The 57671-nt window shown below is 33.0% G+C and carries 57 protein-coding genes (2 of these 57 running past the window's edge); 48 read left to right on the top strand and 9 right to left on the bottom strand.

Annotated features, from left to right (window positions below; all coding sequences use genetic code 11):
- Nucleotides 1–2518 carry the 3' portion of a pyruvate carboxylase gene (pyc, locus tag COI44_RS05920; RefSeq protein WP_098427086.1) on the top strand. 932 nt of this gene lie to the left of the window's left edge, so the window shows 2518 of its 3450 coding nt (coding positions 933–3450); the start codon falls outside the window, past its left edge; its stop codon occupies nt 2516–2518.
- Between the two features lie 120 nt (nt 2519–2638).
- On the opposite strand, the gene COI44_RS05915 is transcribed toward pyc, so the two are convergent.
- On the bottom strand, nt 2639–3574 hold the full coding sequence (locus COI44_RS05915; RefSeq protein WP_098427085.1) for a COX15/CtaA family protein: 936 nt from the start codon (nt 3572–3574) through the stop codon (nt 2639–2641).
- A 400-nt stretch (nt 3575–3974) separates the two neighbouring features.
- On the opposite strand from COI44_RS05915, the gene cyoE reads away from it, so the two are divergent.
- The 6 genes from cyoE to COI44_RS05885 all read left to right on the top strand — a co-directional run bounded on the left by cyoE (nt 3975) and on the right by COI44_RS05885 (nt 9465).
- On the top strand, nt 3975–4895 hold the full coding sequence (gene cyoE / locus COI44_RS05910; RefSeq protein ID WP_286163782.1) for a heme o synthase: 921 nt from the start codon (nt 3975–3977) through the stop codon (nt 4893–4895).
- 95 nt (nt 4896–4990) lie between these two features.
- Complete coding sequence (gene coxB / locus COI44_RS05905) at nt 4991–6031, top strand: cytochrome c oxidase subunit II (RefSeq protein WP_098427083.1); 1041 nt, start codon at nt 4991–4993, stop codon at nt 6029–6031.
- 32 nt (nt 6032–6063) lie between these two features.
- A complete protein-coding gene (gene ctaD / locus COI44_RS05900) occupies nt 6064–7920 on the top strand; it encodes a cytochrome c oxidase subunit I (RefSeq protein ID WP_098427082.1) in 1857 nt (618 codons plus the stop codon).
- Complete coding sequence (locus COI44_RS05895) at nt 7920–8543, top strand: cytochrome (ubi)quinol oxidase subunit III (protein ID WP_088013072.1); 624 nt, start codon at nt 7920–7922, stop codon at nt 8541–8543. Before ctaD ends, COI44_RS05895 begins: the two co-directional genes overlap by 1 nt.
- 4 nt (nt 8544–8547) lie before the next feature.
- Entirely contained in the window at nt 8548–8886 is a 339-nt protein-coding gene (gene ctaF, locus COI44_RS05890; protein WP_098427081.1) for a cytochrome c oxidase subunit IVB, read from the top strand.
- Between the two features lie 219 nt (nt 8887–9105).
- Nucleotides 9106–9465: a hypothetical protein gene (locus tag COI44_RS05885; RefSeq protein WP_098427080.1), complete on the top strand. Its 360-nt coding sequence runs from the start codon at nt 9106–9108 to the stop codon at nt 9463–9465.
- Between the two features lie 100 nt (nt 9466–9565).
- Here the strand turns inward: COI44_RS05885 and COI44_RS05880 are convergent, their stop codons facing one another.
- The gene (locus tag COI44_RS05880; RefSeq protein ID WP_098427079.1) at nt 9566–10087 is read right to left on the bottom strand and encodes a hypothetical protein; all 522 of its coding nucleotides are present in this window, start codon (nt 10085–10087) and stop codon (nt 9566–9568) included.
- Between the two features lie 242 nt (nt 10088–10329).
- Between COI44_RS05880 and COI44_RS24035 the strand changes: the two genes are divergently transcribed.
- Nucleotides 10330–10503, top strand: a complete 174-nt coding sequence (locus COI44_RS24035; RefSeq protein ID WP_179887020.1) for a hypothetical protein — start codon at nt 10330–10332, stop codon at nt 10501–10503.
- Between the two features lie 160 nt (nt 10504–10663).
- Here COI44_RS24035 and COI44_RS05875 read toward each other — a convergent pair whose 3' ends face one another.
- A complete protein-coding gene (locus tag COI44_RS05875; RefSeq protein WP_098427078.1) occupies nt 10664–11608 on the bottom strand; it encodes an EamA family transporter in 945 nt (314 codons plus the stop codon).
- 126 nt (nt 11609–11734) lie between these two features.
- Here COI44_RS05875 and COI44_RS05870 point away from each other — a divergent pair, with 126 nt between their 5' ends.
- The 6 genes from COI44_RS05870 to COI44_RS05845 all read left to right on the top strand — a co-directional run bounded on the left by COI44_RS05870 (nt 11735) and on the right by COI44_RS05845 (nt 18871).
- Nucleotides 11735–12628 carry an AraC family transcriptional regulator gene (locus tag COI44_RS05870; RefSeq protein WP_098427077.1) on the top strand — a complete coding sequence of 298 codons (894 nt, stop codon included), beginning with the start codon at nt 11735–11737 and terminating at the stop codon, nt 12626–12628.
- Between the two features lie 168 nt (nt 12629–12796).
- The gene (locus tag COI44_RS05865) at nt 12797–14485 is read left to right on the top strand and encodes a sigma-54 interaction domain-containing protein (protein WP_098427076.1); all 1689 of its coding nucleotides are present in this window, start codon (nt 12797–12799) and stop codon (nt 14483–14485) included.
- A 324-nt stretch (nt 14486–14809) separates the two neighbouring features.
- A complete protein-coding gene (locus tag COI44_RS05860) occupies nt 14810–15907 on the top strand; it encodes a M24 family metallopeptidase (protein WP_098427075.1) in 1098 nt (365 codons plus the stop codon).
- A 132-nt stretch (nt 15908–16039) separates the two neighbouring features.
- The gene (gene eutH / locus COI44_RS05855; protein ID WP_098427074.1) at nt 16040–17113 is read left to right on the top strand and encodes an ethanolamine utilization protein EutH; all 1074 of its coding nucleotides are present in this window, start codon (nt 16040–16042) and stop codon (nt 17111–17113) included.
- Between the two features lie 382 nt (nt 17114–17495).
- Nucleotides 17496–18395 carry a cytochrome c oxidase assembly factor CtaG gene (gene ctaG / locus COI44_RS05850; RefSeq protein ID WP_142329231.1) on the top strand — a complete coding sequence of 300 codons (900 nt, stop codon included), beginning with the start codon at nt 17496–17498 and terminating at the stop codon, nt 18393–18395.
- 11 nt (nt 18396–18406) lie between these two features.
- A complete protein-coding gene (locus COI44_RS05845; RefSeq protein WP_098427073.1) occupies nt 18407–18871 on the top strand; it encodes a DUF420 domain-containing protein in 465 nt (154 codons plus the stop codon).
- 60 nt (nt 18872–18931) lie between these two features.
- On the opposite strand, the gene COI44_RS05840 is transcribed toward COI44_RS05845, so the two are convergent.
- Nucleotides 18932–19303, bottom strand: coding sequence for a YugN family protein (locus COI44_RS05840; RefSeq protein ID WP_069035575.1), 372 nt, complete (start codon nt 19301–19303; stop codon nt 18932–18934).
- Between the two features lie 176 nt (nt 19304–19479).
- Here COI44_RS05840 and COI44_RS05835 point away from each other — a divergent pair, with 176 nt between their 5' ends.
- The 6 genes from COI44_RS05835 to COI44_RS05805 all read left to right on the top strand — a co-directional run bounded on the left by COI44_RS05835 (nt 19480) and on the right by COI44_RS05805 (nt 23254).
- Nucleotides 19480–20523 carry a CAP domain-containing protein gene (locus tag COI44_RS05835; protein ID WP_098427072.1) on the top strand — a complete coding sequence of 348 codons (1044 nt, stop codon included), beginning with the start codon at nt 19480–19482 and terminating at the stop codon, nt 20521–20523.
- Between the two features lie 115 nt (nt 20524–20638).
- Nucleotides 20639–21052: a YlbD family protein gene (locus COI44_RS05830; RefSeq protein ID WP_098427071.1), complete on the top strand. Its 414-nt coding sequence runs from the start codon at nt 20639–20641 to the stop codon at nt 21050–21052.
- Between the two features lie 11 nt (nt 21053–21063).
- Entirely contained in the window at nt 21064–21345 is a 282-nt protein-coding gene (locus COI44_RS05825) for a YlbE-like family protein (protein ID WP_097975645.1), read from the top strand.
- 75 nt (nt 21346–21420) lie between these two features.
- On the top strand, nt 21421–21993 hold the full coding sequence (locus tag COI44_RS05820) for a histidine phosphatase family protein (RefSeq protein WP_098427070.1): 573 nt from the start codon (nt 21421–21423) through the stop codon (nt 21991–21993).
- Nucleotides 21994–22054: 61 nt separating this feature from the next.
- The gene (locus COI44_RS05815) at nt 22055–22510 is read left to right on the top strand and encodes a YlbF/YmcA family competence regulator (protein ID WP_098427069.1); all 456 of its coding nucleotides are present in this window, start codon (nt 22055–22057) and stop codon (nt 22508–22510) included.
- A gap of 471 nt (nt 22511–22981) precedes the next feature.
- Nucleotides 22982–23254 (top strand): YlbG family protein, encoded by a 273-nt coding sequence (locus COI44_RS05805; RefSeq protein WP_056468449.1) that lies wholly within the window; start codon nt 22982–22984, stop codon nt 23252–23254.
- Nucleotides 23255–23425: 171 nt separating this feature from the next.
- Here COI44_RS05805 and COI44_RS05800 read toward each other — a convergent pair whose 3' ends face one another.
- The gene (locus COI44_RS05800; RefSeq protein ID WP_098427067.1) at nt 23426–23815 is read right to left on the bottom strand and encodes a DUF7147 family protein; all 390 of its coding nucleotides are present in this window, start codon (nt 23813–23815) and stop codon (nt 23426–23428) included.
- Between the two features lie 369 nt (nt 23816–24184).
- On the opposite strand from COI44_RS05800, the gene rsmD reads away from it, so the two are divergent.
- Nucleotides 24185–24742, top strand: coding sequence for a 16S rRNA (guanine(966)-N(2))-methyltransferase RsmD (rsmD, locus tag COI44_RS05795; RefSeq protein ID WP_091022079.1), 558 nt, complete (start codon nt 24185–24187; stop codon nt 24740–24742).
- Between the two features lie 17 nt (nt 24743–24759).
- The gene (coaD, locus tag COI44_RS05790) at nt 24760–25251 is read left to right on the top strand and encodes a pantetheine-phosphate adenylyltransferase (protein ID WP_098427066.1); all 492 of its coding nucleotides are present in this window, start codon (nt 24760–24762) and stop codon (nt 25249–25251) included.
- Between the two features lie 102 nt (nt 25252–25353).
- Here coaD and ylbJ read toward each other — a convergent pair whose 3' ends face one another.
- The gene (gene ylbJ, locus COI44_RS05785; RefSeq protein ID WP_098427065.1) at nt 25354–26607 is read right to left on the bottom strand and encodes a sporulation integral membrane protein YlbJ; all 1254 of its coding nucleotides are present in this window, start codon (nt 26605–26607) and stop codon (nt 25354–25356) included.
- Between the two features lie 140 nt (nt 26608–26747).
- Between ylbJ and COI44_RS05780 the strand changes: the two genes are divergently transcribed.
- A complete protein-coding gene (locus tag COI44_RS05780) occupies nt 26748–27554 on the top strand; it encodes a patatin-like phospholipase family protein (RefSeq protein ID WP_098427064.1) in 807 nt (268 codons plus the stop codon).
- Nucleotides 27529–28554: a SepM family pheromone-processing serine protease gene (locus tag COI44_RS05775; RefSeq protein WP_098427063.1), complete on the top strand. Its 1026-nt coding sequence runs from the start codon at nt 27529–27531 to the stop codon at nt 28552–28554. Before COI44_RS05780 ends, COI44_RS05775 begins: the two co-directional genes overlap by 26 nt.
- Before the next feature lie 94 nt (nt 28555–28648).
- Here COI44_RS05775 and COI44_RS05770 read toward each other — a convergent pair whose 3' ends face one another.
- Nucleotides 28649–29884 (bottom strand): nucleotidyltransferase, encoded by a 1236-nt coding sequence (locus tag COI44_RS05770; protein ID WP_286163787.1) that lies wholly within the window; start codon nt 29882–29884, stop codon nt 28649–28651.
- 800 nt (nt 29885–30684) lie between these two features.
- Between COI44_RS05770 and COI44_RS05765 the strand changes: the two genes are divergently transcribed.
- The 4 genes from COI44_RS05765 (at nt 30685) to COI44_RS05750 (ending at nt 33029) form a co-directional block, all read left to right on the top strand.
- Complete coding sequence (locus COI44_RS05765; RefSeq protein ID WP_097975625.1) at nt 30685–31200, top strand: YceD family protein; 516 nt, start codon at nt 30685–30687, stop codon at nt 31198–31200.
- A 55-nt stretch (nt 31201–31255) separates the two neighbouring features.
- The gene (rpmF, locus tag COI44_RS05760) at nt 31256–31429 is read left to right on the top strand and encodes a 50S ribosomal protein L32 (RefSeq protein WP_025672195.1); all 174 of its coding nucleotides are present in this window, start codon (nt 31256–31258) and stop codon (nt 31427–31429) included.
- A 174-nt stretch (nt 31430–31603) separates the two neighbouring features.
- Entirely contained in the window at nt 31604–32371 is a 768-nt protein-coding gene (locus COI44_RS05755; RefSeq protein WP_098427061.1) for an enoyl-CoA hydratase/isomerase family protein, read from the top strand.
- A gap of 76 nt (nt 32372–32447) precedes the next feature.
- Entirely contained in the window at nt 32448–33029 is a 582-nt protein-coding gene (locus tag COI44_RS05750; protein WP_098427060.1) for an RsfA family transcriptional regulator, read from the top strand.
- A 47-nt stretch (nt 33030–33076) separates the two neighbouring features.
- Here the strand turns inward: COI44_RS05750 and COI44_RS05745 are convergent, their stop codons facing one another.
- Nucleotides 33077–33490: a GNAT family N-acetyltransferase gene (locus COI44_RS05745; RefSeq protein ID WP_286133936.1), complete on the bottom strand. Its 414-nt coding sequence runs from the start codon at nt 33488–33490 to the stop codon at nt 33077–33079.
- Between the two features lie 147 nt (nt 33491–33637).
- Here COI44_RS05745 and COI44_RS05740 point away from each other — a divergent pair, with 147 nt between their 5' ends.
- The 17 genes from COI44_RS05740 to ftsZ all read left to right on the top strand — a co-directional run bounded on the left by COI44_RS05740 (nt 33638) and on the right by ftsZ (nt 54237).
- Nucleotides 33638–34525, top strand: a complete 888-nt coding sequence (locus COI44_RS05740; RefSeq protein WP_098427059.1) for a 2-dehydropantoate 2-reductase — start codon at nt 33638–33640, stop codon at nt 34523–34525.
- Nucleotides 34526–34531: 6 nt separating this feature from the next.
- A complete protein-coding gene (locus COI44_RS05735) occupies nt 34532–34924 on the top strand; it encodes a DUF3397 family protein (protein ID WP_098427058.1) in 393 nt (130 codons plus the stop codon).
- Nucleotides 34925–34950: 26 nt separating this feature from the next.
- Nucleotides 34951–36579, top strand: coding sequence for a bacillithiol biosynthesis cysteine-adding enzyme BshC (bshC, locus tag COI44_RS05730; protein WP_098427057.1), 1629 nt, complete (start codon nt 34951–34953; stop codon nt 36577–36579).
- A gap of 204 nt (nt 36580–36783) precedes the next feature.
- Nucleotides 36784–37215 carry a division/cell wall cluster transcriptional repressor MraZ gene (mraZ, locus tag COI44_RS05725; protein ID WP_098427056.1) on the top strand — a complete coding sequence of 144 codons (432 nt, stop codon included), beginning with the start codon at nt 36784–36786 and terminating at the stop codon, nt 37213–37215.
- 31 nt (nt 37216–37246) lie between these two features.
- On the top strand, nt 37247–38179 hold the full coding sequence (rsmH, locus tag COI44_RS05720; protein ID WP_056471111.1) for a 16S rRNA (cytosine(1402)-N(4))-methyltransferase RsmH: 933 nt from the start codon (nt 37247–37249) through the stop codon (nt 38177–38179).
- 12 nt (nt 38180–38191) lie between these two features.
- Nucleotides 38192–38557, top strand: a complete 366-nt coding sequence (gene ftsL, locus COI44_RS05715; RefSeq protein ID WP_098427055.1) for a cell division protein FtsL — start codon at nt 38192–38194, stop codon at nt 38555–38557.
- A gap of 11 nt (nt 38558–38568) precedes the next feature.
- Entirely contained in the window at nt 38569–40761 is a 2193-nt protein-coding gene (locus tag COI44_RS05710; RefSeq protein ID WP_098427054.1) for a penicillin-binding protein, read from the top strand.
- A gap of 132 nt (nt 40762–40893) precedes the next feature.
- Nucleotides 40894–42846 carry a stage V sporulation protein D gene (locus COI44_RS05705; RefSeq protein WP_098427053.1) on the top strand — a complete coding sequence of 651 codons (1953 nt, stop codon included), beginning with the start codon at nt 40894–40896 and terminating at the stop codon, nt 42844–42846.
- A 25-nt stretch (nt 42847–42871) separates the two neighbouring features.
- Nucleotides 42872–44338, top strand: coding sequence for a UDP-N-acetylmuramoyl-L-alanyl-D-glutamate--2,6-diaminopimelate ligase (locus COI44_RS05700; RefSeq protein ID WP_098427052.1), 1467 nt, complete (start codon nt 42872–42874; stop codon nt 44336–44338).
- Between the two features lie 105 nt (nt 44339–44443).
- Nucleotides 44444–45418 carry a phospho-N-acetylmuramoyl-pentapeptide-transferase gene (gene mraY / locus COI44_RS05695; RefSeq protein WP_098427051.1) on the top strand — a complete coding sequence of 325 codons (975 nt, stop codon included), beginning with the start codon at nt 44444–44446 and terminating at the stop codon, nt 45416–45418.
- Entirely contained in the window at nt 45419–46771 is a 1353-nt protein-coding gene (gene murD / locus COI44_RS05690) for a UDP-N-acetylmuramoyl-L-alanine--D-glutamate ligase (RefSeq protein WP_098427050.1), read from the top strand. It begins immediately after the preceding gene.
- A 34-nt stretch (nt 46772–46805) separates the two neighbouring features.
- Entirely contained in the window at nt 46806–47906 is a 1101-nt protein-coding gene (spoVE, locus tag COI44_RS05685) for a stage V sporulation protein E (RefSeq protein ID WP_141437779.1), read from the top strand.
- A 227-nt stretch (nt 47907–48133) separates the two neighbouring features.
- Nucleotides 48134–49225 (top strand): undecaprenyldiphospho-muramoylpentapeptide beta-N-acetylglucosaminyltransferase, encoded by a 1092-nt coding sequence (gene murG, locus COI44_RS05680; RefSeq protein WP_098427049.1) that lies wholly within the window; start codon nt 48134–48136, stop codon nt 49223–49225.
- A 74-nt stretch (nt 49226–49299) separates the two neighbouring features.
- Nucleotides 49300–50208, top strand: coding sequence for a UDP-N-acetylmuramate dehydrogenase (murB, locus tag COI44_RS05675; protein WP_098427048.1), 909 nt, complete (start codon nt 49300–49302; stop codon nt 50206–50208).
- Nucleotides 50209–50798: 590 nt separating this feature from the next.
- Complete coding sequence (locus tag COI44_RS05670; protein WP_098427047.1) at nt 50799–51554, top strand: cell division protein FtsQ/DivIB; 756 nt, start codon at nt 50799–50801, stop codon at nt 51552–51554.
- Between the two features lie 224 nt (nt 51555–51778).
- Entirely contained in the window at nt 51779–53059 is a 1281-nt protein-coding gene (gene ftsA / locus COI44_RS05665; protein ID WP_098427046.1) for a cell division protein FtsA, read from the top strand.
- 35 nt (nt 53060–53094) lie between these two features.
- The gene (gene ftsZ, locus COI44_RS05660) at nt 53095–54237 is read left to right on the top strand and encodes a cell division protein FtsZ (protein WP_098427045.1); all 1143 of its coding nucleotides are present in this window, start codon (nt 53095–53097) and stop codon (nt 54235–54237) included.
- Nucleotides 54238–54285: 48 nt separating this feature from the next.
- Here ftsZ and COI44_RS05655 read toward each other — a convergent pair whose 3' ends face one another.
- Complete coding sequence (locus COI44_RS05655; protein WP_098427044.1) at nt 54286–54954, bottom strand: class I SAM-dependent methyltransferase; 669 nt, start codon at nt 54952–54954, stop codon at nt 54286–54288.
- Between the two features lie 201 nt (nt 54955–55155).
- On the opposite strand from COI44_RS05655, the gene spoIIGA reads away from it, so the two are divergent.
- The 3 genes from spoIIGA to sigG form a co-directional block, all read left to right on the top strand.
- A complete protein-coding gene (spoIIGA, locus tag COI44_RS05650; RefSeq protein WP_286163786.1) occupies nt 55156–56061 on the top strand; it encodes a sigma-E processing peptidase SpoIIGA in 906 nt (301 codons plus the stop codon).
- Nucleotides 56062–56071: 10 nt separating this feature from the next.
- On the top strand, nt 56072–56791 hold the full coding sequence (gene sigE, locus COI44_RS05645) for an RNA polymerase sporulation sigma factor SigE (RefSeq protein WP_069035602.1): 720 nt from the start codon (nt 56072–56074) through the stop codon (nt 56789–56791).
- Between the two features lie 272 nt (nt 56792–57063).
- Nucleotides 57064–57671: the 5' portion of an RNA polymerase sporulation sigma factor SigG gene (gene sigG, locus COI44_RS05640; protein WP_056471070.1), read on the top strand. Its footprint extends 172 nt past the window's final position; the window shows 608 of its 780 coding nt (coding positions 1–608); its start codon is at nt 57064–57066; its stop codon lies off the right edge, out of view.

Here is a 57671-nt window from a genome sequence, read left to right as displayed (position 1 = left end):
TGATATTGTTCAAACACAGATCTTAATTGCACAAGGTAATAGTTTACATAGTGATAAAGTAGGAATTCCATTGCAAGATGAGATTCCAAAAATTGGCTTTGCGGTTCAAGCACGTGTTACAACGGAGGACCCACTAAATAATTTTATGCCTGATACTGGAAAAATTATGGCATATCGTTCAGGTGGAGGTTTTGGTGTAAGGTTAGACACGGGTAACAGCTTCCAAGGTGCTGTTATTACACCTTACTATGATTCATTATTAGTAAAAGTAACGACTCATGCATTGACATTCGAAGGCGCAATTGCGAAGTTAAATCGAAATTTAAAAGAATTCCGTATCCGTGGGATTAAAACAAATATTCCTTTTTTAGAAAATGTTACGACACATCCAGATTTCTTATCTGGTGAGTATAATACTTCTTTTGTAGACTCATCTCCGGAATTATTTGTTTTTGCAAAAAGAAGAGACCGTGGAACAAAATTATTAAATTATATCGGCAATGTAACAGTGAATGGATTTCCAGGTATATCGGTTAAAGAAAAACCAGCTTATGATGATATTATCATTCCAAATGTAAATCATATTAAAAATGCTGAAAGTGGAACGAAACAATTACTAGATAAATTAGGTGCTGAAGAATTTTCGAAGTGGTTAAAAAATCAACCGAATGTTTTATTTACAGACACAACGTTTAGGGATGCTCATCAATCACTGCTTGCAACGAGAATTCGTTCAAAAGACCTAATTACAGTAGCAGAACAAACGTCAAAATTATTACCTAACTTATTCTCTATGGAAATGTGGGGCGGAGCGACTTTTGATGTAGCGTACCGTTTCTTAAATGAAGATCCATGGGAAAGATTATTAAATTTAAGAGAACAAGTTCCAAATGTATTATTCCAAATGCTTTTACGTGGATCAAATGCAGTTGGTTATAAAAATTACCCTGATAATCTTGTTAAAAAGTTTATTGAAGCATCGGCTCAAGCAGGAATCGATGTATTTAGAATATTTGATAGTCTAAATTGGATTAAAGGGATGGAAGTCGCAATAGATGCTGTAAGAGAGAGTGGAAAGCTTGCTGAGGCATCGATTTGTTACACCGGAGATATATTAGACCCAACTAGAACAAAATATAATCTAGCGTATTATAAAGAGCTTGCAAAGGATTTAGAATCGGCTGGTGCACATATTTTAGCTATTAAAGACATGGCTGGTTTATTAAAGCCTCAGGCTGCTTACACGTTAATTAGTGAATTGAAGGATACTGTAGATCTACCAATCCACTTACATACTCATGATACGAGTGGAAATGGGTTATACACATATGTAAAAGCAATCGAAGCTGGCGTTGATGTTGTAGACATCGCAATTGGAAGTATGTCTGGCTTAACTTCTCAGCCAAGTGCAAATAGTTTATATTATGCTCTAAAAGGTTCAAATAACGAGATAAACTTAAATATAAACGGCTTAGAGCAGTTATCAACCTACTGGGAAGGCGTTCGTAAGTATTATAGTAGCTTTGAAAGTGGTATGGTTTCACCACACACAGAGGTTTATCAACATGAAATGCCAGGTGGTCAGTATTCTAACTTAAAACAACAAGCTAAAGGTGTTGGTTTAGGAGACCGATTTGAAGAAGTTAAGGATATGTATGGTAGGGTAAATCAACTATTTGGAGATGTCGTTAAAGTAACACCATCTTCTAAAGTAGTTGGAGATATGGCATTGTTTATGGTTCAAAATAATTTAGATGAAGATTCTGTATATGAAAAAGGAGAAAATATCGATTTTCCTGATTCAGTAATAGAATTTTTTGAAGGAAAATTGGGACAACCTCATGGAGGATTTCCAAAGAGTTTACAACGCATCATCTTAAAAGGCAGACAGCCATTGACTGAAAGAGCTGGGGAGACATTAAAACCGATTGATTTTAAAGATGTTGAGGAGTATTTATTCAAGACGTTAAATCGTCAGGTTACTAATTTTGATATATTAGCTTATTGCTTATATCCTAAAGTATTTATGGACTATCAAAAAAATGTAGAAAGCTATGGGGACTTATCTGTACTTGATACACCTTCTTTCTTCCATGGAATGAAATTAGATGAAGAGATTAAAGTAGATATTGAACGTGGTAAAACACTGATTGTTAAACTTGTTTCGATTGGTCAAGCTCAGCCTGATGGAACAAGAGTTATCTACTTTGAATTAAATGGTCAGCCTCGAGAAATAGTGGTTAAAGATTACTCAGTCAAATCTACTGTCGTTCAAAAAAGAAAAGGGGACACTAGTAATCCAAACCATATTAACGCAACAATGCCAGGTACTGTTTTAAATGTACTTGTTAAAAAGGGCGATGTAGTTGAAAAAGGTCAAACTTTAGCAATTACAGAAGCGATGAAAATGGAAACAACTGTCCAATCTCCATTTACAGGTGTAGTAAGAGATATTCTGATTACATCAGGGGAAAGTATTTCTACAGGTGATCTACTAATAGAACTAGATCAAAGATAAAAAGTACAAAGTATAGCGAAGTTAGAGAAGCTGCAATATAAAGGCTACTCTTCTTCGCTATCATTTTTAATGTAAAAAAAAAGGTATTTCTTCTACATTTAAGTGGAAGAAATACCTTTTTTAAGAGATATTTTTATTTTGAAGTAACTCAGAATTTGAGCTTTTACTTCTTGTACAAACTAAACTTTGGAAACTAAAGATCGCAAACAAGCATGAGATTAATATAGCATGTGTTAATGCAACATAAATATTTAGGTTTGTAAAAACTATAACCGCTCCACAAATTACTTGAAGTGTAACAAGAATTAAAGATACAGACCATCCAAAATAAATGCCACGTTCATTACGATAGTATTTATAAGCATGTACAAATGCAATAATTACCCAGACGAATAAAAGAAAAGCAGCGAATCGATGTCCCATTTGAATCCATTCATGAACTTGTGTAGGAAATCCATTGTTTGCTTTACTGCATAGTGGCCAGCTAGGGCAAGCTAAGCTAGCATTCTCGTGGCGAACAAGAGCGCCAGTATAAACTACTAAGTATGAATAAATCCATAAACCATAAGTATGAAATTTCATTCTTTTTCCGACATAAAAAGAATTTTTTTGATAATTGCGATCACGCTCAAAAATTAATAATGTTAACATGACTACAGCTGCAAAACAAATTAGAGAAATACCAAAATGAATTGCTTTTACAGCTGGGACTTGACCCCAAACAACTGCGGCTGCCCCAATTAATGCTTGTGCAATTAGAAAAATACAAGAAATGATTGCTAAAAACTTTGTTTCTCTTTTATGAGGAATGACAATCCAAGCAAGCACTGCTAATAATAAAACAAATATCCCAGCAAGGCCTGATGCTGCACGATGAGATAATTCAATGACAGTTTGAATAGTTAGATGATCAGGAATGATTTGACCTTTACAAAGAGGCCATGATCTTCCACAACCGAGTCCAGAATTAGTCTTTGTTACGAGTGCACCACCCAATAAAACAATTAAAAGAATGAATGAGGTAATTAACGATACCCCTTTTAAAACACGTAGCAAGTATATCCACCCACTTTTATAAAATAATAATAATTTTAAAATTTAATTATTAAAAAAATTATTCTGTAAATAATACTTCTATATCATATAAGATTACGACACAAAATTCAAAGGTAACCTTCATATTTAGACATAATATTTGTTTTTTCTTAACTTTGAATGTATTCATTTTTAAAATATAGAAATAATTAATTTTATAATTAAATAGTATTTAGTATTGAAAAGATAGGCTGTTTACGATAAAATTTTTTTGAAACGTACACAATTTGTTCATATATTTATCACAAAAATTTCATTGAATTTAGTTTAATAGAAGTATGTCTAAATTAAAAACTCATTATGAACCATTAAAAAATGGGTATGAAAAATGAAGTTTTGCAAAAAAAAGAGGAGGATTGACTTGGAACAATTAGCTAATAATGTTTCTAAAAACGAAGAAACTAATCATCCTTCTAGGTCACTAAAGAAAGATTTACTTTCTTTAATGAAAATAGGGATCGTAAACTCTAATATACTGACAACTTTTACAGGTATCTGGTTAGCAATCCAAATAAATGGATTAGATATATTAGATTATTTACCAAAAGCAATTATTACTGTAATTGGTTCATCACTTATTATTGCGGGATCATGTGTAATCAATAACTATATTGATCGTGATATTGATCCATATATGGAGAGAACTAAAAACAGACCAACTGTAACTGGTAATATTAAACCAAGCGTTACAATTTCGATTGGTATTCTTTTATTAATTGTGGGCTTTACATTTATGGCTTTCACAACCTTAATGGCTGTTGTATATGCATTTATTGGTGCATTTACATATATCGTACTATACACTCTTTGGACGAAACGTAATTACACGTTAAACACAGTAGTAGGTAGTATATCTGGTGCAGCACCCCCATTAATTGGATGGGCAGCAATCGATGCGAATTTGCATCCAATTGCTTGGATGCTGTTTTTAATCATGTTTATATGGCAACCACCTCATTTCTTAGCACTTGCGATGAGACGTTCTGAAGAATACAAAAGAGCGGGAATTCCAATGCTACCGGTGGTTTACGGATTTGAAATGACGAAACGTCAAGTGATGATTTGGGTATTATGTTTATTACCACTGCCATTTTACATGCAAGCTCTAGGTTTACCATTTATTATTTTTGCAACAATATTGAATATTGGATGGGTTATTTTAGGATTATATTGTTATAAACAAAAGGATGATCAAAAGTTCTCTAAACTGATGTTTATATACTCCATTAACTATTTAACTCTTCTATTTATGTCAATGATTGTGTTTACAATTTCGTTTTAATTAGGGGTATTACGGGGGATTTTTTTATTGTTTGTTTAATCTTATTTTTAAATAAGAATGAAACACTTTAAATTGAAAGAGGGGGAAGTATACTTATGAAACATTGGCGATTAGTCTCGCTAATTTCCTTGATAGCAGTTATTTTGAGTGCATGTGGACATGCAAATCAATCTACACTGAATCCTCAAGGTGAAGTAGCAAAAATGCAATACGATCTTATGAAGCTAAGTACGTTGATCATGGTATTCGTTGTTGCTGTAGTAACAGTTCTTTTCCTTTACGTAATCGTGAAATATCGTCACCGTAAAGGTCAAGAAAATATTATTCCAAAGCAAGTAGAAGGTAATCATTTCTTAGAGCTTCTTTGGACAATTATTCCTGTTATTTTACTTATTATTTTAGCAGTACCAACAGTATCACAAACGTTTAAGCTTTCAGATGAGAAGCAAATATCAAAAGATGAGAAGAAAAAAGATGCAATTGTTATTAATGTAAATGCTCATCTTTTCTGGTGGGAATTTGAGTATCCAAAACAAAAATTCATTACTTCTCAAGACATGTATATCCCAGTTGGTAAAAAAGTTATCTTAAACCTAAAAGGTCAAGATATCAAACACTCATTCTGGGTACCATCATTAGCAGGTAAGCTTGATACAAACGTTGAAGGCGAAAACAAAATGTGGCTTTCAGCGGATAAAGAAGGTACATATAATGGATTCTGTGCAGAGTTTTGTGGTCCTTCACATTCATTAATGCAATTTAAAGTTAAAGTTGTAAGTCAAGCCGACTACGATAAGTGGTTAGCTGATATGAAGAATCAAAAGGGTCAAGCTGTAACAGCAGATGCACAAGAAGGTGAAAAAATCTTCAAACAAAGCTGTATTGGTTGTCATGCTGCAGACGCAAATGATACAAGACCACCTGCTGCACGACTTGCTCCAAACTTAGCTAACTTCGGTGATCGTGATATGGTTGCTGGTATTGCTAAAAATAATGAAGCAAACATCAAAAAATGGTTAACAAATCCGGAAGCTATGAAGCCAGGAAACCTTATGTCAGGTAAATATGGTGACTTATCAGCTGATCAGATTGATGCATTAACTGCATACTTAACTAGCTTAAAAATTGCAAAATAAATTAATGGATATGAAGCAAAGGGGGTAATACTGTGAGTTCTGTAGCGAAAAAGAAACCACTATTGTGGGACTACTTAACGACAGTCGACCATAAGAAAATTGCCATCCTGTATTTAATTGCAGGCGGATTCTTTTTCTTAGTTGGTGGGATGGAAGCGTTATTTATTCGTATACAATTAATTAAGCCAGACAACACATTTTTAGTTGGTGATGCTTATAACCAAGTATTAACAATGCATGGTACAACAATGATTTTCTTAGCGGCGATGCCGATGATCTTTGCATTTTTTAACGCGGTAGTACCATTACAAATTGGTGCTCGTGACGTAGCTTTCCCGTTTTTAAATTCTTTAGGTTTCTGGTTATTCTTCGTTGGTGGAGTTTTCTTAAATCTAAGTTGGTTCTTAGGTGGAGCGCCTGACGCAGGTTGGACATCATATGCGACACTAGCTCTACACAGTAAATCACATGGTGTAGACTTCTACTTATTAGGTCTACAAATTTCAGGTATTGGTACATTAGCAGGTGGTATTAACTTCCTAGCAACGATTATTAACATGCGTGCTCCAGGGTTAACATACATGCGTATGCCACTATTTACTTGGACAGTATTTGTAACATCAGCACTTATTTTATTTGCTTTCCCGGCATTAACAATCGGGTTAGCGTTATTAATGTTTGACCGCCTATTTGGAACTGCATTCTTTGATGCATCTTTAGGTGGAAACTCAATGATCTTTGAACATTTATTCTGGATTTTCGGACATCCAGAGGTTTATATTCTTATATTACCGGCATTTGGTATCTTCTCTGATATCATTCCAGCATTCTCTAAGAAACGTTTATTTGGATACTCTTCAATGGTATTCGCAACAGTTTTAATTGGTTTCTTAGGATTCATGGTATGGGCTCACCATATGTTTACAGACGGTCTTGGTGCAGTAGCAAATGCAATTTTCGCAGTTGCAACTATGGCAATTGCAGTACCTACAGGGGTTAAAATCTTTAACTGGTTATTAACAATGTGGGGCGGACAAATTCGTTTTACAACACCAATGCTTTGGTCAGTTGCGTTTATTCCATCATTCGTACTAGGTGGGGTAACTGGTATTATGAACGCTGCAGCTCCTGCTGACTATCAATTCCATGATAGTTATTTCGTAGTAGCTCACTTCCACTACGTAATCGTAGGTGGGGTAGTATTTGGTCTATTTGCCGGTGCACATTACTGGTGGCCAAAAATGTTTGGTAAAATCTTAAATGAAACATTAGGTAAAATTACATTCTTTTTATTCTTTATTGGTTTCCATTTAACATTCTTTATCCAACATTTCTTAGGTTTAATGGGTATGCCTCGTCGTTACTTTACATATCTACCAGGACAAGGCTTAGATACTGGTAACATGATCAGCTCAATCGGAGCAATGTTCATGGGTCTAGCTACAATCGTTATGTTAATCAATGTAGTTTATACAGCAATTAAAGGTAAGAAAGCTGCTGGAGATGCATGGGGTGTAGGTCGTACACTTGAGTGGGCAATTCCTTCTCCTGCACCAGAATATAACTTTGCTCAAATTCCATATGTACGTGGATTAGACGCTCTATGGGTAGAAAAAATGGAAGGAGACGGCAAAATGACACCTGCTGAACCACTAGGTGATATTCATATGCCAAACTCATCTATTTTACCATTTGTTATGTCAGTGGGCTTATTTATTGCAGCATTTGGGGCATTGTATAATGACCAACTTAAAAACCACACGGCAGTTGGTGTATTAATTCTTGGCTTATTTATTACATTCGGTTCAATGTTCTTACGTTCTTGGATTGATGATCATGGATTCCATATCCATAAAGAAGACATAGCTGATGAGGGGGTTGAGGCATAATGGAAATGAATCAAAAATTTACAGCTGAAACGTTTCCTCACAACCCTGAAAAAGCTACAGAAGAAGGTAAAAATAAGTTCTTAGCATTCTGGCTATTTCTTGGTGGAGAAACTGTATTATTCGCATCATTATTTGGTACTTTCTTAGCATTAAGAAACTCTACTGCTGGTGGAGCAAGTGCTGCAGAAATGTTCGAACCAAAATTAGTATTCATTGCTACAATGTTACTTTTAACTTCATCTCTTACAAGTGTTTATGCAATGTACCACATGAAAAACTTTGAACACAAAAAGATGATGCTATGGTTAGGAATTACAGTTTTATTAGGTCTAGGATTTTTATTGTTAGAAATTTACGAATTTAGACACTATATGCACGAATATCATTTTACAATTAAGAGTAGTGCATTTGGTTCTTCATTCTATACATTAGTAGGTACTCATGGTGCCCACGTATTTGTTGGTTTACTATGGATCACTACTTTAATGCTTCGAAATGGTGGAAGAGGTTTAAATTTATACAACGCTCCGAAGTTTTATGTTGCAAGTTTATACTGGCACTTCATCGACGTAGTATGGATTTTCATCTTTACAGTAGTATACTTAATGGGAATGGTGGGATAAGAAAATGGGTACAAATACAAACTCTCATCAAAGAAATCAAGTTGAAATAAAGTATCACAGACGTAAACATGCAGAAGAAATGAAACAACAATTAATTTCATTTGCATTAATGATCATTTTAACACTTGCATCATTCGCAGCAGTATTATACAGAGATAAAATGGATCCATACTTTACAGTACCATTTATTTTATTACTTGCTGTAGTACAACTAGTGTTCCAACTTTATTACTTCATGCACATGAAAAATAAAGGTCACAGTACACAAGCGTTCTTCCTATATTCAGGAATTACAGTTGCTGTAATTACACTATTAACATTCTTAACATTAATCTGGTTATGATGTAAGAAGGAAGTGAATTTTATTCACTTCCTTTTTTTATGTTCGTTTATGTAGATTGTTGATATGTTGTGGAACTTACTTTTAGTTTGTTTCGATAAGAAAGATTGTATTGTAGAACTTTAAAAAAATTGAAAAAGAATCTAATTTTGCAGGAGATTTTTCTTTTATATCAAGCTCCTAACATAAACGTAAAAATTAAAATAAAGTGGAATGATTTGATTGAAAACATTTGAAGCACTAGAGTGGCTTAAAAGTAATAATAATCCATCAGCATTTGCGACTAATAGATTCGGTGAAACAATTAATGCTATTAATTTTGTTGAGCAACTTTATGAACTAGGTGCAGGAAAAGTGTGTGTTATTGGTATTATAGATGAAAAAGAACGTATTGAGGAAGAAGGAGGACCTTTTGCTGAATCCTTGTTAGTTGAATTACCTGAGGATGACGTAAAACGTAATGATCTTATTAAGTTCTATGAAAAAGAGATGGAAGAACAAGGGATTGGCGAAGGTGAAGGAATTTTAGAGTGGAATGTAAGTAATTTAGATAATGGCATACTTGGTTTTTGGTGGTATTGAGACAATGCCACCTTTAGATATTAAATGCATTGAGTTAGATAGAATAGAAAAAAAGGCTAAAACCACAATTGAGGATTTTAATGTTGCCAGTTTGGAGAACTTATTTAGATTGAGAAAGTACATAATGAAAGTACTTTTGTGGTGTACCATAACTCTTGAGTTCTAGAATTAATTCTTCATCAGCTTGAGTAATAGTTTCTTTTTCTACTCCGTTACCATCTTGGATTGATACAGGTAACAAACTTCCATCTTGGTAATCAAAGTTAATGATTATTCCTATACCTTCTCCTTTAATGCTAAACGTAACTCCTTCATTTACCATAGCATAACCAACTATGTCATACATTTTCTTAAACAATTTCTCTATCTCAGCTAATGCAACAAATTCTTCTTCGCCATCATTAAATACGGTATCCTTTTCAAATTTTACCCAAATACCAACAGCTTCTTTTTCTGGGGCTCTATTTAAATCTTCATAACCAATTTTCGTTATCGTCCCAGAATGATAAATAGGTTCTTCCTCATTAATACAATAAATGTCACTTCTTTTAATAATTTCTACACGATCGCCTTCACTTACTGTTAATTCTCTTTTTGTACCAAACCTATTGTAGTAAATCAATAATATATCCTCTTACTAAATTTTTTTGACTTACAAATTATCCCCTAAATTACTAAAGAAATACTTAACGAGAATACTATATTTTCATTGTCTATGGGATCAAATCAAGGTCCAATTCAACTATGGAGATTTTTATTGGTATAAGAATGTTCAGTGGAAGAAAACTATAAAGCCGACATAATTTTAGAATGAGTACTTAATCGGTTATGGTTAATAAGTAAAATAGAAGGGATGATTCAACGATGTATATGGAAATTCCTAAAGATGAAGATATTGAAATGGAAGAAAAAGTTGAGCTTACTGGTAGTATTGATAAATTAACAGAGCATGTAATTTGGGGTGCACAAGGTTTCATGGATATTCCTGATCAAGGTAAAACGTACAGGAAAAGATATTTAGGAAACCGATATCAATAGGTAGAGAGATTGTTGACCAAGAAAAGACGTGCAAGTTTCAAAGACAGGCAAGGAAAAAAAATCTTGTATTTAATTTTTAAGCAATTTACGCAATACTTTCATTCAAAATTTAGGAGCTGATTAAATAATCAGCTCCTATTTCACATTTCAAAAAAGCAATTCAACTAACTCTAAGCGGTTCTTTATTATTAGGAGGTTGGCTAGTTTTTGAGGAAGACTCTTTATTCAAAGCCAATAATAATATCATTCCAATGATACAAGCTGTACCTAGCCATTGGAAAACACCAAAAGGTTCTTTTAACCAAAAGATTGTAGTTAAGACGGCAGCTAGTGGTTCAATGCTTCCTAGCAGACTTGATTCTTTAGGTGGAAGACTTTGCAAACTTTCTATATAGAACCAAAATGCAATCATTGTACCGAATATGATAATGAAGATTAAATATAAATTCGCTTCAAGTGTTAAGTTTCTATAGTCCACTTGCCAAGGAGGATGGATAAAACTTAATACAAAACCACCGATCATCATAGCCCATCCGACAATGACAAGTGAGTCGAATTGCTTCAGTAATGGTACGGCAAATAAAGTATAAAATGCTAAAGCTACTCCAGATAATACACCCCAAGCAATTGCAAGTGTTGGCACAGATAATTGCGAGATTGAGCCGTTTGTTAATAAGAAAAAACTTCCAATTAATGCTAGAGATACCGTTAACAAATCTCTTCGTGTTAGAGCGGTTTGTTTACGGATAATTAAATATAGGATAATCATTACAGGGGCTAAATACTGTAATAGGGTTGCAACAGCAGCATTTCCATGTTCAATAGAAGCCATATATGTGTATTGAACCGCTAGCATCCCCAATACCCCGAAGATAATTAGTTGAATTGCGATCCTTCCAGTTCTCCAAACCGCAAGGATCTGAGAACGGTCTTTTTTAAAATATTGAATGGCTAAGAGTAAAAATCCAGCTATAAGCAATCGAATCGTAACCAGCCAATCTACATCGATTTGATACTGTTGAAAAAGTTTTTTTGCAACTGTACCACCAATCCCCCAAAATACCGCTCCTGTGATAACAAGAAATATTCCCTTTCGTCTATTCATGATTTTAGTCTCCACCTTCAAATATAAAAATAGTGTTATACTATGTAAAATAATAAGCGGGAAAACGCTAAAATAATACTCAAATCGAATGGGAAAATATAAGGATATTGAGGTGGTTATGGGGATATGCAAATTAAAAATTTTATGGTTGACCAAAATTTAAAAGAATTAACTAAACATCATACTGTAGTTTTGCCAATAGCATGTTACGAAACAACGATTAAGCAAAACATAAATAGTTATATACCACTTCATTGGCATGATGAATTTCAGTTTGTTCACGTTGTTAAAGGAGAAGCAATTTTTCAAATAAATGAAGAAAATATTTTTGTTCAAGAGGGGGAAGGGCTTTTTATAAATAGTGGCTGCCTGCATATGGCAAAAGATCGGAACGATTCAGAATGTACCTATATTTGTTTAAATGTTTCTCCAAGTTTCGTATTATCACAAGAACTTTATACAACCTTTGTAAAGCCTTATTATCAGGCGACTAATATACCCTTTTTATTCTTAAATCCAAAGGAGCTATGGGCCAATAGAATTTTACGCTATATTTTGAAAATTAAAGGGATGATCAAACAAAATTCACCATTCTATGAAATTGAAGTCAGCTTACAACTCTCATTAATGTGGAAGAATTTAATTATGAATGGGATTGAATTAGAGTATGAACAGTCGGTAGTGATAAAGAGTAACCGAATGAAGCAAATGTTAAATTGGATCCACCTACATTATTCTGAGAAAATACGATTAGACGACATTGCAAGAGCGGGTCAATTAAGCCGATCTGAGTGTTGTCGATATTTTAGTCGTATTTTAAAATCAACTCCTTTAAACTATGTAACCGATTATCGAATACAAAAAAGTTTAATATTACTACAACAACATGAGTCGAATGTCACTGATGTTGCCTATCAAGTTGGATTTAACAGCACTAGCTACTTTATTGATAAATTCCGAAAATCGATGAACTTGACACCATTAGCTTACAAAAAACTAAAAATTCCAGAACTCCTGTGAAGTAAGTATCTTTTAGTTGAATAATATAAGTTGCTTAATTGTAGCTTTTTTTCTTAAGTAATAGATTGTGTATTATGGAGTGGTAGAACTCACAGATAATAATCATGACATAAACTCGACGTAATGATAGAGTAATATGAAAAAGATACAAATAGGTGGTGGTATTTTATGAAACATCTTCTTCCTAGAATAGAAGATTTGTTGCAAACAAATTTTTCTTTGCATTCTGATCTGATTATTAATAATGAAGCAGCGTATATATTTAAACAGCAGCATAGTGAAGTCTGGATGTTAACGATCGATGATTATCTTCATTTTAAGAGCAGAAATATAAAAGAATTTGATTGGAAAAAAGCGGGCGTTTTCAATGAAAAAGCAGTTATTCAAGAAGTGATTCAAGAAGTGCAAACATCAGATGTTGTAGTCATCACGGATGGAGAAGGAAAAATTAAGGGCTATATCACTTCTGCTGTTTTAGTTTCTAAAGTGTTTGAATCTTATCAATATTTAGAGGCCTATTTTCGAACGATGATTGATACAATGGATGGTTCGGTCTCGATTGTAGATGAAGCTGGTAAAACAGTTGTTTGGACCCATGGTGCTGAAAGGATCTTTTCAATTCCTAAAGAAGAAATTATTGGGAATAAAATGGAAGAGTTTTTTCCAAAAGATATGTTATTAAATAAAGTTACAATGGATACAGGTCAATCTTTTCGTCATAAACAGCATAAACCACGTGAGGATCTCTTTGTCATGATTAATAGCAGTCCAATCTTCATCAATGATCGAATTGTGGGTGCGGTTGCGGCTGAAACCGACATTACGAGTCAAGTGATAATGAATCAAGAACTTATGAATGCTTCCTCCAAAATTCTTCAATTGCAGAAGGAGGTTTCAAGACTGCAATTATCACACGATTCTTTTCAACAAATTAAAGGTTCGAGCCAATTGATGAAAGAAACAGTTTCGTTATCGAAAAAAATGTCTGAAACGAGTGCAAATATTTTATTACTTGGTGAAACAGGGGTTGGGAAGGAAGTCTTTGCTAAAGCTATCCATTTTTATCGTGGATCATCTTCTCCATTTATTGCTGTAAACTGTGGTGCGATTACACCATCTTTGTTTGAGAGTGAATTTTTTGGCTATGAAAAAGGAGCATTTTCTGGTGCAGATGTAAACGGTAGAAAAGGAAAACTAGAGTTGGCGCACGGAGGAACACTTTTTCTGGATGAAATTGGTGATTTACCGTTGGACATGCAAGTGAAGTTACTTAGATTTTTGCAAGATAAAACGTATTACCGCGTTGGTGGTACAAAACAGCTAACAGCGGAGTGCCGAATTATTACTGCTACAAATAAGGATTTAGAAGCTATGGTTGAAGCTAATACTTTTCGCGAAGACCTTTATTATCGTCTTAACATTTTATCTATTACGATTCCCCCATTGCGAGAACGAAAAGAAGACGTAATGGAGCTACTTCATCAATTTATCTATGAGTTTTCATTACTATATCATCGAACAATTAAAATCGTTGATCCCCAGGTAACTTCGGCCTTATTACAATACGATTGGCCCGGAAATGTGAGAGAGATGAGAAATGTTATTGAACGATTAGTATTACTGTCAGTAGAAGGAACCATCGCTATAGGAGCTTTACCGCCAAAGTTGATACAATCTACATTGTTATCGACTGGGTGTGATGATTCCTTGCAAGATGATTTAAATGATTTTGAAAAAAATAAAATCATTGAAGCCATTCAAACAGAGAAAGGGAACAAGCAAGCAGCAGCAAAAAAATTAGGAATATCTCGAGCTACTTTATATAATAAAATGAAAAAATTAAAGATTGAGCTTTAAAAACAAAAGCCTTTTCGACTAAATTAGTCCAGACGAGCGTAAAAAACTCCTGGGCTGATTTAGAACCTAGAAATCAACTATCTCCCATTATTTCTCCTCAGCCATTAGTAGCAACTTTTAAATAAAAACACTACTTTCGGCATATTCTACGGTTCTGTCAAACTGCTACCGTCTAATCATTTAGACACTATATGCTAAACGGTGTCTAAAAACATTTACACTTTTTCCTAAACAATCCCCTACTTAAAAGATTTTAAAAATGGCACAGAACTTGCATCAATACTTCATGTCTAATTTAAACCATTTATTAAAGGGGAAATGATCATGAATAATCGAATGCAAGAATTACAAACATTTTTACAAACACAAAGTATTCCAGGTGGCTTGGTCACATCACGCCAAAATATTTTTTATTTATCGAATTTTGATTACAATCCGCACGAACGATTTGTAGGTATTTTTGTCTTCCCAAATGATGAACCCATTTTTATTACACCAGCGATGGAAGTTCAAATGATAAAGGAAGCAGGCTGGAAACATCCAATCCTAAGTTACACAGATTCTGATCACCCGTTGGCACTTGTTGGTCACTTGATTGAAAGCAGAAAAAAAATGAAACAATTTGCGGTTGAGAAGCATGATATCTCCTATTTTTACATTGAAAGACTGCAACAGATCTTTGGTGAAGTAGAGTTTGCATCATTAGATTCAATACTTACTGATATGCGACTAGTAAAAGATGCTGATGAAATTGAAATATTACGTGAAGCTGCTGCTTTTGCTGATTACGGAGTACAAGTGGGTATTGAAGCGTTAAAAGAAGGAATCACAGAACTTGAAGTATTAGGGAAAATTGAATTTGAATTAAAGAAAAAAGGGATTAAAGAAATGTCATTCTCTCCCATTGTTTTGTTTGGCCAAAATGCAAGTAACCCACATGGAGCTTCAGGTGACAATAAGTTAAAAAAAGGAGATACTGCGCTATTTGATTTAGGGGTGAAGTATAAGGGATATTGCTCTGATATCACACGTACAGTCATGTATGGGAATCCTAGTAGCGAACTCGTTAAAATCTATAATACAGTTTTACAGGCCAATCTTGCTGGGGTGGAAGCTTCTCAATCTGGTAAAAGAATTGGTGATGTTGATCTCTCAGGAAGACGCGTCATTCAAGAAGCTGGCTACGGTGATTTTTTTCCACATCGAATCGGTCATGGTCTAGGTATTGAAATTCACGAGGCACCTTCTATAAATGAAGTTAATGAAGGCTTATTAAAATCAGGAATGGTCATCACTATTGAACCTGGCATTTATCTTAATAGCCTCGGTGGTGTACGTATTGAAGACGATGTTGTCATTACTGATAATGGGTATGAAGTATTAACGAAATTTCCGAAAGAATTGATGATTGTAGGAGACTAAATAAAAATGCGTAATGGATATGAACATTTTCCATTCTCATAAACTATTAATTATTATATAAAAAATATTGAACAGGTCATCTAATTCATTTTTAAAAAGATGACCTTTCTTTTGCATGGGGGAGTATTCGATATGAATGAAATCATCTTATATATCATGACAGTTTTTATGGTCCTAGGGGCAATCGATTATCTGATGGGTAATCGCTATGGACTGGGACAAAAATTTAAGGAAGCCTTCCAATCGATGGGACCACTTGCCCTTTCAATGGTTGGCATGATTTCACTATCTCCTGTATTAGCAAAAGGGTTAACACCGATTGTATCCCCTGTCTACCAATTTCTTGGAGCAGATCCATCGATGTTTTCATCCACGTTTTTAGCTCTTGATATGGGTGGATACTCATTAGCAAATGAAATGGCTCAATCAAGTGATGCTGCTTTTTTTTCATGGGTGTTTTTAGGAACAATGATGGGGCCAACTATTGTTTTTACCATTCCGGTTGCTTTAAGCATTGTTCATAAAAATGATCATCCCTTTTTTGCGAAAGGAATTTTAATTGGGCTAATGACGATTCCAGTTGGATGTTTAGCGGGAGGATTCGTTGCAGGATTTGGTTTTATATGGATGCTGAAAAATTTGATTCCTTCTATTCTAATTTCTGTCTTGATTGGCATTGGAATGCTATCGGCTCAATCGGTGATGATTCGTGGTTTTAAATGGTTTGGAAAAGGAATTGAAATCGTTATTATCATTGGTCTTGTCTCGATTATCATTAAAACTTTAACAGGTATCGTTATTATTCCAGGTATGATGCCACTTTCGGAAGGTTTTGTAACAGTTGGAAAAATAACGATCATACTTGCCGGTGCGTTTCCATTTGTTTTTGTGCTAGTAAAAGTATTACAGAAGCCTTTTGCATTACTCGGAAATAAGCTAGGTATGAATCAACAGGCATTAGGTGGATTCATTGCTTCCTTCGCCCATCACATCCCTATGTTTGCGACACTGCATGAGATGGATGACCGTGGGAAAGTCATAAATACCGCATTTGCCGTTAGCGGCGCATTTGTTTTTGGCAGTCACTTAGGATTTGTAGCGGGTGTGGAGCAGAATTTTGTCATTCCACTGATTGTCGGTAAACTGACTGCTGGGTTTTTGGCAGCTGCATTGGCTTTGCTAGTGTCAAAACGAGGAGCAAAATGAATGATTAATAATAGAGAAGTAGATTGGAATTTTAAAGGCTTGCCTCATTTTGGAAAAGCAAGATGCCGTAAGACCTCACAGAAAATGTGCACCCTAGATTTTTATTCACTATAAATACCAATCATTTAAAAATGAATAACGTTTTCAAATCGTATTTTAATTTGAATAAACCGTTATTACTGTTATATAATTTAGTAGTATAATAGTTTGGATAATTTCATTAAATATTATATGATAGAAGTAATGTTTAAATTTTTTTTGTCTTTGTGAAGTTTTTGTTTATAAGGTCGTATATCTACACTAAATTTACATAGTCCAATATTAATTTAAACATTAGGTAAAAATAATAAGTGTGAATAGAATAATTAAAGGGTGTGCATTCATGATTAGCTTAGGGATGTTCGGGTTTAAAGCACTTTGGAGTCCGTATTTATTTGTGTTTTTAGTTTTAGTCATTTTAGGTTATTTTTACATAATTAATAAATTCAAGGATGAAAACCATGTTACTGAGACTAAACAAAAGGTGTATTTCGTAATTGGAATTTTGTTAGTTTACACCGCACAAGGCAGTCCAATCGATTTAATTGGTCATATAATTTTTAGTGCACATATGACTGAAATGGCAGTATTATACTTAGTTGCACCGATCTTTCTTATTAATGGTATTCCAGATTGGTTATGGAGAAACATACTAAAACCTAAATTCGTTAATTCGTTTTTTACTTTTGCTACAAAACCATTAATTGCTTTACTTATTTTTAATGTAGTATTTTCGATTTACCATTATCCATTAGTATTTGATACTGTAAAAACGAATAATGTCTATCATTTCTTATTTACAAATATATTATTTTTCATGGCAGTTTTTATGTGGTTTCCTGTTATTAATAACTTACCTGAGCGACAAACACTTTCTGATATCCAAAAGATTGGCTATATGTTTGGAAATGGTATTTTATTAACACCAGCATGTGCACTTATTATTTTTGCAGGACATCCATTTTACGCAACTTATAATGATCCAGTATTATGGAGTAAAGCGATGGAACTTTGCGTATCACCGGATTTATTAAAATCACTAAATATTTCAGGTCCAGAAGTATTTAACTTTATGTCAGCAAGGGAAGATCAGCAGGTTGGCGGAGTTATCATGAAAATTATCCAGGAAATAGTTTATGGATCTGTTATTGGTTATAATTTTTTCAAATGGGCTAAAAGAGAACAAAATGGAAATAAAATTGATCCAATCAGTAGTAATCCGTTATTGCTTAAAAAATCGTAGGGGTGGAAATTTTGAATTCGTTACCAATTTTACCAACAATAAGTACAAGCTTTATTGTAATTAGTGCCATATTAGTTGCGATCGGCTGGTCTCTTATTGCAAAAAGAAATATAGAGGGACATAAGAAAGTTATGTTCTTTGCTGGAGTCTTTGCACTCTCGTTTTTCATTGTATACGCAACAAGAACAATTTTTATCGGAAATACTTCTTTTGGGGGACCTAAAAGTTTAAAGTTGTATTATCATATATTTTTGTTTTTCCATATATTCTTAGCTACAACAGGCGGAGTATTTGGTCTAGTATCAATTATTTCAGGATTTAAAAACAAATTAAAACTACACAAAAAAATTGGACCAATTACTAGTATTATTTGGTTTTTTACTGCAATTACAGGTGTATTCGTTTATTGTTTATTATACGTTTTCTACAAAGGTGGAGACACTACTTCAGTTATTAAAGCTGTTTTAGGATTTTAATTAAAAATAAAAGAGTGAGTAAAAGAAGTTGTACTTCTTTTTACTCACTCTTTTTAATAATTATAGAATAATGAACTTGCTTACTAGAGAAATTTGCTCTTCAGCTTTTTTAAGTAATTCTTTACTTTTATCAACGATACTTTCAGGGAAGTTTTCGCCTTCTCCGTACTCTACACCGTGAGGATAATAGTATTTACCTAAAAGTGGAGTAAGTAATTGGATTTTACCTTTACTTGACTCTACATGTCCTTCTACTGCGAAACCTTGAACGCGTAAGTAGTAGATTTCATTACGTTGTTCAAATTTATAATCGTAAGTTACTCTTTCGTAATCCCATTGACCAGCAAGGACAAAGCCTAATTCTTCCATGATTTCAGTTAATAAATTTACATTTAATACATGGTTTTCTAAATTTGTATTCTCAAATTTCATGTTATTACCCCCTAAATTACTTAGAAAAAATCCCTATTAATATAATATTATCTATGACAATATTTAGCAATGAAAAGCTGATAAATGTATTTTAACTAATTTATATATTTTTTTGAATAATTTGGCTACAATGGATATATAAACATAGAGTTAACAATTGGGAAGGGAAGATCTAAATGGAAAAGCTTATAAAACTTTTCTTTTTTACAATAAGTTTTATAACAGTTTTTATGTTCAGTCCTCTTATAAAAGATTGGATCACCAATATTTCATCATTTAAACAATATCAAAAAGTAGAAGAAGTGAATATGCCAATGATCGAAAATGCAAGTACTGAAAAAGTTACATACTCCGTTTCTCAGTATATTGGTAAAAGTGAACAAGAAATTTTAAAAACTTTTGGTAAGCCGTCAAGAAAGGTTCCTTCTCAATATGACTACGATTGGCTTGTTTATGATAAGGATGCTACAAAGTATACTCAATTTGGTGTACTTAATGGCAAAGTTGTAACAATTTTTGTTGCTGGTAATAAAGTTGATATAACCCCATTTGTGATGGGGAGCCACTATGAAGAAACAATGGATAATGTAGCATTACATGATAAAGTCTCTTTTTCGATGTTAAGTAATCAATACACATTTAAATTATCGACAACTGATTTACACGAACGTCCACTTGTTTCATTAAATAATTGCTTTGCACAACTTTATTTTGACCGTTTTACGGGAAGTTTATTAGGTGTTCGGTATTTATCTCCAGAAACTTTAGTTAAGCAAAAACCGTACGAGCTAATTTATAGTGGAAATTTAATAAATGCAAAAAAATTAAATACATTGCAAGAAGCAATTGTTGATCGTGAAGAAGAGAGACAGATATTTAACTTAACGAATGTTTATCGTAAAAGAATGAATTTAAGTACTTTAAATTGGAATGCTGATGCTGCCAAAGTAGCTTTAGGACATAGTAAAGATATGGTTCAAAATAAATATTTTGATCACTATTCTAATTTATATGGTAGTCTAGCTGATCGTTTAAATGATGCAAATGTTCCCTACAGAATTGCTGGCGAAAATATTTCGGCTAATTATGTAGATGGTATAGCATCTGTATACGGATGGATTAATAGTAAAGGTCACCGAGTAAATATGTATAAAAAAGAATATACTACACTTGGTGTTGGAGCCTTTAATAAATATTACACCCAAAATTTTATAAAATAATGGCGAAATCAAGCAAAAGCGAAAGTTTGTGCTTGATTTTTTTATTTCCATACAAGCACAAAATTATTCGAAAGACATACTTTTGTAGTAAATGCTTTTAATTGGAGTGATATGAATGGGAAGTGAAAATAATCGTCCATCTATCGAACAATTTAGGCAATTCGTTATGGAACACCCAAAACTTCGTGAGGAAGTAAAAACGGGTAAAAAAACATGGCAACAATATTTTGAAGATTGGTATTACAAAGGTGAAGACCATGAAATGTGGGATGAATACAGAAATGACAATAATACAAAGTCTCAAAAGAAAACTGCCAAAACGGAACAATCAGAAGAAGGCTATGTTGGAAAAGTCATTTCTTTTGTGAAAAATTTAGATCCTGATCAAATTCAAGGGCATCTAACAAATGTAAACTCTACTTTAACGAATATTCAACAGCTCATATCACAATTTAAATCTCCAGCTACTTCAACTAATCAAAGAGAAGAAAAGCCAGCGGCACAACAATTTAATTTTAGACAGGATTGAGGAGATCTAAAGTGAGAAAAGATGTTTTGGAATTTCTTCAGAGTGAAGAAGATTATTTGAAGTTTTTAAGACAACAACCAAAATGGTATCGTAAACTTTCTAGAAATCCTGAGCTTACTGATGAGTTTAGACTGGCTTCCCTTGAGTTTTTTGGTAAAACCATTCCACAACGAGTTGATAAATTGTCAAATCAAGTTCAAATGGCATCGTTTATGATTGACATGTTTCATGTATTAAAGGATCAACAAAGTACTAGTAGTGAATCCTCTGATACTGAATCAAAGGAAGATTAAAAAAGGATAATAATTCATTCTGTCATAGCTTTTTGCTACAATGAAGAAAGCAAGTTTTAAAAAGGAGTAGTAGTTATGACAGAAATTTGTTTAGTAAGACATGGACAAACTGATTGGAATTTTAACAATATAATTCAAGGAAGAGAAGATATTCCTTTAAATACGGTAGGTAAACAACAGGCGAATGATAGTGCATTGTTTTTAAGTGATCAAAAGTGGGATCGGGTTATTTCAAGTCCTTTAGTTAGGGCGAAACAAACTGCACAGGCAATTGCAGATTTTTCTAAAATTGATGAAATTATAGAGGATGAACGATTTCTAGAAAGAGAATTTGGTGAGGCAAGTGGAAAACCTATTTCCGATGTTCATGAAAACATTTATAATAATAATGTAGAAGGAATGGAAACAAATGAAGAATTAATTGATCGAGCTTTTAGTGCATTAAAAGACATTGCTCAAAATTATGAAGGTAAACGAATTGTAATTGTTGCCCATTCTCATACGATTAAGGCAATTCTACATGCGATTGATCCTGAGAAAGTTAATTTTAGGACAAAATTAAATAATGCTTGTGCAAATTTTATTGAATTAAAAGATGGTAAATGGAAGATAAATGAATTTAATATTTCTGATCACATAAAAGCTTAGGACAAGTTCTTTTATTTACGGAATTAAATGTGATATAGTTTATTCTTGGAGGTGTAAGGAAATGTATGCAACAATGGAAACCTTGCAACTTATAACAGTCTCAGAAGAACTTGCTTCAATGATCGTGCAATCGGATGTTGCAGATCAGTATCGAACTTCATATATTGCATTAAATAATGATAAAACTGCGCAAGAAATTATTAGCCGTTTTATGAAGACGAAGGATTTATATGAGGATGTTCAGCGATTTGGAAAATATCATCCAGATTATAAAGAAATTCGTAAAAAAATGAGTGAAGTTAAAAAAGAACTTCAACTAAACGATACAATCGCTGCTTTTAAGCAAGCGGAAGATCAGGTCCAATTACTTTTAGATGAGACTAGCTATTTAATTGCTCAAGCTGTTTCGCCTTCTGTAAAAGTTCCAGCGGGTAATCCATTCTTCGTAAATACAGGTGGAGGATGTAGTACTGGTGGATGTGGCACAGGTGGAAAGTGTGGATGTAAAACGAGGTAATAAATCATATTGAAAGGCTCATTATTTAATAATGAGTCTTTTTTTAATAAAATTTATTTTCTGAACCTAGTACAGTCAGCGCAATTATTTCCACAACAAAACATTTTTTTATTCGGAACGTAAAATCGATGTTTAAATACGAAATTATTATTTTCTTTACGAATAAATTCAACTCGGTAAATTAGTTTAAACTGTTCAGTAATGGTTCTGGCGCAATCAACCAGTAGTTTTTTGATCGCCTCTTCGGTCTGTTGACGGTCTGTCTGAATATATAGAAAATTGGCACCGCAAATTTGTTTGTTTGAAAATAGATTAATTTGTTTATAATTTGAAATACAGTTAAAAAATTGCTCCCAAACATCATCTAACATAATTTTCAATCCTTTCTAAAAACTATTTATGAAAGTTTCGTTGCAAAAGAAATTTGGGATATGCTATTCTATTTCTAACGGATTTTTAAAGGAGAAAGCTATGTTCGTGCAAAGACAAGGTATTATTATTTATTTACAATCATTAAAACAAGCAAAAATGTTACGTAAATTTGGAAATATTCACTTTGTCTCTAAACGTTTGAAATACGTAGTCCTATATTGCAATATGGATGATATAGATCGAACAATAGAGAGATTGAAAAAATTTCATTTTGTGAAACGAATTGAATTGTCATATAAACCTTTTATTAAGACTGAGTACGAAAATGCAAAACCGGACGAAGCAAAGGAATATGATTATCAAGTAGATTAAAAACGATTGAATGGATCATTAATTTAGAAGGGTAACCGATCTGAATTAAAAACCGTTCAATCGTTTTTCTTGTGGTATGGTTGAGAGGTAGGGGATAGAAAAAACTATCCCTGATCTTCTTTTATTTTATGAGAAAGATTAGAAAATAGTAAATTCTAATACCATCTCTTGTTATTTCATTGGAGGTATTAAGTGATTTAAGCGTAAAATTCCGATAATATATTGGTGGAATAAATCATTTTCATGAAATGAGCTTGAGTGTCTAACTTGTAATGTGATGATTTCTTTGTTTAAAGTTGTAGCTAATTCTTCAAACAACACTTCACGTTTGGTAACTGAATCTTCTTTTAATGTAATTCCTTCTCTACAATAATATATTGGCTGGAATTCGCCAATAGAAGTAGGGCTTAAGATAACAGCAAAAGAACAGCAGTTTGAGCCTTTATTTTCAGATGTTAATTTAAGTAAAAATTTAACTCTATCTTTTTGCGATTTAGCAATTTCAAATAGTTCATATAAATCTGAGTATCCTTCTCCAATTTCAATCATGCGTTGGATCATGAGTATTCCCCCTTAAAACGTAAATACTTTACGAGTATTTAAAAACAAAGTATGGTAATAAATGCAACATTTATTCTACAGGATAAAAGCATAAAAAAAAACCCCGCATTTGCAGGGCCCCTCTTATTAAAGTGTAATCACTTAAAAGAAGGCAAAGGGAGAGGAGAAACCGGAGGAAGAACTTATGGGGAAACGTAAGTCTTCTCCGCGGTTGGCAACAACATCAACTGAGATGTTGTTAAAATTAATTATTTCCAAAGTGGATGATTTTATACATTAGTAGATGAATATGGAAAGAAATGTTTTTGTTTTAGTGAAATTATGATAGGATATTTTCGTAAATTGAAATATATAGTAGGTGTAAATTAAATGAGAGTAGTGTCAGGAAAAAATAAAGGATTAAGTTTAAAGGCAGTACCTGGTATGAGTACTAGACCGACAACCGATAAAGTAAAAGAAGCCATGTTTAATATAATTGGACCTTACTTTGAAGGTGGTATTGTATTAGATTTATTCGGTGGTAGTGGTGGACTATCAATTGAGGCTTTAAGTAGAGGGATTGAAAAAGCGATTATTGTAGATCGTGAAATGAAGGCGATTAAGACGATTAAAGAAAACTTAGCAACTTGTAATCTAACTGATTGTGCTGAAGTATATCGAAATGACGCTGAGAGAGCTGTTAAAGCGATTATTAAAAGAGAGATCCAATTTGATTTAATTATTTTAGATCCTCCTTATAAAAAGCAACAAATCGTATCATTAATTGAAACTTTTGATGAAAAAAATCTACTTGCATCAGATGGAACAATTTTAGTAGAACATGCTACAGATGTCGAATTACCTGAAAAAATAGGGAAATTTGTACGAACAAAAGCAGAAAAATATGGAATTTGTGGCGTATCAGTGTATCATATTTGTATGGAGTAATTTTTAGGGGGTACAAGATGAAACGTATTGCTGTTTGTCCTGGAAGTTTTGATCCAATAACATTAGGACATTTAGATATTATTAAACGTGGAGCAAGAGTGTTTGATGAGGTAATTGTTGTCGTATTAAATAACTCGGCCAAAAATTCTTTATTTACTTTAGAAGAAAGAAAAGAATTAATTACGGAAGCTACGAGTACAATTCCAAATGTACGAGTTGATTCATTTAGTGGTCTATTAATGGATTATGCGAAAAAAATTAACGCCTCTGCAATATTAAGAGGCCTAAGAGCAGTATCAGACTTTGAATATGAAATGCAAATTACAGCAATGAACAAAAAATTAGTAGATGAAATTGACACGTTTTTTGTTATGACAAATAATCAATATTCATTCCTAAGTTCTTCAATTGTAAAAGAAGTCGCAAAATATGGTGGGAATGTAAAAGACTTAGTACCAGATTGTGTAAACAGCGCATTAACAGAAAAATTTTTGAAACCTCAAGTTTAATGTAAGCTTAAGTATTTATATATAATTTATTAATGAGTAGACAACACATAAAAGAAACCTCAAGTTTGTTTAAAACTGAGGTTTCTTTTTTTATGAAAAGGTTTAAGAAGATAATTTTTTTATATACAGTTTATAAATCAAGATGATTACATAAATGTAAAGAGAAATTAAGGTTATAAAAGAACCTGTTGAAAACAATGATTCGAGGCTTAACTGTTTCTCTGTAAAAATCTTTATAACAGATAAAGTATTAGTAGCATTAGAAGTTAACTGATTAAGATAGAGTGGCTTCCAAAAGATAATTGCTAAAATAGGTGCAATTCCAGATTGTAATAAACGACCGATTAAATAAGGTTTAATACTTAATTTCACTTCAGAAATAATACTTGCTACCTGGGCTTGTATTGAAAAACCACCAAATCCTAAAATAAAGCTAGTTAAAGCCACTTGCTGCAATAAAGTACTATTGCCTAGTTCACTGACTAATTTAGATCCTAAAGTAATTTCAAATAAGCCAGATAAAAAAGGCGTAGATAAATTGTGATTAACATTTAAATTTGAAAAACAATATGCAATTATTTTTCCAACATTAGATATAAATCCAATTTCAATTAAAAGCATATTAAGTACAGAAAAAACGATGATAAATCCACCAATCATTAATAATGTCTGGACGGAAGAAGCTATTGCGTCCCCTAATATTTTTCCAATCGGTCTTCTTTCACTTAATCTTTTTTCATGCATAACTTTAAAAGCGTATTTAAAGCGGTTAGAATGAATTCTTTCTTTACGAGAGTAGTTAGGTTGGTTTCTTCCATAAAACCTCATAATGAGGCCTACAATAGCGTTAGATAAATAATGACTGAGTGCAAGTACGAGCCCAACTTTTGGGTTGTGAAAAAAACCAACAGATATTGCAACAAAAATAAACAATGGATTAGATGAATTTGTAAATGAATTAAGTCGTTCAGCTTCTAATTTTGTTAATTCCCCATCTTTATATAATTTTGCAGAAAGTTTTGCACCTGAAGGAAATCCTGATGCCATCCCCATAGCCCAAACAAACGCCCCAACTCCCGGAACTCTAAATAAAGGTCTCATAACTGGCTCCAAAAATACACCAATAAATTGAACAATCCCAAAGCAAATTAGAAGTTCACTTAAAATGAAAAAAGGAAGGAGCGAAGGAAATACGATTCCCCACCACATATTTAACCCTCTTATTGACCCTTTAAATGCTACCTCTGGATGCAAAATAATTGTTGATGTAAGAAATATGAGTAATAAAAAAATTAGTAAGGTAATGAAGTGATTTCTTTTCACATATAAACCTCCAAAGATAAACTTAAAAAACATATAGATTTTTGTCTAATTGTAGTAAGACCAATAAGTAGGAAATAAGATAGTAATATATGTATAAAAAAAACTTGTACAATTAAATATACGTTGCCAGAGTTCAATTTTAGACCAAAGAGTTTAATTGGAGGGGAAACAACTTGGAACCGAAAATTGGTTTAGCATTAGGTTCAGGAGGTGCACGGGGATTTGCACATGTTGGTGTAATTTCCGTTTTAAAAAAGCATAATATTCCTATAGATCTGATTGCAGGCAGTAGTATAGGTGCTTTAGTTGCTGTTTTATACGGTGCTGGTGCGGATGTAGATCGTCTATATAAAATTGCAAAAGTATTTCAATCTAAATACTATATTGACTATGTTGTTCCAAAAATGGGTTTGATTTCTGGGAACAGGGTTAAAGAGTTAATAAAAGTACTTTCATTTGGTAGAAAGCTCGAAGAATTAGACTTGCCAGTGTCGGTAATCGCTACAGATTTATTAACAGGAGAAAAAATTGTATTTCAAAAGGGAGATATTGCTACTGCAGTCCGAGGGAGTATTTCAATTCCGGGAATTTTTGTACCAGAAACATGGAATGGAAGGCTTTTAGTTGATGGTGGAGTCATCGATCGTATCCCAGTTTCAGTTGTAAAGGAGATGGGGGCGGATTTTATTATTGGAGTAGATGCTTCACCGATTCAAGTTAGTGGTGAAGTTTCGACGATCTATGACGTGATTATGCAAAGTATTGAAATAATGCAGCATGAGCTCGTTAGAAATAGAGAAATTGCTTCGAATGTTATGATAAGACCTAAATTAGACCATGTTAATTCTAGAAATTTTACTGACCTTGAAAATATTATCAAAATAGGTGAAGAAGCTACAGAAAAATTAATACCTGAAATTCTTGAAAAGATTGACCAATGGAAGGAGAAAAATAGTGATAAAAAGGATCAGAATTCTTAATGTACTATTAGTACTTGGTATTACGCTAATTCTTTTATATTTCATTCCATTACCATACTATGTTACAAAACCAGGCTTAGCCGAGCCTTTAAGGCCATATGTAAAAGTTGAAGGTGCAAAAAAAGATAAAGGTGAATTTATGCTAACGACCGTAGCAATGGGTAAGGCAAATGTCTATTCATATATTGGTACGAAAATTAATGACAATTACCATCTATACAAGATAGATGAAATAAAAGTAAAAGGTGAAAGTGATGAAGATTATCAGTTCCGCCAATTAAGGTATATGGAAGAATCAAAGCAAGCTGCGATTTTAAACGCATATAAGCAGGCTAAAAAATCTTATAAAGTGACGGAAAATGGAATAGTAGTCGTATCTGTTTTAAAGGATATGCCAGCCCATAACGTATTAATGCTAGGTGACATTATCACTAAAATCGACGGGAAAGAAATTCGTACGATAAATGATTTTACTAATACTGTAAAAAGTAGAAAACCTGGTACAAATTTTAATTTAGAAGTAAGTAGAAATGGGAAAATTAAATACTTTAATATTAAAACAGAAGCTTTTAAAGACGAACCGAATCGTGCTGGAATAGGTGTTTCTATAGCAGAAAATTTAGATCTAACTACAAATCCAAAAGTTAAAATAAATTCAGAAGAAATCGGTGGACCTTCAGCGGGACTGATGTTTGCTCTAGAAATTTATGATCAATTAAAAGACGAAAATTTAGCAAAAGGTCATGAAATAGCTGGAACTGGAACAATTGATAAAGATGGAGTCGTTGGTCCGATTGGTGGTATATCTCAAAAAATAATTGCAGCGTCTGATTCGGGGGCAGAGATTTTCTTTGCACCAAATGAGAACGGTAAAAAGAATTCTAATTATAATGAAGCTGTAAAAAGTGCGAAAAAACATGACTTGAAAATGAAAATAATACCAATTGATACATATAACCAAGCAATCAATTATCTTGAAAAATTAAAGACAAAAAAATAATTTGATTAGAATCGGTGCATGATAAAAATGGCAGGATATAGGGGAAAACCCTAAACCTGCCATTTTTGAGTTTATAATAGTTAGTTGAAACTACTTAAGATCTACTAAATTGATTACTTTTTTCATCATAAATAATTGGATACAATGAATATTCGGTTTTTATTAATTTTTGTTGATTGTCTAATGAAAGCATCGAAGCATAAGTATGGGTTGCTTTCAAATCAGTACTTAGTTCTTTTTGGTTTTGCTGATTAATAGTCGTGTAAATTGGTAATTCAATTAATTTTTTTTTGCTATTTAAATAAGTTTTTCCGATTGAACTCATTCCAAGTAAACGAATATAAGGAACGCGATCTTTCTCTAATATTGCTGACATTTCCTTTTTTGATGTATTTGTTAAGATATGTGTTAACAATCTTTGAATTCGAGTCCAAGTATATCTCTTTGTTTTTATAGATGTCATTAACTCTTCAAAATTAAGACAGTTTAATACAGAATGTAATACTCTTCTTTCTAAACCCTCGACAGCTTCGTAAATTTCTTCAAGTTCTTCTTTAGTTGAAGTCATTAATTTATATTTCAAAAATGGTAAATATTCATTCCAAGAATGAAGAGCACCATACTCGTTTATGTATTCTTCAATTGAATCTTTAGTAAAGCTTGGAACAAAGTTAGAAATCGATTGATTGTCACCTTTTAGAATTTTTCTAATTGCTGTAGCGCTAGCGATACTATGATGATTGGTATCTTCATCATGATAATTTGCAGCTATTCGCTGAATCGTTCTACCTTCCATTCGACTATCAAAATGTTCAATAGCTTCTAAATAATGTATTCCTAAAATATTATTTGGAAGTGATACATCTAGCTTTGATGATTCAAGATTTATTTGTAAAGCAGTACTATATGCAGCGGGATAACTTAGTCCTTCATCAAGAAAAGTACGGATACTTGTATTGATTGAAGAAGTAAGCTGCTTCTTTTGTTTGATTAACTCGTAAAATGTCTCAATTTTACCTTCTTCACTTCCAAAACAAACATAATCACATTTTAAAGAATCAAGAATTGAAATAGCTCCTTTGGCAAAGATGCTAGCGTGTTGAGTCGAATAACTATAAGGTAATTCAATAACAAGATCTGCACCTGCTTGTAAAGCCAACTTTGTTCGTACATGCTTTGGAACGACTGCTGGCTCGCCTCTTTGTAAAAATTGGCCACTCATTACCGCAATAACAACATCAGCATTTGTACTTTTTTTAGAACTAGTTAAGTGAAAAACATGTCCATTATGTAATGGGTTATACTCTACTACTACTCCAACCGAACGCAGAGAAATGCACCTCCAATATTTACTAATTTCACGAATTTATACAATAAGAATACCAGTTTTGAGAAATAATTCGCAACCTAGTGTGAATTGTATTGAATTTTATTGTGGAAAATAATATATTAGATAGGTTACATATAAGAAGCAAGGTCAAGGTTTTAAGGGGAAAACTAGTAACCAAGTCTAAAGCTTTTAGTGATTTTTCGTCTTATGGTTATCGGGAATTCAGTCAAAGAAGTAGATATGATGTCTAGTTCCACAAGCTAGCTCTTCGGTAATATTCCATTAATCTTCGAAGTGGAAAGAGCGCCACTTCTTTTAGCTGAATGGAGATATTCTGAAAAAGAAGCAGACAAGATGTCTAGCTCCGGCTACTAACTCCTCGAGTCATAAGCCAATTTTCATCTAAGATTAAAGAGCAAATCTTAGCTGAAGATCGTGTTATGCTTGTCGGGAATTCAGTTGGAGAAGTATGTTTGATGTCTAGTTCCGGCTCATAGCTCCTCGAGGTCATAAGCCAATTTTCATCTAAGATTAAAGTGCAAATCTTAGCTGAAGATCGTGTTATGCTTGTCGGGAATTCAGTTAGAGAAGTATGTTTGATGTCTAGCTCCGGCTCCTAGCTCCTCGAGGTCATAAGCCAATTTTCATCTAAGATTAAAGAGCAAACCTTAGCTGAAAACCGTCTTATGCTTGTCGGAGCTGAACAGTCGCCTCCGCTTTTCGGAAGTGTAAAGAAAAAATATTGACAAGTGATTATAAAGAATATATAATTTTCATTGTTGCCTTGAGGTGGTTTATTTATGAAATGGTCAGTGCACCAGTTGCAGAAATTAAGACATAAAGGTTTAAATTTAGATGAGACAATTGATGTAAGTCAAATAAAGGAACGTAATACTGATATTCGAGAGGTTTCTCCAATTCGAGTTACTGGACGAGTTGATTTTGGAACGAACCGTTATACGTTTCATTTAACAATAACTGGATATTTAATTTTACCTTGTGTAAGAACATTAGTTGATGTAAAATATCCTTTGTCGATTACCACAACAGAAACATTTTTTACAACATCTGAATGGAAAAGTGAAGATGAGAATTTTCACATCCTAGAGGGTGACGTGTTAGACTTAACCCCAGTGATTGAGGAATGTATCTTAGCCGAGATTCCAATGCAGGTTTTTGCAGAGGATGTTGAGGGGAAAGAAACAGCTCCAACGTCAGGAACAGATTGGGAAGTTAGGGAACATGTCGAAGTAGAGCAAAAAATTGACCCTCGACTTGCTGGTTTAGCAAAATTTTTTGACAAACAAGATAATTGAGAAGTACCGGATAACCGGCTTCATAACAAACACTGACTTTAAGGAGGTGGGATCAATGGCAGTACCTGCAAGAAGAACGTCCAAAACTGTAAAAAGAAAGCGTCGTACGCATTTTAAATTAGCGGTACCTGGAATGGTTGAATGCCCAAACTGTAGTGAATTAACATTAGCACACCGCGTATGTAAATCATGCGGACACTACAAAGGAAAACAAGTACTTAGCAAATAAGCTAGTCTTTGAATGAGCACATAGGAAACTATGTGCTTTTCCTTTTGCCTTTAAACGGATTTTGTCTATGATCGATTCCTTTAAAATCATGCTTCCTCTTACCTCTGCCCATTTCAATTTCTGTATAGTATAATAAAAACTAATAGGAAACTAGGTAAAGAGAGAGGGATTCCAATGTCTGAAGTAATTACTTATCAAAGAGATGAAATAGATTATATATTTTTAAATAGGCCTAATTACGGGAATTGCATTGATGAAAATACTGTAGAAAAACTTTCTGAAATTATCCGAGAAATCCGAATGAAATCCCAAAGTAAACTAGTTGTATTAACAGGGGAAGGTATGAAATATTTTTGTACCGGTGGAGATTTAAACACAATTTTAAAGTTTAAAAATAATTTAAATGGATTGGAATCTTTTAATCTAAAAATGTGTGATGTGATTTATCAAATAGCTATGTTACCACAAATTACAATCTGTTTTATTAATGGTTATGCTTTAGGTGGCGGCTGCGAACTGGCAAGTGCATTCGATTTTAGATACGCGAGTCACAATGCAAAAATAGGATTTATTCAAGGGAGAATGGGAATTCCAACCTCATGGGGTGGAGGGACCGTACTTCAAGAAAAAATGAGTCATCAAGATTGGATTACATTACTATCATCCTCAAATATTTACACCGCATTTCAAGCTAAGAAGATCGGCTTTATTCATGAACTATCAAAAGATTTAACAGGTTTACATAATGAAAGCTTTATTAGTTTAGCTAGAAGTATTCCAGCACATATTCATCATCAAAATAAAAAAATACTTATTCGTAAATGGACTGAGCAAAATCTTAAGAGAAGAATGGAAGAAGAAGTTATTTCTGCTATGCCACTTTGGTTTTCAGATGAACACATAAAAAATATCGAACAATTTACAAAAAAATTGGAAAAGTAATCTTCTACCTTCATTTTTTTGTGCATATGAATTAGTAAAATCTGCTTATTGCATAAGAAATTGGAGGGGATTGCAAATGGTTGCAAATCGCCAGGATGCATGGACAAAAGATGAAGATAACTACTTAGCTGAAGTAGTTTTAAAAACGATAAATGAAGGGTCAACTCAATTAATGGCATTTAAAGTGGTAGCAAAGAACTTATCAAGGACAGCTGCTGCTTGCGGTTACCGATGGAATTCTTTTGTTAGAAAGTTCTACAAAGAAGAGATTGAAAAAGCAAAAAATAGTAGTAAAAAACAGGCTGTTCCCTCAAATGAGGAAGAACCAACTCATGATTCGGAAATCATTATTAATGAGATTCACGAAGAGGGTACAACAGAAAAAGGCCATTCCGAAATAACCTTTGAGTCAGTATATAAATTCCTTGAATATTTGAGATTAAAAGTTGATGCCAGTGGACGAATTAAAGATATTCAATCTCTAGAAAAAAAGCTATTAAAATATAAACAAGAAAATGAACAATTGAAAATTGAAAAACAACAATTAGTTGAAAAACTAAATGAGCTTCAAAGTGAATATGAACATTTATTTGATTTTTTAGATCAAAAACGAAAAATAGTAAATATTAGTACTAAAAATGACACGAAGGTAAAATAAAATGAAAAAACTCAACATCTCCTAATGGGGTGTTGAGTTTTTTGTCTTTATTTATTTTCAGGTTTCCAAATGACAAATTCAGAATCTGCCTCAATGAAACCTTGTTTTTTCCAAAATTCATTTGAATTTGCTCTTGGTATAGTTTTAATTGTTTTCTTAAAGGATTTAGCGAAATTTACTAATTCTTTTCCGTACCCATTCTTTTGATAATAAGGTAGAACTTCCATTTTATTAATTTCAATTAAATCTTCATTATTTTCACTATGTGTATATAAACTCATTCTGGCAATAAGTGCCTTGCCTAAGTAAATACCATAGAAAGGAGATTGAAACTCGTTATCAATTAAATTTGATTCAAGATCTTCAAGCATTGATAGCTCTTGTAAACCGTAACCGGAAAATTGCTGAAATTGTTCAAGTGTTTTAAAATTTATTTGTAAACGTTCTATCTTGATGTTCAAAAAAGCTCCCCCTTAAAAAGAATGTAAATTTTTAATATTTTAAATATAATTATATCGTACAATTAAATTTAAAAAAAGATAGATTCGGTGTAAATTTATTATCAAAAAGATAATAGTGGAAAAATAATTTTTCGATTGGAGAAATCAATGAAAATAGGCATAATTGGTGGTGGTGCCGTCGGTCTTCTTACAGCATCGTATTTGTATCAAAATAAACATAATGTTACATTGTTTACGAGAACAGAAGAACAGGCAAATCTCATAAATAACATCGGTGTTATACTTTCAGTAGATGAAAAAAAGAAACAAATGTGTATAAAAGCAAATAAATTATTACCTAAAATAGACACGTTCGATCTATTAATTGTTTGTGTTAAGCAATATCATTTAAATCAAATCGTTAACACGTTAAATCAATATGAGGGTGAGAATATATTATTTCTTCAAAATGGAATGTCTCATATTGAAATCGTTAAAAATTTACCCATTCCAAATTGCTTTATAGGTATAGTTGAACACGGCGCATTAAAAACTTCTCCTAATGAAATAACGCATACTGGTAAAGGTATAATTCGAATTGGACAAATAAAAGGGAAAATAGATGCTTTAAATCGTTTATCAAGTTTACATACAGCTGAGTTTCCAATTAAAAGCCAAGATGATTGGGAGTATATACTTAAACAAAAGTGTTTAATAAATTGTGTTATTAACCCTTTAACTTCCATATTGAACGTTCGAAATGGTGAATTAATCACTAATGAGTATTTTAAACCAATTTGTAAATTATTATTTAATGAGGTTGCAACGATCCTAGATTTAAATAACCAAAAAGAGTGGGATAAATTAGTAGAAATATGTGAGAAAACGAAAGAAAACTACTCATCAATGAACCGAGATCTATTTCACGGTAGAGAAACAGAAATTGAAAGTATGCTAGGATTTGTTAAAAAATTGGCAATTAATAAAAAAATAAATGTACCGACAATTGAACTTGTGTACAATAGTATAAAAGGACTTGAGAAGAAAAAGGGGTAATTCTTTTTGGAAAAATTTTTCATTTTCTTTATTTCACTATTAATTGAATTTCCGATTTTTTCAACAATATTTTTCTATATGTTTTTAAAATTATTTTTTAAAAATAACAAGCGTAAACTTTTGCTTTTTACGTTAGATTTATCTACAATTCTATATATTAGTTCATTTTATTTTGTTTTAAAAATGATTTTTCCGACTGCAACAGGTTGGATATTAATTAATTTATTATTGGTTATCTTATTTATTAGTATTATTCTTCAATGGAAAGCAAAAAGAGATATTCGGTTTACTAAGCTACTTAAAGGTTTTTGGAGAATGTCATGTATTTTGTTTATTATTCTTCACTGTATTACCGTGTTGGCTGGTTTAGTTTTAAAAATAACTGAGTATAATGCTTAATTGAAGAGCGAGAGAGGAAGTTCGTAATGCAAATTAGCAAAGTCCATTTAGACGGGCAAAATAAATTGCTGAATGATTTTGTAAATGGAAATGAAGTAATTTCTTCTTTCTTTGGTGAAAATCCATTAGTAAAGGAAGAAATGGAATATAGAATTAAAAATGTAATGGAGCGTTCTTATAATCGCACAGGATTAGTTAATGCACTAGAGAAGTTTCATCATAAGCATCATGCAAGTAATGAATCATTAGAAAATGTGAAAAAATTACTTAATAACGATTCATTTGTTGTAATTGGTGGACAACAAGCTGGCTTATTAACTGGCCCATTGTATTCTATACATAAAATTATTTCAATTATTCAATTGGCCAAGAAATATGAAAAGGATCATGGTCTAACAGTTGTCCCAGTGTTTTGGATTGCCGGTGAAGACCATGATATAGATGAAATTAACCATATTCATACAATTGAGAACAATACAGTAAAAAAACAAACTTTTTATCAAAAAACGACTTATTCCCATGCTGCTTCTAAAACAGAATTAGATCAACAGGAAATGAAGAAGTGGATTGATAAAATCGTTAAAACTTTTGATGAAACGAATTATTCAAAAGATTTACTTGAAGAACTATATTCGATAATTGAGCAATCTACTACTTACGTAGATTTTTTTGCGAAAATTATTTTTAAATTGTTCAAAAAAGAGGGACTTGTCTTAATTGATGCCGACGATCCGAATGTTCGTGAGTTGGAATCATCTTTATTTAATGAAATGATTCAAAAGCAAGAGAACGTCAGAGGGGTTTTAAAGGATACGAAAAGCAGATTAATAAAATCAGGGTACCACGAAACACTTCAAATTTCTGAACAGAGCATTCATCTTTTTTACCATAGTGATGAAGGTAGACAGTTACTTGAAGTTTCTGAAAGTGAAGATGTTTTTCAAACAAAAAATAAGAATTATCAATTCTCTAAACTTGAGTTGATCAAAATCGCTAATGAACAGCCAGCCCTATTAAGTAATAATGTGGTTACTAGACCAGTCATGCAGGAGTATTTATTTCCTACACTAGCATTTGTTGGTGGCCCTGGTGAAATTGCTTATTGGGCTGAGTTAAAGGACGTTTTTAATCTATTTAACCTTCAAATGCCACCTGTGTTTTTAAGACATATGTTTACTATTTTTGAAAGAAATATTGTATCAGCATTAGAAGATTTTTCATTAGATATTAATGATGTGCTGAAAACATCATTAGAAGAGAAGAAAGTAAAATGGATTAAAGACCAAGTAAAACTAGACTATAAAGAAGTGTTTAGCCATGCTAAAAAATCTTTAGAAGAATTGCATAAACCTCTTCAAGATGTAACGAATAAAGTAACACCTAACTTAAAGGATTTTTCTATAAAGAATTATGTAAAGATAGAAGAACAAATTCTACTTTTAGAACGAAAAATAGAAGAAACAATTTTAAAGCAAAATGAAGAGCAAATTGAAAAGTGGAATCGAATCATCTGTTCAATTTCTCCTAATGGGAAACCACAGGAACGAACACTAAATATTCTCTACTATATTAATAAATATGGTTTTGATTTTGTTCATGAGCTTTGTGATTTAAACCTATCATGGGATTACGCCCATCAAATTGTAAAAATTTAAGCCGATATTCAAAATATTGCCTTTATTAATATAAATAGTTGTTTTTTATAAGAAACAAACATTGAAATAAGCTGAATTTTATAATAAAAATGAAATCCTGCTGCACTGTTAGCAGGATTTTTTTGTTTTTTAAAGAATTTTTTAGAAAAGGTGGTAAGAAGTGGGGGAATGTGGTAAGTTTGTGTTAGAAAGTGGGGGAATAGGATGTTTATCGGTGAATATCAACATAATATCGATGTAAAAGGACGTCTTATTATACCTTCTAAATTTCGAGACAAGCTTGGTGAAAACTTCATTGTTACAAGAGGTTTGGATCAATGCTTATTTGGCTATTCATTGGCCGAATGGAGTGTAATTGAAGATAAACTGCGCACACTACCACTAACTAAAAAAGATGCGAGAGCATTTACCCGTTTTTTCTTCTCAGGGGCAATGGAATGTGAGATGGATAAGATGGGGAGAATTAATATAACACCTAACTTACGCAGTTATGCAAAATTAGAAAAAGAATGTGTAGTAGTTGGTGTTACAAATCGAATTGAGATTTGGGATTTAACAACTTGGAATACATATATGAATGAATCAGAAGAGTCATTTGGTGAGTTAGCAGAAAACTTAATCGGATTTGACTTGTAAAAATTAACAAATTGAAAGTAGTGAAAGCATCATGTTTGAACATATTACGGTTTTATTAAAAGAAACTGTTGATTCTTTAGATATTAAGGAAGATGGCATTTATGTAGATTGTACACTTGGCGGTGGAGGTCATAGTGAATACTTACTATCTCAACTTTCATCAAAGGGTAGATTAATCGCTTTTGACCAAGATGAAACAGCAATTAGACATGCAAAAGAGCGATTGAATAAATATGAAAATCAATTAACGATTGTAAAAAGTAATTTTAAGCATATAAAAGAAGAACTTCATAATTTAGGCATTTATGAAGTAGATGGAATCTTATTTGACTTAGGTGTTTCTTCGCCGCAATTAGACGTTGCTGAACGAGGATTTAGTTTTCATCAAGACGCACCACTTGATATGCGTATGAATCAAGAGCAAACATTATCAGCGTATGAAGTTGTAAATGACTGGCCTTATGAGCAGCTTGTGAAAATATTTTTCCGATATGGAGAAGAGAAATTCTCTAAACAGGTTGCAAGAAGGATTGAAGAATTAAGAGCAAAGAAACCGATTGAAACAACTTTTGAGTTAGTCGAAATCATTAAAGATGCAATACCTGCACCAGCAAGAAGAACAGGTGGACATCCTGCTAAAAGAATTTTCCAAGCAATTCGTATAGCTGTAAATGATGAACTAGGTGTATTTGAAGAAGCTCTAAAAGATGCAATTACCTTAATAAAGCCAAAAGGAAGAATAAGTGTAATAACATTCCATTCATTAGAGGATCGTATTTGTAAAACGATTTTTAAAGAAGCTAGTTCACTTCCGCCGTTACCACCAGGTTTACCAATTATTCCAGATGAGTTTAAGCCGAAGTTAAAATTAGTGACAAGAAAGCCCCTTTTACCAACAGATGAAGAAGTCGAATTTAATAAGAGAGCAAGATCTGCAAAATTAAGGGTTGCAGAAAAATTATAAGGAGGGAAAATAATGAGAAATTTGGCTAGAAAGCTTCAACAAAAACAAGTTACTGATTTACAACAAAGACCTTCTAACAAGAAAAAACAAAAGAAAGTATCAAAAATTACACCTTTTGAGAAAATACTTTATTTAGTATTTATTTTTGCATGCTTCTTTATGGGTACAAAAATCATTAAAACTCAAGCGGCAATATATGATACAAATTTAAAAATTCAAAATGTGAAAAATGAAATAGCGAATGGAAAACAGCGTAACTCTGAGCTTAAAATGAAGATTGATGAATTAAGCACATATGAGCGCATATGGCAAAAAGCAAAAGAGTTAGGTTTAAATATTGATAGTAATAATGTAAAGTTTACCGACACTAGCAAGTAGGAGATTGTGATATGAGTAAGAAAAAGAATAAATACACAAATTATGGTATTCGTTGGTTTTTTCTAGGTACTTTACTCCTTTTTATATCACTTGTGGCTAGACTCGGCTATATACAATTATCAGCCACAGTTGAAGGTAAAAATTTAAAAGTTTATGCTGATGAAAATTACAATACATCTCAAAAAATTCCAGCAAAGAGAGGAACAATCTATGATTCACATGGCGTTCCACTTGCGGAAGAGGTGACAGCATATACCGTGTCGGCAGTTCTAGATCCAAGAGCCTCCAAAAACTCGAAAGTGAAAAGGCATGTAGTAGACAAAGAAAAAACAGCTAGAGAATTATCATCAATTTTAGATATCGATGAATCGGAACTTTTAGCGAAATTAGGTAAACCCAAATATCAAGTTGAATTAGGACCAGGTGGAAGAAATATTTCTCAAAGCACAAAAGAACAAATTGAGAAATTAAAGCTACCTGGTATTGTTTTTACTCCTTCACAGCAGCGATATTATCCAAATGGTGTATTTGCTTCTCATACGTTAGGGTATACGAATGTAAATGATAATGGTGACCTAATTGGAGAAATGGGATTAGAAAAAGCATTGAATAATGAGTTAACCGAAAAAGATGGAAAAAGAAGTTTTTTACGTGATCGAAAAGGAAATATTTTACCATATGAAAATGAGAAGGTTACTCCTCCACATAATGGCGATGATGTGTATTTAACAATAGATACAAAGATTCAAAGTTTACTAGAAGATGCAATGACTAGCGTTGAAAAAAAATATGAGCCAGAAAAGATTATGGCAATCGTTTCTGATCCAAAAACCGGTAAAATTGTTGCAATGAGTAATCGCCCAAGCTTCAATCCGAATCTTCATGACATTACAAACTTTACAAATGACCCGATTTCATATGCAATTGAAGCAGGTTCTACGATGAAAATATTCACTTTAGGTGCTGCAATGAATGAAGGCGTTTATAATGGAAATGAATATTTCCAATCAGGTCGATATAAAGTACCAGGTGGAGGCACTGTCCATGACGTAAATCGGAACGGATGGGGTTCAATTACTTTTGACGAAGGGATTCAAAGGTCTTCAAACGTTGGTATTTCGATACTACTTAATGAAAAATTAGGTGCAGATCGCTTTTTACAATACTATAAAAACTTTGGATTTACACAAAAAACGAATATTAATCTACCAGGTGAATCAAGTGGTAAATTAGTATTTAATTATCCACTTGAAAAAACAACTACTGCTTTTGGACAAGGATCTACAGTAACTGGAATTCAAATTATCCAAGCTGCAAGTGCTATTGCTAACAATGGAAAAATGATGAAGCCATATATTGTAGATAAAATTGTCGCTCATGATACGAATAAAGTTATTAAAGACTATAAATCTCAGGTTGTTGGTAATCCAATATCAGAAGAAACAGCAAAGAGAGAAAGAGCGTTATTAGAAACGGTTATTACTGCGCCACATGGTACTGGGCACAACTATGCAATTGATGGTTATACTGTCGCTGGTAAAACTGGTACTGCCCAAGTTGTTGACGATCACGGGAAATATCTAAAAGGACGTGGTCAAAACCTTTTTTCATTTATCGGTATGGCACCTGCAGATAATCCAAAATTAGTCGTTTATGTAGCGATGCTTCGTCCAAAACTTGAAGCGACTGAGATCGGTTCAGATGGTGTTTCTGAAATATTTAGAACAGTGACTAAAGGCGCATTAGAGTATATGAAGGTTGAGCCTGTTGAAAATGCCAAAGTAGACAAATTAATCGATAAAGAAAGTATAGAAATTCCGAATTTGAAAGGTCTAACTTTAGATGAAGCAAAATCTTTAGCTATATCTGAGGGATTGAAACCTGTATTATTAGGAAATGGACTAGAAGTTACTGGTCAATCAATTAAGGCAAAAACTCAAGTTGTCAGAGGTACTAATATTTATCTTAAGACAAATGGAACAAATACCATGCCATCTATTATTGGTTGGTCAAAATCGGATGTTAACCGTTTAGGTAAATTATTCAAGCTAAATATCTCATCAAAGGGATCTGGATTTGTTACAAGTCAGAGTATTAAAGAAGATTCAGAGCTACGGGATCATGACTATTTAACGATTGAATTAAATAAACCTAACGGAGCGACAGACGAAGAAAAAGATGTAAAAGTAGATGTACAAGAGTAAAATGGCTGAAATAAGTTTAATTAAATAAAAATGACAATAGACCATTCTAGGACAATAAAAAGCTAGAAGGTCTATTGTATTTGGTACAAGCATATATTGAAACGAACATAATGTAGAGGAGTGTTCGTTTCGATGCGAGTATCTAATGTAACAGTTCGAAAACGATTATTTTTTGTATTCATTGGTGGTTTATTAATTTTTTCTATTATTGCAACGAGGCTTGGTTATGTACAATTCGGTATGGGTGATCTTTTAACTGAGCGAGCGAAAAATTCGTGGAGTCGAGATATTCCATTTGAACCAAAGCGTGGTGAAATTTTAGATCGTAATGGTGTTGCTCTTGCTACTAATAAAAGTGCTCCATCTGTATTAGTCGTTCCTAGGCAAATTAAAGATCCTAAGGAAGCGACTGAAAAACTTGCCCCAATTTTAAAAATCTCCGAAGTAAAACTTTATAAAATTTTAACGAAAAGATCTAGTATGGAACACATTCGAACAGAAGGTATAAAAATTACAAATGAGAAAGCTAAACAAATCCGAGATCTTAACATAGCTGGTGTATACATAGCAGAGGATTCTAAAAGATATTATCCTTTTGGTGACTATCTTTCTCATGTTTTAGGTTTTGCTGGAATCGATAATCAGGGTTTAAACGGATTAGAACTTTATTATGATAAGCAATTAAGTGGTGAAAAAGGTAGTGTACAATTTTATTCAGATGCTAAGGGTCAAAGAATGCCGAATATTGCAGATGACTATATTCCGCCAATTAATGGTTTAAACTTAAAATTAACTGTCGATTCGCGAATACAAACAATTCTTGAACGTGAAATGAATAATGCAACTGCTCAATATAATCCTGATTCAATGATTGGAATTGCGATGAATCCAAATACGGGAGAAATACTTGCAATGAGCAGTCGTCCAAGCTTCAATCCTACTAATTTTAAAAATGTTTCGCCTGAAGTATATAATCGAAATTTACCTGTTTGGTCAAATTATGAGCCAGGTTCAACGTTTAAGATTATTACACTAGCAGCTGCATTAAATGAGGGATTAGTAGATTTGAATAAAGACCATTTTTATGATGATGGGGCTGCTGAAGTAGCTGGAGCTCGTTTGCGTTGTCATAAAAGAGGTGGACATGGCTCTCAGACATTCTTAGAAGTAGTTCAAAATTCATGTAACCCAGGATTTGTAGAATTAGGTAATCGCTTAGGAGAAGATCGTTTATTTAAATATATTCGTAATTTTGGTTTCGGCAAAAAAACAGGAATTGATTTACAAGGTGAAGGTTCAGGGATTTTATTCAGCATGGATCGAGTCGGTCCAGTTGAAGCAGCAACAACTGCTTTTGGTCAAGGTGTATCAGTAACACCAATTCAGCAAGTTGCAGCAGTTTCAGCTGCTATTAATGGAGGAATTCTTTACCAACCTTATATAGCTAAAGAGTTTGTAGATCCGGTTACAAACGAAGTAGTAAGTCGAAAAACACCAATTTCAAAAAGACGAGTTATTTCTCCAGATACATCTAAAAAGGTACGATTAGCTCTAGAAAGTGTTGTTGCACAAGGTACTGGTAAAGGTGCATTTGTGGAAGGGTATCGTGTTGGTGGTAAAACTGGAACAGCGCAAAAAGTAAAAGATGGGCGATACGATGATAGTAGCTTTATTGTTTCGTTCGTAGGGTTTGCACCGGCTGACGATCCTCAAATAGTAGTTTATATTGCAGTTGATAATCCAAAAGGCACTGTACAATTTGGGGGAGTTGTAGCTGCTCCAATCGTAGGGAATATTATTCGTGATAGTATGCAAGTTTTAGGCGTACCACCTAGAAAAAATCAAATCCCAAAAAAATTCGTATACGGTGATACACCAACATATGAAGTGCCAAATTTAATTGGTTTGGAGAAAAAAGATTTGCAACCTTTGCTAGATACTTTTACTATTGAATATAGTGGCAGTGGAAATATTGTCGTTGACCAAGCACCAAAAGCAGGTGTTAAACTAAAAGAAGGTTCTAAAATAAGAATTTATTTAGGAACGAAAGAAGAAACTAAATCTAAAACTAAAGATAAAAAATGATTTAGTGTATACGAAAGGAATTACTATGAAACTTCATACTTTACTATCAAGATTAAAGCCTTTAGTGAATCTTCCATCTGAAAATCCGGAAATCACTGGGGTTGAAATGGATTCAAGAAATGTAAAACCAGGTTATTTATTCATCTGTATTGAAGGATATACAGTGGATGGCCACAAGTACGTAAATCAAGCGATTGAAAAAGGCGCAGTAGCGATCCTTGCACAAAAACCAATTGAATCGAATGTTCCAGTAGCTTATGTGAAAGACACAAATCGTTCGATGGCTGTTGTTGGTAATGCCTTTTATGAAAACCCAACACACAAACTAAACCTAGTTGGTATTACTGGTACGAATGGTAAGACCACTACTTCATATATTATTGAAGAGATTGTTAAACACAATAAGAAAAAAACAGGTGTCATCGGCACAATTGGTATGAAAATAGGAGAAGAGATTTTTGAAACAAAAAATACAACTCCTGATAGCTTAACTTTACAATCAATGTTTGCAAAAATGGTTGACGCAAATGTGGATACTGCAGTTATGGAAGTTTCTTCACATGCATTACACTTAGGGCGTGTTCATGGCTGTGAATATGATATAGCTGTTTTTACAAATCTATCACAAGATCATTTAGATTATCATGGAACGATGGAAGAATATAAAAAAGCTAAAGGTTTATTATTCTCTCAATTAGGTAATAGCTTCTCAACGCAAAAACCTAAATTTGCAATCCTAAATAATGATGATGCTGCTTCTGAAGAATATATGAAGTTTACACAAGCAAATCTAATAACTTATGGTTTAAGTCAAGAAGCTGACTTGTTTGCTGATGAAATTGAATTAACGAATGCGGGTACTAGATTCACATTACATTTTTTAAATAAACAATATGTTGTAGAAATGAATCTAATCGGAACATTTAATGTATATAATGTGTTAGCGGCAATTGGTGCAGGAATCGCATTAAATATAGAAATGGAGACAATCCTAGACGCAGTCGCGACGATTGAAGGAGTACCGGGACGTTTCCAAGCCGTTAATGCTGGGCAGGATTTTACAATTATTGTAGACTATGCACATACACCAGATAGTTTAGAAAATGTATTAAATACTGTTAAGCAATTTGCAAAAAATGATATTTTTACTGTTGTTGGTTGTGGTGGAGATCGTGATCGAACAAAACGACCACTTATGGGTAAGATTGCAGCGGATCTTTCAACAAAAGCGATCTTTACATCGGATAACCCAAGAACAGAAGACCCTACTTTAATTTTAGAAGACATGAAACGCGGATTAGAGCATAATAATATTACGGTAATAGAAGATCGTAAAAAAGCTATAACATTTGCGATTCAAAATGCAAAAAAACATGATATTATTGTTATTGCAGGTAAAGGTCATGAGACATATCAGATTGTAGGAACAAATGTTTCACATTTTGATGATGTTGAAGAAGCTAAAGAAGCTATTTTGCAAAGAAGAGGATAGTATCCTCTTCTTTGTAATGTGAAAAATTGATTTCATAATTCTTTATAAAAGAATTAAACTATTAAGTAAACAACAAAGAAGAGAACTTAGAAAGGAGGGCGTATAATGCTAGAACCGTCAATTTTAGTTGCTATGATTTCAGCATTTATCATTGCAGTCATTTTATCGCCTATTTTTATACCGTACTTAAGAAAACTTAAATTTGGACAGAGTATTCGAGACGAAGGTCCACAATCTCATAAAAAGAAATCAGGAACCCCAACAATGGGTGGGATTATCATATTAATTTCTTTAAGTTTATCTGCACTTTTAATTTCTATGTATTTTGATGTTTTATCAACACGTACATATGTATTATTATTTGTCACAATTTGTTTTGGAGTAATTGGATTTTTAGATGACTATATTAAGGTTGTTAAAAAAAGAAACCTAGGACTAACATCTAAACAAAAATTCATTTGCCAAGTTATTGTGTCAATCATTGTCTTTTTTGCAATACGTGCTATGGGAATCTCTACATCTATTTCGATACCAGGGACACATTATTCATTTGATTTAGGCTTTATCTATGTATTATTAATTATCTTTATGCTAGTTGGTACTTCAAACGCTGTAAATTTAACAGATGGATTAGATGGACTTGTATCAGGTACAGCAGCAATCGCATTTGGTGCATATGCAGTACTTGCTTATAACCAGCACCAGTTGGATGTGGCAATATTTTCAATAGCAGTTGTAGGAGCTGTATTAGGTTTCTTAGTATTTAATGCACACCCTGCAAAGGTATTTATGGGAGATACGGGCTCATTAGCTTTAGGTGGGGCGCTTGCTGCAATTGCAATCGTTACACACTTAGAAATTTTACTTGTTATTATTGGTGGTATTTTTGTAATTGAAACACTATCAGTAATGATTCAAGTTGCATCATTTAAAGCAACTGGTAAAAGGGTATTTAAAATGAGTCCTCTGCACCATCATTATGAATTATCTGGATGGTCAGAATGGCGTGTAGTTGTAACATTTTGGTTTGTAGGATTACTTTTTGCATTATTAGGAATCTATATTGAGGTGTGGATGTAATTGAATAACATATCGAATTTTCAAAATAAAAATGTATTAGTATTAGGAATGGCAAAGAGCGGTTATGCAGCTAGTAGATTATTAAAAAAATTAGGTGCGACTGTAACTGTTAATGATCGAACTCCTTTTGAACAAAATGAAATCGCACAAAAGCTAAAAAGTGAAGGTTTTAACGTAGTTTGTGGTGAGCATCCACTATCATTATTAGATAATCAACCATTTTGTATCGTCAAAAATCCAGGAATTCCATATACGAATCCATTATTAATAGAAGCTGTAAAGCGTAGTATTCCGGTCTATACGGAAATAGAGCTTGCATATTTAATAAGTGAAGCACCTTTTATCGGAATTACAGGCTCAAATGGGAAAACGACAACGACAACTTTAGCATTAAATATGTTACAAGAAGGCAATAAAAAACCACTTGTTGCAGGAAATATTGGTACTGTTGCATGTGAAGTTGCTGAAAATGCAAATGAAGATAATATTATTGTAACTGAACTTTCTTCATTTCAATTGATGGGAATCGAAAGTTTCCGACCAAAAATTTCATTAATCACAAATATTTTCGAAGCTCATTTAGACTATCATGGTACAAAAGATGAGTATATTAAGGCAAAAGCCAATATATTTAAAAATCAAACAGAAAATGATTTTGCTGTCGTTAATTTTGATGATGAGAATGTAATGGCAATGGCTTCTCAAATTAGAGCGAAAATTATTCCATTCTCTACAACTAAAATTATGCAAGATGGTGCATATGTTCAAAATGGCTTTGTTTATTTTAAAGAGAAAAAAGTGATTGAAGTTGAAAAAATTGTCTTACCAGGTAAACATAATTTAGAAAATATATTAGCAGCAGTAGCAATTTCTAAACTACTTGATGTTGAAAACGATGCGATTGTAAAGGTATTAACAACTTTCACAGGTGTAGAGCACCGACTTCAGTTTGTTACAGAAATAAATAAGAGAAAGTTTTATAATGATTCAAAAGCTACTAATATTTTAGCAACACAAAAAGCAATTTCTTCTTTTCAAAAACCAGTCATTTTAATAGCTGGTGGATTAGATCGAGGCAATGGTTTTGACGATTTAATTCCTTATTTTAAAAATGTAAAAAAAATGGTCACTTATGGTCAAACAGCAGAAAAATTAATTGAATCAGCAGAAAAAGCAGGAATGAAAGCAGTAAAATCGGTAGATAATGTTGAAGATGCTGTAAATGAAGCATTCGCTCATTCAGAAGTTGGAGATATTATTTTATTGTCACCTGCTTGTGCAAGCTGGGATCAATTTAAGACTTTTGAAGAACGTGGTAATAAATTTATACAAGCAGTGCATAAGTTAATGTAAGGCTTGTTTAATTCAAAAGTTGAGGTGTATTTAAGTGCCAACAAAGAAAAATAGTCCTGACATGATTCTTGTTCTCGTTACGCTATCATTATTAACAGTAGGTATGATTATGGTTTACAGTGCTAGTGCAATATGGGCATCTTATAAGTTTCATGATTCGTTCTTTTTTGCTAAACGGCAATTATTATTTGCTGGGGTTGGAGTAGTTGGAATGTTTGTTGTTTCAAATATTGACTATTGGCTTTTCAAAACTCATGCAAAAAAAATATTAATCGCTTGTTTTATCTTGTTGGTACTTGTACTTGTACCAGGAGTTGGTCTAGTACGAGGTGGTGCACGAAGTTGGATTGGAATCGGTGCATTCTCGATCCAGCCCTCTGAGTTTATGAAACTTGGAATGATGGTATTTCTATCAAAATACTTAGCAGATAATCAGAAAAATATTACGTCTTTTAAAAAGGGTCTTGTACCAACATTAGGTCTTGTGTTTTTGGCGTTTGGTTTAATTATGCTTCAACCTGATTTAGGAACAGGTACAGTAATGGTAGGTACTTGTGTAATCATCATATTCGTAGCTGGAGCAAGAATTTCTCATTTTATGGGATTGGGGATTGTTGGGGTTGCAGGATTTGTTGGCCTAATAGCTTCTGCTCCATATCGAATAAAAAGGATTACATCATTTCTAGATCCATGGTCTGATCCATTAGGAACTGGATTCCAAATTATTCAATCGCTATACGCAATTGGTCCTGGTGGATTATTTGGTTTAGGGTTGGGACAAAGTAGACAAAAGTTTATGTATTTGCCAGAACCACAAACTGATTTTATCTTTGCTATTTTATCAGAAGAATTAGGATTTATTGGCGGAACGTTTGTCATCTTATTATTCTCTTTATTACTTTGGAGAGGGATCCGAATTGCTTTAAGTGCACCTGATTTATTCGGTACTTTTTTAGCAGTAGGAATTGTCTCAATGATTGCAATACAAGTAATGATTAATATAGGCGTTGTAATAGGCTTAATGCCTGTTACAGGGATTACATTACCATTTTTAAGCTATGGTGGTTCATCTCTAACATTAATGCTATTAGCCGTAGGTGTATTATTAAATATTAGTAGACATGCGCGTACATAAAAGGACCGACTCAAATTGAAACAAGTACATTTTGTACTTGAATTTTTCAAAAATGAGTCGGTCCTTTTTATGTAGTAACGCAATGTGTTCTTGGCTATTTACTTTACAATTAGTACGTTTTCTTTATTTTTATAGAAAAAACAATTAGAATGATAGTGATAAAATTGGTATAATAACTACTTAAACTGCTTAAAGTTATTTATGTATTGTAATTTAGGAGGATCTTTATGAAAATTTTAGTTAGTGGTGGGGGTACTGGTGGTCATATTTATCCAGCACTTGCGCTAATTAAAGAGTTAAAAAAACAAGATTCCAATGTAGAATGTTTATATGTTGGTACAGAAAATGGATTAGAAAAAGGGATTGTATCTAAAGCAAACATACCTTTTAAATCTATTGTTATTACAGGGTTCAAGAGAAGCATATCATTAGAGAATTTTAAAACAGTCTATCGATTCTTAAAGGGTGTATCAGATAGTAAGAAAATAATTCGTGAATTTAAGCCAGATGTAGTCGTTGGAACTGGTGGATATGTTTGTGGTCCTGTTGTTTACGCAGCAGCAAAACTAGGGATTCCGACAGTTATACATGAGCAAAATAGTATACCTGGACTAACAAATAAGTTTTTAAATCGATATGTAACAAAAGTTGCAATTTGTTTTGAAGAGGTTGCTGACTATTTTAATAAAGAGAAAGTAGTGTTTACTGGAAACCCGAGGGCTTCTGAAGTACTTGGAAAATCAAATCCAGCAGTTTTAGAAACATTAGGACTAAAATCAGGTAAACGCACAGTGCTAATTGTTGGTGGTTCGAGGGGAGCAAGACCGATTCATCAAGCATTTTTAAAAAGTGTCAATCAATTAGGTGAAAAAGATTACCAAATGATTTATGTAACAGGCGAAGTACATTACGATTCTGTCATTGAGGAAATAAATAAAGTAGGTAACCCAGAAAATGTAGTGGTTAAGCCATTTTTACATAATATGCCTGAAATATTAAGAGAAGTGGATTTAGTCGTATCAAGAGCGGGGGCAACTACATTAGCAGAATTAACTGCATTAGGAAAACCTAGTATTCTAATACCAAGCCCATATGTAACGAATAATCATCAAGAAGTTAATGCTAGATCACTCGAGAAAAATGGTGCGGCAATTGTTATATTGGAAAAAAATTTCAATAGTGAATATTTAGTAACTGAAATTGAAAAAGTATTACTAAATCCTATTAAACTTGAAGAGATGAAAAATGCATCATTAAAAATGGGTGTACCAGATGCTGCAAAAAAACTAGTAAATGTATTAGAGAAAATACGTAAATGAACTTGCACGAACAAGTTTGAAATAAAATAGAAATATAATAGAGGATACTATAAGCTAAAGGGGGAAAATAACGAATGTTTGAATCAAAATTAAAGGAAATATTAAATAACTCGAGTCTTCTAATAAATGAGCCTTTAGCAAATCATACGACAATGAAAATTGGAGGACCAGCTGAGTATTTGGTCATTCCTAAAACTGTGAATGAAATAAAAGAGATTATTAACCTTGCAAATGAACATGGCGTAAATGTGACTGTAATTGGTAGAGGATCAAATTTACTTGTATCGGATCAAGGTATTGAAGGTGTCGTAATTAAAATTAGTGATTGCTTAGACCATATTGAAGTAGAAGGTACAAAAGTAGTTGTAGGTGCAGGATATTCAGTTATTCGTTTAGCTACTCAACTAAGTAGAAAAGGATTATCTGGTCTAGAGTTTGCAAGTGGAATTCCTGGTAGTGTTGGTGGCGGTGTATATATGAATGCAGGTGCTCATCAATCCGATTTTTCAAATATAACTTCTAGAGCACATATTCTATTTCCTGATGGAACGATGGAATGGTTATCAAACGAAGAATTAGACTTTTCATATCGAACTTCAGTTTTACAACATAAACGTAAAGGATTTGTATTAGAAGCAGAACTTCAGCTTCAAGAAGGATCAAAAGAAGTTTCAACTGCTTTAATGCAAAAAAACAAAGATTATCGAAGAGAAACACAACCTTGGAATTATCCATGTGCTGGAAGTATTTTCCGTAATCCATTACCACAGTATGCTGGTAATTTAATTGAACGTGCTGAATTAAAAGGATATCAAATTGGTGGTGCGAAGGTTTCTGAAATGCATGGTAACTTTATTGTAAATGCTGGAAATGCCACTTCAAAAGATGTATTAGACTTAATAGCATTTATTAAGAAAACTATATTAGAAAAATTTAATGTGCAACTTGATACAGAAGTAGAAATTGTTGGGAAAAAAATGTAAGTTTCTTCTAAACTCACCATATTATATGCTATAATTTACATAGCATATGATGACCAAGATAGAATGGCATTCATTTGCTATTCTATTTTTTATTATTCTATTATTAAGTCAAGAACACTCGTGATTTAAATTATGAGATGAATCGACTTCGGATGCAATATAGTATTAAAAAAACGTCATATTATTTTACTATACTAGTATCCGACATGAAATATAAGATAAAATCATATCGGACACTTGAACTAGAACGAATTCAAGTATGGTGCTTGTTGCGTGAATAGAACTTGTTTGGTGGCTGTCGTTCGCCAATACCTCTCGAAAGTCGCAAAGGGAACAACTGTAATACCCCTTTAGTATAAAATCAAGCTGAGTGCGTTTCACCTAGCGTTAGGAAAACTTAACCGTAGGGACTACGGGGATAGCTTGGTAAATAAAAGAAACCTCTGCTAGAAATATGCTAGCAAGTATGCTTTGTTCCCAAGAATCTCGTAACTTTAGTCATGAGTAGTTCAATATTCTTAAATTACTTCTTAAGCAAAAGTAAATTAAAAAGGTATTTTTAGTTGAACATTGATAATGGAGGCATATTTATGCAGGAAAATAAGATTATTAGTTTAGAAGACCGTGTACCTGTTTTACGTAATAAAAAACGTAAAAAAGCAAATTTGCGAATACTGGTCACAATTCTTGTGTTTTTTTCTTTGCTTTTATGTGTATTGTATTTCCAAACATCAATTGGTTCAAAAATTCATTTAGTAATTAATGGAAACCAACTGTACTCTGATAAAGAAATTCAAAAATTAGCCGATGTAAGCGTTGATGATAGCTTTTTGACAATTAGGTCAAAAAGGGTCGTAGATCAGCTTGAAAGTCAAAACACAATTCAATCTGCAATCGTACATAAAAGATTTCCTAATAAAGTAGAAATCGATGTAAAAGAATTTCAGCCTGTTGGACAAGGTTTATTCAGCGGAAAAAAGTATCTATTGTTAGAAAGCGGAGTCCTTATTAAAGAGAAAAATTCACTAGGAAATACTACAGCACCTGATTTAATTGGTTGGAAACAAGGGGACGAGTTGCAGGAAATGGCTGCGGAATTGAAAAAAATGCCACAAAGTATATTTCAATCAATTTCCGAAATAGATTATACTCCAAGTAAGGATGATCCTTTGTTAATAACGGTTTTTACGAATGAAGGGTATGAAGTAAGGACAACGATTCGAAAATTCTCAAATAAAATGTCAAATTACCCATTAATTTTAAAGTCCATACCTAAAGATCAAAAAGGGGTTATCCATTTAGAAGTTGGTGCGTATTTTTCTCCATATAGTACTAATCCTAAATAGTCGATTTAACATTAGTTAACAGTACTTTCAAGTCTTTTTTAACTTTACATGTTAGTGTAGACTAGTAGTTAAATAGAAATAATGAAAAAAATTAAAAAGATTATGAAAAATCAAACTTAAAAAAGAGGAAAAACCCCGTAAATGTTGAATAGATGTCATATATGATATTTAAGAATGAATTGATGCTCGATTATAATAGATAGTGAGAAAAAGGAGGTGCCATCATGAACAGCAATGAGATCTATGTGAGTCTTGACGTTGGAACTTCAACAATTAAAGTAATCATAGGAGAACTAGTTAACGACACACTTAACATTATCGGTGTTGGTAATGTTAAATCTTCAGGCTTAAAACGTGGGTCAATTGTTGATATAGATGAAACAGTCAAATCAATCAAAAAAGCAATTGATCAAGCAGAAAGAATGGTTGGCATTCATATTGACAAAGTAATTGTAGGGGTTAGTGCTAATCAAGTGCAATTGATTAGTACTAACGGCGTAGTAGCAGTTTCTAAAGAAAATAAAGAAATTGACAATGAAGATGTTTTAAGAGTAATGGATCAGGCTCAAGTAATTTCTATACCACCGGAAAGAGAAATTATCGATGTTGTTCCACATGAATACATTGTTGATGGCCTTTCTGAGGTAAAAGACCCAAGAGGAATGATTGGTGTACGGTTGGAAATGGAAGGTACATTAATCACTGGTTCAAGAACTCTAGTACATAATATACTTCGTTGTGTTGAAAGAGCGGGGTTAGAGGTAACGGATATATGTCTACAACCTATGGCTGCAAGTACGATAGGACTAAAGCAGGATGAAAAAAACTTAGGTGTAGCACTTGTTGATATCGGTGGAGGCTCAACTACAATTTCTCTTTTTAGAGAAGGTGTATTAATGGCAACGTCAGTCCTACCTGTTGGAGGAGACCATATTACTAAAGACATATCGATTGGACTGAAAACTTCAACAGAAGATGCAGAAAAAATTAAAGTGAAATTTGGACATGCTTTTTATGATACTGCATTAGCTGAAGAAGTTTTAAGTGTACCAATTATGGGTAGTGAACAACATCAACAATACAGTCAACAAGAAATTTCCGATATTATTGAAGCCAGATTAGAAGAAATCCTCATTATGGTTCAAAATGAGCTTGTAAGAATGAGGGGAAGCAATTTACCAGGTGGATTTGTTCTAACTGGTGGTACAGTAACAATGACTGGTGTAATCGATTTAGCTCAAAAAGTATTTAAAAATAATGTAAGGGTTGCAACACCAGATTATATAGGTGTAAGAGAACCTCAATACATTACTGGTGTAGGTTTAATCAAGTATGCTTTTTATAAATCAAAAATGCGTGGAAAAAAACTTAGCTCTAATATTGCATTCGAATCAAATGAACGAAAACCTGTAGCTGTTTCAAATTCAAATACAAAACCAAAACAGCAGGATGAAGAGCGCGTCATGAGTAAAGTTAAAAGCATTTTTAAATATTTATGGGATTAAATTTGTGATGAATTTGAAAAGTAGGGGGATCAATCATGTTAGATTTTGATACAAATGTAGATGCTTTAGCGAAGATAAAAGTAATTGGTGTAGGTGGCGGAGGAAATAACGCCGTTAACCGAATGATTGAACATGGAGTACAAGGTGTAGATTTTATTGCTGTGAATACTGATGCACAAGCTCTTAATCTATCAAAAGCTGAAGTGAAAATGCAAATCGGTGGCAAACTTACTCGTGGTTTAGGGGCAGGAGCTAATCCAGAGGTAGGTAAAAAAGCAGCAGAAGAAAGTAGAGAACAATTACAAGAAGCTCTTAAAGGAGCTGACATGGTATTCGTAACTGCTGGAATGGGTGGAGGTACAGGAACAGGTGCAGCTCCAGTAATTGCACAAGTAGCAAAAGAATTAGGTGCATTAACTGTAGGTGTAGTTACTCGTCCATTTACATTTGAAGGTAGAAAGCGTTCAACTCAAGCGGCAACTGGAATCGCTGCAATGAAGGAAAGTGTTGATACTTTAATTGTTATTCCTAATGACCGATTATTAGAAATCGTTGATCGTAATACCCCAATGCTTGAAGCATTCCGCGAAGCAGATAATGTACTTCGTCAAGGGGTTCAAGGTATTTCTGACTTAATCGCTGTTCCTGGATTAATTAACCTTGACTTTGCAGATGTTAAGACAATTATGTCTAATAAAGGATCTGCATTAATGGGTATCGGTGTTGCTGGTGGAGAAAACCGTGCGGCAGAAGCAGCTAAAAAAGCTATTTCTAGTCCATTATTAGAAACTTCAATTAATGGTGCGCAAGGTGTACTTATGAATATCACTGGTGGAACTAACTTAAGCTTATATGAAGTTCAAGAAGCAGCAGATATCGTATCGACTGCATGTGATGCAGAAGTAAATATGATTTTCGGTTCTGTAATCAATGAAAACTTAAAGGATGAAATTATTGTAACGGTTATTGCGACTGGATTTGAAGGTGTTAGTACAGCACCGCCTACTCCAAAACCAATGGCGAGACAAACAATTTCAACACCAACACCAACTTCACAACCAACTATTAAACGCGAACCAATTCGCGAAGAAGCTCCGGTTGTAGAAACGACTAAAAATGTAACTAGTCTTGATGACTTAGATATTCCGGCGTTCTTACGTAATCGTAAAAGACGCTAGTAAATGTAAAAAAACCAAGATAAGATGATTCTCTTATCTTGGTTTTTTTCATTCTTTCGAGTAGTGATTTTGTAAATTAGTTAGATCACTAATGACACTCTTGAACTTTTCGTTATAGCCTTTAGGGAATAAAACACCTAAACCATGTGAGTGTGTAAATTCAAAAGATGGGAGTTGTTGTTTAATGCCTTCCCAAAATTTATAAACCCCAAAATCTTGTATTCGTACTTCAGTATCATGGATTAAAACAATACCTTCTTTAGATACTTTTGGTAGCCAAGTGGTGTAATCATGTAGCACAGCTTCAAAAGTATGAAACCCGTCAATATGAAGTATGTCGATTGTATTATCTTCGAAATTCTGAATTGCTTCGTCGAAAGACTTACGTAACATTTTAGCTTCTTTCTGATAATGTTTTTGAACAACTTCATGTACCGTATCAAAAACTTCATTACTATACAATCCACTATGCAGATCACCTTGCCAAGTATCAACTGCAAAACATTCACATGACAGATTATGATCTTTCACACTTTGACAAAAACAGAAAAAAGAAAAGCCGAAGTGGGTACCTAATTCTACAATTTTTTTTGGTTTCACGAATTGAACTAAATCGTAAGCGAATTTAGCGTGACCTTTCCAGGCAGAGTGCTGTCTAATTGATGGTTTAGTTCCATCAAACTCAAAAATGGGTGAATGAAATATCCAGCTTACCAAATCCTCACTCCTTATTGGGCAGATTTAATAGAAATAAAGTGAAAGATTTCTATAAAATATTGACCTGTCCAATCCATATTTCGAAAATGTATTGTCGAAAAACTCTTCAATAAGGCTTCCTTTTTTTGACAGACTTCTTACCGTGCTCATCCTATACTTACATATAAATGAATATTCTATAGAGGATGGCGAACAAAATTGGTGATATATGGCGATCTTGTTTGGTTATTAAACTTGTTAATGGACTTCTTGATCATTCAGTTGACAGGGTTAATTCTAAAAAGAAATGTATCTATTTTGCGGTCATTGTTGGGGGCATTGTTAGGTTCTATCGTTGTTTTAATGACGTTTACTCCTTATGCATATGTTGTTGGTTCTCCCTTTATGAAAATATTATTATCGTTTTTCATCGTGTTTTTTGCATTTGGACGTCAACGGATTATCACTTTTTTACAGCTATTAAGTATCTTCTATTTTTCAACATTCATTTTAGGTGGCGCATTATTAGGCTTACATTATTTATTTGCTACTAATGAATCAAATTTAAGCAAGTCATCCTTTTATGGTGATCCCGTAAGCTGGTATTTTGTAATTGGAATGTTACCAATCGTCATATTTTACGCTAGAAAATCGATCAATCAGATTTCGTTTACAAAATGGAAATTGAATGAGATGTATGAAATGGAAATTGTGTGGCGGAATACTTCGATTAAAATTAGAGGGTTAATGGATAGTGGTAACTCTCTACATGAACCGCTTTCTAGGAAACCAGTTATTATTTTAGATTGTTCTACTAGTGATTATGGATTACCTATAGAACTAGTAAAGTTAGTTAGAGACGCTGAAAATACATTACATAATACTGAAGCACTCGATGTCTTAAGTTTTTTTCAAGGAACTTATATACCTTATAAAAGTATTGGTCAAAGTAATCAATTCCTCGTCGCAATAAAACCTACTGTTGTTAAATTGAAAATTAATGGGAAATGGTATTCATCGAGTTCGGTTTTAGTTGGATTGAGTCATGTTACTTTGTCTTCAGACAATTTATATGAATGTATCCTTCATCCAAAAATGATGCAGGGAACAATTAATGAAATTGCATAGGAGGTAGAAAATGAATCGATTGTTCTTAAAACTTAAGTTAGGTTTGTATAAGCTATTAGTAAAGCTTGGTTTGAAAGCCGACGAAGTATACTACATTGGGGGAAGTGAAGCATTACCACCTCCTTTGACAAGGGAAGAAGAAGAAAAGCTTTTACAGAAACTACCGAATGGAGATTTAGGTGCTAGATCACTATTAATTGAGAGAAATCTACGATTAGTAGTTTATATTGCTAGAAAGTTTGAAAATACTGGCATTAATATTGAAGATCTGATTAGCATTGGTACAATCGGATTGATAAAAGCCGTTAATACCTTTAATCCTGAAAAGAAAATTAAATTGGCTACTTATGCTTCAAGATGTATCGAAAATGAAATTCTGATGCATTTACGTAGAAATAATAAAAACCGTTCTGAAGTCTCCTTCGATGAACCATTAAATATTGATTGGGATGGTAATGAATTATTACTTTCTGATGTATTAGGTACAGAAGACGATATCATAACGAAGGATCTAGAAGCCAATGTCGATAAATCATTATTGACAAAGGCATTAGATCAATTGAATGATCGTGAAAAACAAATAATGGAACTAAGATTTGGACTAGATGGAACTGAAGAAAAAACCCAAAAAGATGTAGCTGATATGCTTGGGATATCGCAGTCATATATATCCCGATTAGAAAAACGTATTATTAAAAGGCTTCGAAAAGAGTTTAATAAAATGGTTTAAATTATAAGAACCGATTAGATTTGATTTTTTCAAATACTAATCGGTTTTTTTCTATGTATGAAGGGGAACCAAATAATTTAAAAAAAATATTTTCATTAGTCCTACATACTAAATTTCATTAATTCAGCATAAGAAAACCTTGATTTTTCCCTATTTGAAAGGTTTTTTTACTCTTGAATTTATTATTTTTGTATATTTTATTTTGTGCATAAATTTTCCACCGAAGGAGATACTTACCTATAGTACAGCAACTCCAAGTAGGAGGGAACATCATGACACGAAACAAAGTAGAAATATGCGGTGTAGATACATCAAAGCTTCCAGTTTTAAAGAATGATGAGATGCGTAAGTTATTTCATGCAATGCAAAGCGGTGATCGAAGCGCAAGAGAAACAATCGTAAACGGTAATTTGCGTCTTGTCCTAAGTGTTATTCAGCGTTTCAATAATCGCGGAGAATTTGTGGATGACTTATTTCAAGTAGGCTGCATAGGCCTTATGAAGTCTATTGATAATTTTGATTTAAGCCAAAATGTAAAATTTTCGACGTATGCTGTACCTATGATTATTGGTGAAATAAGAAGATATTTAAGGGATAATAACCCAATAAGAGTGTCTAGATCATTAAGAGACATTGCTTATAAAGCATTACAAGTTAGAGAGCGATTATTAGCAGAGAATTCAAAGGAACCAACTCCTGTCCAAATCGCAGAGGTACTAGGCGTAACACATGAAGAAATCGTCTTTGCATTAGATGCAATCCAAGACCCAGTCTCGTTATTTGAACCGATATATAACGATGGCGGAGATCCAATCTTTGTAATGGATCAGCTAAGTGATGATAAAAATAAGGACGAGCAATGGGTTGAAGAACTAGCACT

Source organism: Bacillus sp. AFS088145, assembly GCF_002564465.1.
GTDB lineage: Bacteria > Bacillota > Bacilli > Bacillales > Bacillaceae_G > Gottfriedia.
This window is presented reverse-complemented; position numbering and strand designations above follow the sequence as displayed.

Coding starts and splice junctions, on each gene's coding strand:
- coxB (WP_098427083.1), top strand. CDS start 4,991: ATGAAACATTGGCGATTAGTCTCGCTAATTTCCTTGATAGCAGTTATT.
- COI44_RS05895 (WP_088013072.1), top strand. CDS start 7,920: ATGGAAATGAATCAAAAATTTACAGCTGAAACGTTTCCTCACAACCCT.
- ctaF (WP_098427081.1), top strand. CDS start 8,548: ATGGGTACAAATACAAACTCTCATCAAAGAAATCAAGTTGAAATAAAG.
- COI44_RS24035 (WP_179887020.1), top strand. CDS start 10,330: ATGTATATGGAAATTCCTAAAGATGAAGATATTGAAATGGAAGAAAAA.
- COI44_RS05875 (WP_098427078.1), bottom strand. CDS start 11,608: ATGAATAGACGAAAGGGAATATTTCTTGTTATCACAGGAGCGGTATTT.
- COI44_RS05870 (WP_098427077.1), top strand. CDS start 11,735: ATGCAAATTAAAAATTTTATGGTTGACCAAAATTTAAAAGAATTAACT.
- COI44_RS05865 (WP_098427076.1), top strand. CDS start 12,797: ATGAAACATCTTCTTCCTAGAATAGAAGATTTGTTGCAAACAAATTTT.
- COI44_RS05860 (WP_098427075.1), top strand. CDS start 14,810: ATGAATAATCGAATGCAAGAATTACAAACATTTTTACAAACACAAAGT.
- eutH (WP_098427074.1), top strand. CDS start 16,040: ATGAATGAAATCATCTTATATATCATGACAGTTTTTATGGTCCTAGGG.
- ctaG (WP_142329231.1), top strand. CDS start 17,496: ATGATTAGCTTAGGGATGTTCGGGTTTAAAGCACTTTGGAGTCCGTAT.
- COI44_RS05840 (WP_069035575.1), bottom strand. CDS start 19,303: ATGAAATTTGAGAATACAAATTTAGAAAACCATGTATTAAATGTAAAT.
- COI44_RS05835 (WP_098427072.1), top strand. CDS start 19,480: ATGGAAAAGCTTATAAAACTTTTCTTTTTTACAATAAGTTTTATAACA.
- COI44_RS05830 (WP_098427071.1), top strand. CDS start 20,639: ATGGGAAGTGAAAATAATCGTCCATCTATCGAACAATTTAGGCAATTC.
- COI44_RS05820 (WP_098427070.1), top strand. CDS start 21,421: ATGACAGAAATTTGTTTAGTAAGACATGGACAAACTGATTGGAATTTT.
- COI44_RS05815 (WP_098427069.1), top strand. CDS start 22,055: ATGTATGCAACAATGGAAACCTTGCAACTTATAACAGTCTCAGAAGAA.
- COI44_RS05805 (WP_056468449.1), top strand. CDS start 22,982: ATGTTCGTGCAAAGACAAGGTATTATTATTTATTTACAATCATTAAAA.
- COI44_RS05800 (WP_098427067.1), bottom strand. CDS start 23,815: ATGATCCAACGCATGATTGAAATTGGAGAAGGATACTCAGATTTATAT.
- rsmD (WP_091022079.1), top strand. CDS start 24,185: ATGAGAGTAGTGTCAGGAAAAAATAAAGGATTAAGTTTAAAGGCAGTA.
- coaD (WP_098427066.1), top strand. CDS start 24,760: ATGAAACGTATTGCTGTTTGTCCTGGAAGTTTTGATCCAATAACATTA.
- ylbJ (WP_098427065.1), bottom strand. CDS start 26,607: ATGTTTTTTAAGTTTATCTTTGGAGGTTTATATGTGAAAAGAAATCAC.
- COI44_RS05765 (WP_097975625.1), top strand. CDS start 30,685: ATGAAATGGTCAGTGCACCAGTTGCAGAAATTAAGACATAAAGGTTTA.
- rpmF (WP_025672195.1), top strand. CDS start 31,256: ATGGCAGTACCTGCAAGAAGAACGTCCAAAACTGTAAAAAGAAAGCGT.
- COI44_RS05755 (WP_098427061.1), top strand. CDS start 31,604: ATGTCTGAAGTAATTACTTATCAAAGAGATGAAATAGATTATATATTT.
- COI44_RS05750 (WP_098427060.1), top strand. CDS start 32,448: ATGGTTGCAAATCGCCAGGATGCATGGACAAAAGATGAAGATAACTAC.
- COI44_RS05740 (WP_098427059.1), top strand. CDS start 33,638: ATGAAAATAGGCATAATTGGTGGTGGTGCCGTCGGTCTTCTTACAGCA.
- bshC (WP_098427057.1), top strand. CDS start 34,951: ATGCAAATTAGCAAAGTCCATTTAGACGGGCAAAATAAATTGCTGAAT.
- mraZ (WP_098427056.1), top strand. CDS start 36,784: ATGTTTATCGGTGAATATCAACATAATATCGATGTAAAAGGACGTCTT.
- rsmH (WP_056471111.1), top strand. CDS start 37,247: ATGTTTGAACATATTACGGTTTTATTAAAAGAAACTGTTGATTCTTTA.
- ftsL (WP_098427055.1), top strand. CDS start 38,192: ATGAGAAATTTGGCTAGAAAGCTTCAACAAAAACAAGTTACTGATTTA.
- COI44_RS05710 (WP_098427054.1), top strand. CDS start 38,569: ATGAGTAAGAAAAAGAATAAATACACAAATTATGGTATTCGTTGGTTT.
- COI44_RS05705 (WP_098427053.1), top strand. CDS start 40,894: ATGCGAGTATCTAATGTAACAGTTCGAAAACGATTATTTTTTGTATTC.
- COI44_RS05700 (WP_098427052.1), top strand. CDS start 42,872: ATGAAACTTCATACTTTACTATCAAGATTAAAGCCTTTAGTGAATCTT.
- mraY (WP_098427051.1), top strand. CDS start 44,444: ATGCTAGAACCGTCAATTTTAGTTGCTATGATTTCAGCATTTATCATT.
- murG (WP_098427049.1), top strand. CDS start 48,134: ATGAAAATTTTAGTTAGTGGTGGGGGTACTGGTGGTCATATTTATCCA.
- murB (WP_098427048.1), top strand. CDS start 49,300: ATGTTTGAATCAAAATTAAAGGAAATATTAAATAACTCGAGTCTTCTA.
- COI44_RS05670 (WP_098427047.1), top strand. CDS start 50,799: ATGCAGGAAAATAAGATTATTAGTTTAGAAGACCGTGTACCTGTTTTA.
- ftsA (WP_098427046.1), top strand. CDS start 51,779: ATGAACAGCAATGAGATCTATGTGAGTCTTGACGTTGGAACTTCAACA.
- ftsZ (WP_098427045.1), top strand. CDS start 53,095: ATGTTAGATTTTGATACAAATGTAGATGCTTTAGCGAAGATAAAAGTA.
- sigE (WP_069035602.1), top strand. CDS start 56,072: ATGAATCGATTGTTCTTAAAACTTAAGTTAGGTTTGTATAAGCTATTA.